Genomic DNA, 41317 nt, shown 5'->3' on the forward strand with positions numbered 1-41317 from the left:
CTCCCCAGCAAGACCAGAAACCCCACCCCGCAAAGGTGGGGTTTCTGCGTTTACCGGCACAAAACAGGCGCAGAAAACATCGTCGCCGTGAGACCATGTCCGAAGCGCTCCTGTTCCTCCGGTCTCACTCCCTATCAGCAATACCTCAAAATCGCCGACGGTACTCCGCCCACCGTCCTGCATCATCTCATCCGTTTAAGCCCTTTTCCGCACCGGCGTCTGATACGACAAGCCTGCGGTGAAGCGGTCAAGTCGTTCACTGGCGTCGGTGATCGCCCAAAGGGGCGCGCTGTGCAGTTGCCGATCGTAGTTCGATGCGATTTCGGCGAAAAGCGCGAACCCCGCGCTGTCCAATCTCCACTCGCCGGTCTCACGGCCGGCATCGAAAACCGCCGACACGACGCTCTCCGCCGCACCGATCTGTTCGCCCGTCGTCGAGCCAAAACCGGATTCAGCCAGAAAACCCGTCAACAGCATGACCTGGGTGAGCGTTTGCGCATCGTTCGTGCTGCCGGCACCCCGGCGCAAGGCGTCGAGCGCCAGATGCACGCGCAGGGCAAGGTCGTCGGCGACCTGCCGTGCGATTGGCAGCAGCATGGCTTTGTCATGCCGAGCACGTGCAGCGCCAGTTTTGCGGGAAAACGGAATAGGTTGTGCCATGACGGTCCAGTGTTATGCCTGTGCAGATGCAATAACGGCGCGGGCGGTAAAAGGTTGAGCCCTTATTACGCGGCTACCACGCCCCAATTTGGCCGTCGAAAGCGGTGGGATGGCGGTCCTAAGCCAATCGGCATAGATTGACCGGTACACCCGAACTTTCATCTCGATTGCACGGGTGTTTCGATTCCCCTCGTTTTGTCGCAGTGTCGAATCGAACAGTCTCTTGAACACCCGGTCCCGCATCATGGCGACCGGATACACCAGGCCCTGCCTGGTCGTTGTGCCCGGCGGTTTGGTCGACCGTGGACACCCTGTTAGTACACTTCAGACCTAGGCAAGCAACCCACATTCCGCTGCAAGCGCCGCGCCATCCAGCCCGCGGCACCTGTCAAATCGGCTTCACTCCTGATCCGGCTCATCAGCCGGCGCCACACTACGCGCCCTCACACGCCGGCGAATCTCCGAATCGAGAATCAGCCGGCCACGCAACTTACCCTTCATCCGTTTCACATAACGTGGCGCCTCGGTCATGTGGACCACCATCAACTCGCGCACCTTTTCCACGTCACGTTCACGCGCCGCTTTCGTGATCGCTTTGTGAATCTTCACGTTGGCGAGACCGAAACGTTCATGTTCGACCTGCGGCGTATCGTTACGAAACTCGATCAATTGCCGGATCATTTCGTTGATCAACTCGCAACTGAACCGCAGGAACGGATTGGGATTCGCCGCCGCGAGGATGTCGTGAAAATTGACGTCTTCCTGACGTTGCCGAACGATGTCCTGTCCGCCATGCGACGAAGCCGGCCGGTCGCAGCACGCAATGCTTGCTTCGAGCGCCTCGAAGTCCTGCTCCGTCAGATGCGGCACCGCACCCGCCGCCAGCTCCGGCTCCAGCAATTTACGCACGGTGTAAATGTCGTCGATCGATACATCCTTGAAGAACAGGTAGTTCTGCAAGAGCTGTAGTGTGCGATCGAGCGGCACTTCAACCACCATGCCGCCGCCGCTAGGGCCCGTGGTCACCTTGATGAGACCTTGCACCTCGAGCGACTTCAGCGCCTCGCGAATCGTGCTTTTGCTCACCGAAAAGAGCTGCTGCAATTCCACCTCACGCGGCAGGCGGTCACCCGGTTTCAGGTCTTTCTCAGTGATGAGCCGCTTGATCTCCTCGGCGACCAGATCGCCGCGCTTTTGCTGCTTGATCTCAATCGCGGCGCCAGCCTTGGCGCGGTCGATGGCCATTTTCGTTACTCCCAGTTTTGTCCTGCATGCTTTCGACGGGCCGCCGGGCCTGCCATGGCACGGAAAGCCGTGCCGCTGCCGCCAGGAATTTTGCCTTATTGACACTCGAATTTATTGTACCTACGATCGAGTCCAACCTATTTATCATGATAAATAGAACAAAGCCGGTGTGGTGGAAAACTTCTCGGCGACCAGCAGGCTTTCGTCGTCGCCCGCGCAGTCTTTCAGTTTCGCAGTCGGTCAGTGCGTGTCTCTTTCATAAGGAGCGTCATTTTGAATCGCCGAAATATGTTGAAGCTGGCCGCGCTGTCGGCCGTTCCGGGGACGTTGGGCTCGCTGGTCGCGCGTAGCGCGTTCGCGCAGGCCGGGACCTTGCAGTTCGCCTGTCCGGTGCCGATGTCGGGCCCGTTCGCGGCGAACGGCAAGTATGCCGACCTCGGCATGAAGCTCGCTATCGAGCAGTACGGCAAGGTACTCGGTCAACCGCTCGCGTACACGGTGCTCGATACGGAAGGCAAGCCCGCGACGGCAGTGCGCCGCGTGCAGGAAATCGCGCAGCAGAAGAATGCACGTTTCTTCGCGGGCGGTATTTTGTCCTCCGAAGCTTTGGCGATGGGCAAGGAAGTGCAGAAGGCCGACGGCATCTTTATCACCACGGCGGGCGCGGACGAAATCACTGGAAAAGACTGCAACGACGCGACTTTCCGCTGGTCCGTGCCGACCTACGGTGCGATCGACCAGACCGTGCGCCCGTTGATCCAGATGATGCCGAAAGCAAAACGCTGGTACACCATCACACCGCAATACGTATTCGGCGACGGTTTGCTATCGGCAGCCAAGGCGATTTTCAAGGAGAAGGGCATTGAGCACGTGGGCAATAGCTACCACTCGCTCAACGAGAAGGAATTCAGCGGCTATCTGACGAATGCAGTCGCCGCGAAGCCCGACGTCCTGCTGATTCTCAACTTCGGTTCGCAATCGTCCGACACGTTGCGCCAGGCCGTGAGCTTCGGCATGAAGAACAATTGCACGATTCTGCTCGCGTGGGCTTCCGGGCTGGAGCAGTTCGAATCGCTCGGTGCGGACCTGTGCGAAGGCGTCTATTTCGGCGCACAGTATTGGCACGACATCGACTCGCCGCTCAATCGCGATCTCGTCAAGCGCAGCAATGCTGCATTCAAGGCCAATCCCAACTACAGCCTCGCGGGTTCTTACATCTGCACAAAGATCTTGCTCGATGGCATCGTGAAAGCGGGCACAGTCGATCCGAAGAAGGTGGTCGCAACGCTCGAGGGGATGAAATACGACGGTTTGACCGGTCCGGAGGAGGTCCGCAAGGGCGACCATCAGGTACTGAAGAACTACTATCTGTTGAAGGGCAAGGCGAAGAACAAGATGAAAAACGCCGACGACTACGCGGATATCGTGAGCTCCGGCCAGTCGTTCCTCGCGCTCGACAAGACCGGCTGCAAGATGGCCTGATGCATCCGTGCCGCAAGTAACGCGGCGCGTTCATTAGCGGCACACCATCGCTACACCCTTTAGACGGACGCCATGAACGTTTATCTCCTGCAGATCGTCAACGGCATCGGAGTGGGAATGCTGTATTTCCTGCTCGCGGTCGGCTTGTCGATCGTGTTCGGCCTGCTGCGTTTCGTGAATTTCGCGCACGGCGCGTTCTATCTGCTCGGCGCGTACTTTTGCTATCAGGCGATGCAGTGGTCGATGAATTTCTGGACCGCGCTCGTCGTCGTGCCGATCGTCGTCGGCGCGCTTGCGTGGATCGTCGAGAAGTTGATTCTGCGGCACGTCTACGCGCAACAGCATGAGTTTCATATTCTCGTGACGGTCGGTCTCGCCCTCGTCGTGCAGGAATGCGCGATCCTGATCTGGGGGCCGCTCGGCGACAACGTGCCGGTTCCCGACATGTTGAACGGCGTCGTGATCTGGGGCAGTTTCGTGTACCCGAAATACCGCCTGTTTGTGATTGGCTTCACGGCTGTGCTGGCTGCGCTGTTGTGGTGGGTGCTGGAGGGTACACGGCTCGGTAGCGCGGTGCGCGCCGGCAGTGAATCGACGGAGATGGTGTCGCTGCTTGGCATCAACGTGATGCGCGTTTTCAGCCTGGTGTTCGCGCTGGGCGCCGCCACTGCCGCTTTGGCCGGTGTGCTTGCCGCGCCGATTCGCGGTGTCGATCCGTTCATGGGCATCGAGGCGCTCAGCGTCGCGTTCGTGGTGGTGGTAGTCGGTGGAATGGGCAACTTTCTGGGCGCGCTGGTTGGCGGGTTGCTGGTCGGCATCGTGCAGAGCGTGATGAGTACGCTGTGGCCGGAAGGCGCACGGCTGATGATTTATGTCGCGATGGCCGCCGTGCTGCTGCTACGGCCGAACGGCCTGCTCGGGAGAGCGGCATGATCGATACCTCGAAACCTGGTGTTCATGACACTTCTTCCCGGCCTGCTCAACACAGCCTGAAGCACGCGTTGCATCGCTATCGCTTTCTGTTGCTTGTGTTGCTGGTCGTGTGCGTATTGCCGCTGACGCTGCGTTCCGGATCGTTAGCCACGGAAGTACTGGTGTTCGCGCTGGCCGCACTCGGTTGCAATCTGCTGCTCGGCCATACGGGTTTGCTTTCCTTCGGACAGGGCATCTTCTTTGGACTCGGCAGCTATTGCGCAGGCCTCGTCCTTACCAAAACGGGCATGCCGATACCTGTGGCGCTGCTTGCCGCGATCGTGATCGGCGCGGCTGCCGCTGCGCTGGTCGGCTGGTTTTCGATTCGCCAACGCGGCACGTACTTCGTCATGTTGACGCTCGCATTCGGGCAGTTGTTCTACTTCCTTGCCTACACCACGCCCGATCTGACCGGAGGTGACAACGGTTTGCTCGACATCCCGCGCCCGGCGCTGGGGTTATTCGGCAAGGCACTCGTGCCGTTGACTTCGCCGTGGCAGTACTACGGTTTCGTCGCCGTGCTGTTCCTCGTGGTGTTCTGGTTGCTGATGCGTGTCTCGCACTCGGTGTTCGGCCGCACGTTGCTGGCGATTCGCGACAACGAGGCGCGTGCAGCCGCGGTTGGCTACGACGTCAAACGCTTCAAGCTCATGGCCTTCGTGTTATCTGGCGCGGTGACGGGCCTCGCTGGCGCGTTGCATGCGCTGATGACCGGCATCGCGCCGCTGTCCAATATCGATTACCACACGAGCGAGATGATTCTCGTGATGACAGTGATCGGTGGCACGGGCAATCTGTTCGCATCGGTGCTGGGCGCGGCGTTCTATGTGCTGTTCGCCGACTGGTTGTCCACGCTATGGCCGCGCTGGCTGTTGCTGCTCGGTATCGTGCTGATCGCCGTTAGCCTTTTCATGCAGCGTGGGCTATGGGGTTTGGGCGAACGAATCTGGCAGGCACTGCGGCGTAACTCATCCACAGACGCTGACAACGATACAGGCAACAGCGCAGACAACCACGCAACCAGGGAGCGCGTATGAGCGAAGCGATTCTGCAAGCGAGCGGCGTGGTGAAGCGGTATGGCAAATTCACGGCGCTCTCCGAAGTCAATCTGCGCGTCATGCCACGTACCGTGCATTCGGTGATCGGTCCGAATGGCGCGGGCAAGACGACGCTGTTTCACGTGTTGACTGGCACGTTGCCCATCACCGAAGGGAAGATCATCTTCGACGGTCATGACGTGACGCATGAGCCCGACCATAAACGCGTGCGTCGCGGCGTCGCGCGTTCGTTTCAGGTGACGAGTCTGTTCGCCAATCTGAGTGTGCGCGAAAATCTGCGGCTCGCCGCGCAAGGTGTCGACGCGGTGCGTGCGTTGAACGCATGGACGCCGCCGCACGGTGCACTCACCCACGCGGACACCGTCGACAGTGTGCTTGAACGCCTCGCGTTGCAGCGCTTTAGCGAGGTGCCTGCGGGCGCGCTGTCGCATGGTCAGCAGCGGCGGCTTGAAGTCGGCATGGCGCTCGCAGCGCGGCCCAAGGCGATCTTTCTGGACGAACCGACTTCCGGCATGGGCATCGACGACCTCGACGACATGAAGCAATTGATCCGCGGCCTGCGCGACGATTACACCGTTGTGCTGATCGAACACAACATGGGCATCGTGATGGACATCTCCGACACGATCACCGTCATGCAGCAAGGACGCGTGCTGGTGGAAGGGCGCCCCGACGATATTCGCGGCGACGAGCGTGTACGCAGCGCCTATCTCGGCAACATGATCACCGGAGGCCGCGCATGATTCTCGACGTACAGCAGATTCACGGCTTCTACGGCAAAAGCCACATCCTGCAAGGTGTGTCCCTGCAAATCAATGATGGTGAGACGGTCACGCTGTTAGGCCGTAACGGCGCAGGTAAGTCGACCACGCTCAAGGCCATTGCCGGCGTCGTCGCACCACAGCGCGGGACGGTGACATTCAATGGCGTTGCCATCAACGGCATGCCGCCGCACAAGATCGCTTCGCGCGGCGTGTGCTTCGTGCCCGAACATCGCGGCGTCTTTCGTCTGCTGACCGTCGAAGAAAACCTGCGGCTCGGCGCGCGCAAGGATTCGCCGTGGCAACTCGACGACATCTACCGCATTTTCCCGCGCCTGAAAGAGCGGCGCACGAACGGTGGTGCGCAACTCTCCGGCGGCGAACAGCAGATGCTCGCAATCGGTCGTGCGTTGATGAATCATCCGCGATTGTTAATGCTCGACGAACCGGTTGAAGGTCTCGCGCCGGTGATCGTCGAAGAGATCGTCGCGCAACTCAAGTTGATCCGTGAAGCGGGCGTGGCGATTCTGCTGGTTGAGCAGAATCTGGAAGTCTGCACACAACTCGCGGATCGCCATTACATCATCGAACAAGGCGTGATCGTCTACGAAGGCGACAACGCTTCCTTCGCCGCCGACGATTCGATCAAGGACCGTTATCTGGGCGTGGGCGTCGTCTGACGCCGACGCTGTCTTCATTACGAGGAAGCATCGATGCAAGTTCATGAATCAAAAACCGTCGCGACACTCGCTGATCTGCGTGTCGACGGCGCACGGCTCTGGGACAGTCTCATGCAACTCGCGCAAATCGGCGCGACGAATAAGGGCGGTGTGTGCCGGCTCGCGTTGACTGACCTGGACCGCAAGGCGCGCGACCTCTTTATCGCGTGGGCAAAAGAGATTGGGTGCAGCGTGCGGATCGATGCTATCGGTAATATCTTCGCGCGTCGCGCGGGTTTGCGTGACGACCTGCCACCGGTGATGACCGGCAGCCACATCGATACACAGCCCACGGGCGGCAAGTTCGACGGCAATTACGGTGTGCTGGCTGGTCTTGAAGTGTTGCGCACGTTGGCCGACTCCAACGTGCGGACGCTCGCGCCGCTGGAAGTCGCGGTGTGGACCAATGAAGAGGGTTCGCGTTTCGTGCCGGTGATGATGGGTTCAGGCGTGTTCGCCGGTGCGTTCACGTTGGAGCATGCACTCGAACAACGCGATCGCGAGGGCATCTCGGTGCGCGACGCACTTACATCAATCGGTTACGCAGGCGAAAGCGGGAAGCCTCATGCGGTCGGCGCGTATTTCGAAGCGCATATCGAACAAGGGCCGGTGCTGGAGGCGCATGACACGACGATCGGCGTCGTACAGGGTGCGCTAGGTCAGCGCTGGTACGACGTAACAGTGCACGGCATGGAAGCGCACGCCGGGCCTACACCGATGGAACTGCGTCGCGACGCATTGCTCGTCGCAGCGGATCTGATTCACGCGGTGAATCGCATTGCTCTCGATCACGCGCCGCACGGACGCGGCACGGTCGGCTGGCTCGACGTGCATCCGAATTCGCGCAACGTGATCCCAGGCCGCGTGACCTTAACGGTCGATCTGCGTGCCGCTGACGATGCCTCGCTCACTGAGATGGATGCCGCACTACGCGCTGCTTGCTCGACTGCGGGTGAGAGGGCCGGCATCACGGTCGACGTCGAACAAGTGGTGTATTTTCCGCCCCAACCGTTCGCGGCGGACCTGGTCGCCGCGGTTCAGCAAGGTGCGGACACGCTCGGTTTTTCGTCGATGGACGTCATCAGCGGCGCTGGTCACGACGCCGTCTATCTCGCACGTGTCGCACCCGCAGCGATGATCTTCGTACCGTGCAAGGACGGCATCAGCCACAACGAAATCGAAGACGCACGCGCGGACCATCTGGAAGCCGGCTGCAACGTGCTGTTGCAGGCGATGCTGAACGCCGCGCAAGTGGCGGGGGGCACGGAAGCATGAAAGTCCTGATTGCAAGGATGAACCACGAGACCAACACGTTCTCGCCAGTGGCCACGCCACTTGCAGCGTTCGGCCGCAATGGCCCGAGCTACGGCGAAGACGCGCTCAACGACAACAAGGGCATGCAGACGGCAATGGCCGCGTTCATCGATGCAGCCGAGCGCGAGCATGCTGGAATCGTGACGCCCATTTCCGCATCGGCGAATCCGAGCGGACCCGTCGAAGCCGCCGCGTACGACGCGATCTGCGATGCAATCGTTGCGGCCACAACGGGCTGCGATGCCGTGATGCTCGACCTGCACGGTGCGATGGTCGCCGAGAATACGAACGACGGCGAAGGCGATCTGCTCGAACGCGTGCGCGCCGCGCTGCCCGATGCGCCGATTGCTGTCGCACTCGATCTGCATGGCAACGTCACGCAGAAGATGATCGACAACGCCGACGTGATCGTCAGTTTCAAAACCTATCCGCACGTCGATATGTACGAGACCGGCGCGCATGCGGCGCGTTTGCTGTTCGACCTGGTCCACGGCAGGGCGAAGCCAGTGATCGCATGGCGCCAGCCGCCGCTGCTCACGCATACGCTGCGCAGCGCGACGGCCGAAGGCGCGATGAAGCGCGCGGTAGCCGCCGCGCGCGCGGCAGAGGCCGATGGCATGCTTGCTGTGTCGGTGCTGTCCGGCTTCTCGCTCGCTGATATCGAGGCGCCGTGTATCAGCGTCGTGGTGGTGGCGAACGGCGAGCGTGCGCAGGCGGAAGCCGTGGCGGAGCGCATCGCGCGACAGATCTGGAACGAGCGCGAGGATTTCGTTTATCGCAGCGCGCCGCTGGCCGAATCGGTCGCACAGGCCGCAGCGCTCGCGCAGGGCGCGGACAAACCCGTGCTATTGCTCGATCACGGCGACAACTGCATGTCGGGCGGCACGTGCGACACGATGGACCTGCTGGAGGAGGCGCTTAAGCAGAAGCTCGAAGGGGTCGTAAGCGGTCCGTTATGCGATCCGCAGGCCGTCGCGGCGCTGATGGCGGCGGGCGTCGGCAGCACGGTGACGGTGACGATCGGCAACAAGGTCGCAAGCAGCGCGGTGACGCCGCAGCCGCCGGTCGCTGTGACCGGTGTAGTGCGTGCGCTGACCGATGGCGAATACGTGATCAGCGGCCCGACCTACACAGGTCAGCGCGCGTTCATGGGGCGCGCGGCGGTGCTCGACACCGGCACGGTCAAGCTCGTGATGACCGAGCGCACGCATGAACCCTGGGACCTCGGCGTATTCGAGAGCGTCGGCATCGATCCGCGCCGCGCGCGTTTCCTGTTGCTCAAATCACGCATGTACTGCCGGCCGGTTTTTGTGCCGATCGCCGCCGGACTGGTGGAGTGCGATAGCCGCGGTGTGACGAGTTCGGATTACGGGCTGTTCAAGTTCGAGCACGTGAAGCGGCCAGTTTTTCCGCTGGACGTGCAGACCGAGTGGATGTCGACGAACTGAAGCGGGTTGAACAACGAACCGCGTACGAATTACCGAACGAACCGGCGGACGCTCGTCCGCGAACATACTTGCCGCGCAGGGCTTGTGCGACGCGCCCGGAGTCTCTATAATTCGCGCCTCTAAAGGCTCGTAGCTCAGTTGGTTAGAGCACCACCTTGACATGGTGGGGGTCGTTGGTTCGAATCCAATCGAGCCTACCAACGCATATGTGACGTAGACGAAAGCGGTTCCGCTTTCGTCTACTGTCATGTTCTCGCATCGCATCGGCGCACGTCGTCATCGTGCGGCTGTCCTGTCAGTTTCTCCCCTTCGTATTGCCTGTATTTCGCCACAGCCTGATTCGTTCGCTGTTCGAATCCGTAGAACAACGCAGGGGTCGTGCATAGAATCGTGTCGACCATCGCTGCGTCCAGGCCGAGTTCCAATAGCGTCGATAACGACTGGCCGTAGTTCATCACCTGTTCGTACTGCGTATGGGGCCAGTCGCTTCCCCACATCAGCCGCTCAGCACCGAAGTGTTCGACAAGCTGGCTCGTCGCCTCATGCACAAAGGCAGAACCGGGAACCGCACATCGGTAGGCGCCCGAGAGCTTGACCCACACGCGGCCGGTTCCGCCATAACCGAGCAAGGTCTTGAAGCCGGGATCGTGAATTCCTTTCTCAGGGTCGGGGCGTCCGAAATGATCGACGACCACGGGTACGCCGGCTTCCAGCAACCGGTCGAGCATCGGTGCCAGGTCCTGCGCATTCCGGTGTAGTTCGATGTGCCAACCCAGTCTTGACAATCGTTCGAACAACGGCGTCCATGATTTCTCTCCCAGATCCGGCAATGCCTGCTCGATCAGATTGAGCCGTATGCCGGTTATGCCTCGACCATGCAGCTCGGCTAGCGCTTCCTCTGAAGCATCGGGCGCAACCACCGCTACGCCCCTTAAGCGATGCGTGTCTCGCGACAGTGCTTGCAGCAGGTAGCGATTGTCCGTCCCGAGAAAGCTCGGTTGCACGAGAACCGCGCGCCCGATGTCGTGCGCGTTCAGCAATTGCAAATACGTGTCGAGCGTTGCGTCGTAGCCAGGCGCGTAGCGCCGGCTATCCGTGAGCGGCAAGCCTCTCTCGAAGACGTGCGCGTGAGTGTCCACGCGGCAGGAGTGGGACTGAGCGAGGGATACGGGAGCACTCATGATCAGCCCCGCGGCGGGTCCAGGGTCAATCGCGCGTTGTCGACGGCATCGGGCGCCGATTCGGGCACCACGCCACGCAGACGTTTGCCGCGCGTCTCGGGAAGCAGCAACACAGCGATCATCGCGAGGCCGTAAGCAATGGCCGCGTCGATTCCGATTGCCATACCGAGCGACATCGAATGACTCATGTAGCCGACGAGCACAGGGAAACCCGCCGAGGCGATCCGTCCGAAGTTGTAGCAGAATCCGACGCCTGTGCCGCGCATGTCAGCCGGATACAGTTCGTTGAAAAGCGGGCCGAGGCTCGCTGGGATGCCCGCGGCGAACAAGCCGAGTGGGAAGCCCAGCACGAGCATTTGCGTGTTGGTCAGCGGCAGCATCACGTAAGCGAGAACCGTCACGATGCAGCAGAACGCGAAGAGGGCGACGTTGCGCCGGCGGCCAATGCGGTCGAGCAGATAAGCACTCGCCATGCAGCCGCACCAGAAGGCCACGATGACGACCGCCAGATAGCCACCGGTGTTCAGAACCGACAGGTGCCGTTCTTTGGCGAGGAAGGTGGGCAGCCATGTCATGATCGCGTAGTACCCACCGTGAGCGCCGGTGCCCAGCACGGCGCCGATCACGGTGGTCCGGAGCACGCGCGGCTGGAAGACCTGGGTTATCTGCCCGAGCACCGAGACCTTGGGAGCAGCGCTTGCCGGCGCGACGCGTGCCGGTTCCTTCAGATTGCGCCGCACGAATAGAACCAGGCCGGCCGGCACGAGGCCGACGGCGAACATCACGCGCCATGCGGTGTCCGAGGGTAACCAGGAGAACGCCGCGGCATACACGAGCACGGCCGCGCCCCAACCGACCGCCCAGGCGCTTTGCACGGCACCCATCGCCTTGCCGCGGTGTTCGGTGCGAATGGTTTCCGCCATCAGTACCGCACCTGCCGCCCACTCGCCGCCGAATCCAAATCCTTGAAGCGCCTTGAGAACCAGGAGTTGCGGGAAGTTCTGGGCGAACGCGCAGAGAAAGGTGAAGCCGGCGAACCAGAGGATCGTTATTTGCAACGTCCGAACGCGTCCGATGCGGTCCGACAACGCGCCTGCGATCCAGCCGCCGAGCGCCGAAGATATCAACGTCACGCTGCTGATCGCGCCGGCCTGCGTGTGGTCGATGCCGTACGCGGCAATGATCGCGGGGATGGCCAGGGTGAACATCTGCACATCGAGCGCGTCGAGCCCCCAACCCGCAAAGCACCCCCAGAAGGTGTTGCGTTCAAGGGGCGTGCCTTGTTTGTACCACGTGAACATAGCCGTCTCCGTCGTGCTTATCATGTAGTCATATATATGACTACATGAATGGTGGTCGCAAAGCCGCCAAAAGTCATTGAGTATTAACCCTTGCTCCCGTTGCTGTTGTGGGATGTTGTACAGTAGTTACTCCTCTGAACAACTATATGAATGCTATGGACGCAACCTCTTTCGTGACCAAGCCGGATGGTCGGTTGCCCCGTTATCAGCAATTGCGTGACGACCTGGTTGGCCGGATTGCTGCAGGTGAGTGGGCCCTGGAGGAACCCATCGCCACCGAGGCTGAGTTGGGGCAGTTTTATAACGTCTCCACTGGCACGGTTCGTAAAGCGATTGATCTGCTCGTTGTCGACGGCGTGCTCACGCGCAGCCAGGGCAAGGGCACATTTATTCGCCGGCCCCGTTTCGATTCGTCGCTGTTTCGCTTCTTCCGTTTCAAGTCGCGCGACGGCGAGCCGGTGCGGCCGACCGCGCGCGTGCTCAAGCGCGAGATCGTGAAACCTGGCGAAGAAATTCGCTCTACGTTGCGGATGAAAGCCTCCGAGAAAGCGATCCACCTTTCGCGTGTGCGGCTGATCGAAGGCCAAGCGGTTCTGTCTGAAGAAATCTGGTTGCCGCGTGCGCGTTTCGAACCCTTGGCCACGTTGCCGCTCGGCGATTTCGAGGACTTGCTGTATCCGTTGTATGAGCGTCTTTGCCGGCAGATCGTGGCGTCCGCTACGGAAATCTTAAGAGTAGAACAAGCTACATCCGACGATGCCTCGCTTCTCGATGTAGCGGTCGGCAGCCCTGTCATTCAGGTCCAGCGTGTCGCGTCGGACTTCGCGGGCACGCCGTTCGAATGGCGCAGCACGCGCGGCGCCGCCACGACGTTTCAGTACCAGGTGGAAATCCGCTGAGTCGGCGGCCCGCTGGAATACAGCGGAGCTGATCCGCCTCAACCTCACCCCGCTTTTTGAACGCAGCGCCGCCAGGACCGCTGGGGCCGCATGCGCCTATTCGGGTATCACCTCATGGTGTCCGATGCCAGTTCATATAAACATATATATGACTACATCAATCTGGCCGTTTCCCTCGACGTAGCGGCTGCCATGCCGCGAGGCGAGTGTCGATGGCGGCCGGCGAGAAAACCGGAGCGGACATGTCTACGCAGGCAGGATTTGAGCAGCAGGTAATGAAGAAGATGGCGTGGCGGCTGATGCCGCTTCTGATCGTCATGTTTCTGATTTCGTTTATCGACCGCCAGAACGTCGGTTTCGCCAAGCTGGAGATGGTGCATGCTCTCGGCATGACGGAAGCGTCATACGGGCTGGGCGCCTCGCTGTTCTTCATCGGCTATCTCATCTTCGAGGTGCCCAGCACACTGGCGTTGCATCGCTTCGGCGCGCGGACCTGGCTCGCCCGCATCATGATGACCTGGGGCGTGGTCACGGTGCTGATGGCGTTCGCGCGTTCGCTGCCCGTCTTCTATTCCTTTCGCTTCGCACTGGGCGTTGCCGAAGCCGGTTTTTATCCCGGCGTCATCTACTACCTCACGCAGTGGTTCCCACAAAGCTATCGCACCAAGGTGCTGGGGTTCTTCACGCTGGGCAGTTCGCTCGCCAACATGCTGGGCTCGCTGGTCGGTGGCCTTCTGCTGACGTTGGGCGGCACATGGGGCATCGCGGGTTGGCAGTGGGTGTTTATCGCCACTGGCATTCCCGCCATTCTGATTGCGTTCGTCGCGCTCAAATTCTTGCCGAATTCCGTGCAGGAAGCGCCGTTCCTTTCGCAGCAGGAGAAGGACGTCGTCATCGCCGCGCTCAAGCGGGAAGCGTCGGATGACGCCAAGGCGACGCGGCCATGGGGTGCCTTGCTCGATCCGAAGGTTCTCATGTTCGCGTTGACATACATGCTGATGTCGACGTCGTTGTACGGGGTGACCTACTGGATGCCGACGCTGCTGAAAAGCGATGGCGTGTCGTCGTCGCTGAACGGTCTGCTGAACATGATTCCGTGGGCGCTCGCGACACTGCTTCTGCTGTGGCTGCCCGGCAAGCTCAAGCGTGAGCGCGTCGTGTTGAAGGCAATGAGCGTGGTGGCCGGCATCGGCGTCGTTTGCTTTGCGTCGAGCCTCGTCCTGCCGACCCCGTCGTTGCGTTTCGCCGCGCTGTGTCTCGGCGGGGCGTGTATCCCGTTGCTCTATCCCTGCTTCTGGTCGCTGCCCCCGCGGTTCTTCTCCGGCGCAAGAGCCGCAGCGAGCGTGGCGGCGATCAACGCGATCGGCAATCTCGGCGGCTTTGCCGGGCAGAACCTGATGCCTTATGTCGGCAAGGTGGCACACAGCCATGTCGCGCCGATGCTGGTGCCGACAGCGTGCCTGTTCGCGTTAGGGATTGGCACGGCTTTGGCCGCGCTGATCGGCGCGCGTCGCAGGATGGCGCTCGAGTCGGCGACGATTCGTCCGACGTAGATCCCGTCAAGGACGGAGCAGGTCGAAGCCGGCCAGCACGACAACCCCGCTTACCACGATCAGCGCTACCGAATGCTGTCCGAAGTAAAGAAGGGCCGCGGCTGACCAGCTAGTAGCTGCGAATGCTGCAATACGTTTCATGCTTTAAAACCCCAATGCAATAGCCAATAACCCGCTGACCACCCCGCAAACCACCACGGCCAGCGCCACGACCGTCAGCACGCGCCTGGGGAACGAGCGCCCAAGCATGGCCATCGACGGCACGCTGATCAGCGGCAGCGTCATCAGCAACGCGCCGGCCGGGCCTGCGGCCATGCCGAAGGAGAGCATGGCCTGAATGATCGGTACTTCGCCCGCGGTCGGAATCACGAACAAGGTTCCGGCGATCGCCAAAGCGACGATCCACAGCAGGCTGTTATCGATGCTGGGTCCGATGTGCGGGAACAGCCATGCTCGCGCTGCGCCGAGAATCAGCACCAGGACGATGTACTCAGGAATCAGCCGCAGCGTCATTGTTCCGAGGATTTTCACCCAGCGTGTGAACGCGGTGCCCGGATCGTCGGTGGTGACGAGTTGCACCATGGCTTCGCGCGACGCTTCGGCTTCCTTCGGCGTGACCATGCGGTTCACCAGATAGCCGAGGCCGAACACCATCACGAGGCCGAGGGCGAGCCGCAAACCCATCCATTGCCAGCCGAGCACGAAGCCCATGAAGATCAGCGTGGCCGGGTTCAAAGCGGTATTGCCCAGCCAGAACGCGATCGCCGCGCCCGGTGCGGCCTGACGGGCGCGCAAGCCGGCCACGACCGGCGCCGCGCAGCACGTGCACATCATGCCCGGCAACGACATCAGGCCGCCCTTCACCACGCTGCTGAAATCGGTCCGGCCGAGCGCGCGTGCGACCCATTGCGGCGGAATCAGCGCCTGTACCGCCGAGCCCAGCAGAAGGCCGAGCACCATGGCTTGCCAGATCGCCTTGCCGTAGGCCAGCGCGTAATCGATGGCCGCCTGCCACGAGGCCGCCGGTGCGCTCGACGCCGTGCCCATCAGGATCGACTTGCCGATGGAATGCTGACTCGCGGCGACGAACGCGCGGTTGTAGTACGGAAACCACTTCACATAGAAGAGGCCGACGACGGCGATCAGCAGGAACACGATCCAGCCAAGGGCGACGCGGGGCTGCCGAAGGGTTGATTGCATATTGGATGGTCTTAAACGTTAGTTTTTAGTCAGATGACAGCGAGCGCGCTGTTATCGAGTTGGGCAAGCAGGGCTTTTGCCTGTTCAACGAGATCGGTGTCGTTGGGCCGAAAATTCATTTGCAACGCCCGCGGCAACTGCACGAAATGCTGATGGCTGCTGCGCGCATACGCTGGATCATAGTGCTGCCCGATCAGCTCGCGAGCGAGCTCGGCCCGGCTATTTTCATCGACGAGGTGTTGCCAGCCCGTGACACGTTCGCGGCTATGCAAACCGATCATCTTCTGCAACTGCGCTTTCAACGATTCAGGATCGTCGAACAGATGCGCATAGTCGTGCAGCAGGAACGCCGCGCGGTCTTCATGGCTCGATAACACTTCGACACAGGCGCCCTGATGAAACGTGTCGAGGAGCGCGAGCGGCAGCGCAATCGAACCGATCCGCCGGCTCTCCGCTTCGACGAACACCGGCCGTTTGGGATCGAACGTGCGCAGGGCGCTCACCAGCAGCGTGTCGAAGCGCTTTTGCGACGGCTGCTCAATGCCTGCCCACGCGCCCAGCAGCGAGCCGCGATGGGCAGCCAGCGCTTCGAGATCCAGCGTCTGCGCGCCCGCCAGGCGCAGCGCCTCGAGCAGGCGTGTCTTGCCGCTGCCGGTCGGGCCCACTATCGCGATGTAGTTGAACTTCTTCGGCAACGTCTCGAGGGTGTCCAGCGTCGCGCGCCGATAGCTTTTATAGCCGCCGTCCAGCTGACGTGCCTGCCAGCCGATCATATTGAACAACGTCGTGACCGAACCCGAACGTTTCCCGCCGCGCCAACAATAGATCAGCGGCCGCCAGTTGCGCGGCCGGTCGGCGAAAGTCGTTTCCAGGTGGTGCGCGATGTTGCGCGCAACCAGCGCCGCGCCGATCCGGGTGCCTTCGAATGGCGAGACCTGCTTGTAAGTCGTGCCGACCAGAACACGCTCTTCGTTGCTCAGCACAGGCGCGTTGAGCGCGCCGGGAATGTGGTCTTCGGCGAATTCTAAAGGCGTGCGCACGTCGATGATTTCATCGAAATCACCGGCTTGATCTAGGCTGACAAGTAGGTTTTTCAAGGGGTTACGGACGAAACGGACCGGCGGCAGAAGCGAAATTATCGCATGCGCCGTCAATGCCGGCTGGCGAGCCGTTCCGTTTCGCCTTCAAGCCATATGCCAGGCCATGCATCAGGCGAAATACGAAGCCATCTGCCAGGCCCGTGCCTCGCTTTGTCCGTCGGTCCGTCCGCGCCTCAGATCACCTCGACTCGCCGTTCTCCGCTGACCATTTCCCCGATTACGCACGCCTCGTCGAAACCGTCGGCGCGAAACAGGGCGAGCACTTCGTCGACGGCTTCTGGCGCGCACGACACCAGCAGGCCGCCCGAGGTTTGCGGATCGGTGAGCAGGGTGCGAGCCGTCGACGGCAATGAGGAAGGCAAAACAATGTCCTGACCGTAAGCGTCCCAGTTGCGCCCCGAAGCGCCGGTAAAAATGCCGGCCTGGGCGAAGCTGACCACGTCCGGCAGCCACGGCAGATCCGCATAGCGCACGCGGGCGGTCAGATTCGACCCGCGGGCTAATTCCAGCGTATGGCCCAGCAAGCCGAAACCGGTGATGTCCGTGAGGGCATGCACGCCGTCGAGCGTGGACAGCGCCGCGCCCGGCCGGTTGAGTTTGGTCGTGGCCGCGATCATCGCGGCATAGCCGTTTGAATCGAGCCGGTCCTTTTTCAACGCCGCCGACAACACACCCACGCCCAGCGGCTTGCCGAGGATCAGCACGTCGCCTGCCCGCGCACCGGCGTTGCGTTTGACACGCCGCGGATCGACCACACCGATCGCTACCAGGCCGTAAATAGGTTCCACCGAATCGATCGAATGACCGCCGGCGAGGGGAATGCCGGCTTCGGCGCAGACGGACTCGCCACCCTTCAGCACCGCCGCGATCACGTCGTGCGGCAGCACATTGATCGGCATGCCGACGATCGCCAGCGCCATGATCGGCTTGCCGCCCATGGCGTAGACGTCGGACAGCGCATTGGTTGCGGCGATGCGGCCGAAGTCGAACGGGTCGTCGACGATCGGCATGAAGAAATCGGTGGTGGCGACGATCGCCTGCTCGTCGTTGAGCCGGTAGACGGCGGCGTCGTCGGCGGTATCGTTGCCGACCAGCAGGTCGGGAAAGAACGGCAGCGGCGCGCTGCGCTTGAGCAGATCGGCAAGCAGGCCGGGGGCGATCTTGCAGCCGCAGCCTCCGCCATGCGACAGGCTGGTCAGGCGGGGCGAAGGGTTTGCGGTGGGGAGGGTGTCGGTCATGTGTGGCGCGGATTTCAGGCTTCGAATAACCACATTATGGCGGTTGTTCGCGCGCGGCGCAGGACAGCGGGCGCCCACGGTCTTGGTCGTTGCGGACGCAATCAACTGATGCAAGAGGAATAGTGCCCAGATTCATTGAAACCGGCTGCGGCGCTTCATATTTAACGACGTTGATGACGTGCCCGTCTGGCTGCAAGACTTCATATCGGCCTCTATAATCGTTATTAGTATCCCGAAAAGAGCCGAGGCCATTACATGACCCACATGTCCCGGCGACAGTTTTTGAAGGTCTCCGCCACCACGCTCGCCGGATCAAGTTTGGCCCTCATGGGCTTCTCTCCGGCACCTGCGCTAGCCGAGGTTCGTCAGTACAAACTGTCGCGCACAACTGAAACCCGCAACACCTGCCCGTACTGTTCGGTGGGCTGCGGCATCCTGATGTATGGGCTTGGCGACAACGCCAAGAATGCAAAGTCCAGCATCATCCACATTGAAGGCGATCCCGATCATCCGGTGAACCGCGGCACGTTGTGCCCGAAGGGCGCGAGCCTGATCGACTTCATTCACAGTCCGAGCCGTCTGAAGTATCCGGAGTACCGCGCGGCTGGATCGAATGAATGGAAGCGGATTTCCTGGGAAGACGCGCTCGATCGTATCGCCAAACTGATGAAGGAGGACCGCGATGCCAACTTCGTCGAGACGACCGAAGACGGCAAGAAGGTCAACCGCTGGCTGACCACCGGCATGCTCGCAGCATCGGCCGGTAGCAATGAGGTGGGATATTTGACGCACAAGACTGTCCGCAGTCTTGGCATGCTCGCATTCGATAATCAGGCACGTGTTTGACACGGCCCGACGGTGGCAGGTCTTGCCCCGACGTTTGGCCGTGGAGCGATGACGAACCATTGGGTCGACATCAAGAACGCGGATGTGATTCTGGTGATGGGCGGCAATGCGGCCGAGGCGCACCCGTGCGGTTTCAAGTGGGTCACGGAAGCGAAGGCGCATCGCAAGGCGAGGTTGATCGTGGTCGATCCGCGCTTTACGCGTACGGCCTCGGTCGCGGACTACTACGCGCAGATTCGGACCGGCTCGGACATCGTGTTCCTGGGCGGGGTGATCAACTATTTGCTCACCAACGACAAGATTCAGCACGAGTACGTCAAGAATTACACGGATATGCCGTTCATCGTGCGCGAGGATTTCTCGTTCACGGACGGCCTGTATTCCGGCTACGACGCGGATAAACGCAGCTACGACAAGAGCACGTGGGACTACGAGATTGGCGACGACGGTTACGCCAAAATCGATCCGACGCTGCAGCACCCGCGCTGCGTCTATCAGTTGATGAAGCAGCACTACTCGCGCTATACGCCCGAGCAGGTCGAGCGGACCTGCGGCACGCCGAAGGACAAATTCCTCAAGGTGTGCGAGATGCTGGCGTCGACGGCCGTCCCGGGGCGTGCCGGCACGATCCTGTACGCGCTCGGCTGGACGCATCACTCGATCGGCGCGCAGATCATCCGCACCGGCGCGATGGTGCAATTGCTGCTGGGCAACATCGGCATTGCGGGCGGCGGCATGAACGCGCTGCGCGGTCACTCGAACATTCAGGGTTTAACCGACCTGGGTTTGATGTCGAACCTGTTGCCGGGCTACATGACGCTGCCGATGGAAGCCGAGCAGGACTTCGACGCCTTCATCACGAAGCGCGCGAGCCAGCCGTTGCGGCCGAACCAGTTGAGCTACTGGCGCAACTACCGCGCGTTTCATGTCAGCTTCATGAAGTCGTGGTGGGGCGATAACGCGACCGCCGAGAACAACTTCGGCTACGACTATCTGCCGAAGCTCGATAAGTCATACGACATGCTGCAGGTCTTCGAGCTGATGAATCAAGGCAAGATGACCGGCTACATCGCGCAGGGCTTCAACCCGCTTGCCGCGGCGCCGAACAAGGCGAAGATCGGCGCGAGTCTGGCCAAACTGAAGTGGCTCGTCATCATGGATCCGCTCGCCACCGAAACGTCGGAGTTCTGGAAGAACTTCGGCGAGTTCAACGACGTCGATCCGTCGAAGATTCAAACCGAAGTTTTCCGTCTGCCTGCCACCTGTTTCGCTGAGGAACGCGGCTCGCTGGTCAGTTCCAGCCGCGTGCTGCAGTGGCACTGGCAGGGCGCCGACGGGCCGGGCGAGGCGAAGAGCGACCTCGAGATCATGTCGGGGCTGTGGCTGCGCATTCGTAAGGCTTATAAGGAGAACGGCGGCAAATATCCCGATCCGATTCTCAACATGAGCTGGCCTTACTCCGATCCGGAAAGCCCGACGCCTGAAGAAATCGCCATGGAGTTCAACGGCAAGGCGCTCGCCGACGTGACCGACGCCACCGACAAAACCAAGGTGCTCGCGAAGAAGGGCGAGCAGTTGGCGGGCTTCGCGCAATTGCGCGACGACGGCAGCACTGCGAGCGGTTGCTGGATCTTCTGCGGTTCGTGGACTCAGGCGGGCAACCAGATGGGCCGCCGCGACAATTCGGACCCGACCGGCATCGGCAATACGTTGAACTGGGCATGGGCGTGGCCTGCGAACCGGCGGATTCTGTACAACCGTGCTTCGTGCGACGTCAGCGGCAAACCGTTCGACTCCACGCGCAAGCTGATCGCGTGGAACGGCAAGACGTGGAGCGGTGCGGACATTCCCGACTTCAAGGTGGACGAGCCGCCTGAAAACGGCATGAATCCGTTCATCATGAATGCGGAGGGCGTGGCGCGCTTCTTCTCGCGCGACGGTCTGGTGGAAGGTCCATTCCCCGAGCACTACGAACCGTTCGAAACACCGCTCGGCTACAACCCGCTGCATCCGGATAACAAGGCGGTCGTCAGCAGTCCGGCGGCGCGCGTGTTCCCGGACGATCGGGCCGCTTTCGGCACGCATGAGAACTTCCCGCATACGGCCACCACGTATCGTCTGACCGAACATTTCCACTACTGGACCAAGCACGCGCGTTTGAACGCGATTGTGCAGCCGCAACAGTTTGTGGAGATCGGCGAGGATCTGGCGAAGGAGGTGGGCGTGGTCGCGGGGGATCGCGTGAAGGTGTCGTCCAATCGCGGGCACATCATCGCCGTGGCGCTCGTCACCAAGCGGATCAAGCCGCTGATGATCGAAGGGAAAAAGGTCCAGACAGTCGGGTTGCCGTTGCATTGGGGCTTCAAGGGGCTCGCGAAGCCGGGTTATCTCGTCAATACGCTGACGCCTTCCGTGGGCGACGGGAATTCGCAAACACCGGAATTCAAGTCGTTCCTCGTCAAGGTCGAAAAGGCATAAGGAAAAGAGATGGCACTGCAATCACTGGATATCAAACGCCTCTCGGCCACGACCTTGCCCGAACCGCAAGTGCGTGAGCCGGTGACGGGCACGGTCGCCAAGCTCATCGACGTATCGAAGTGCATTGGCTGCAAGGCGTGTCAGACGGCCTGCATGGAGTGGAACGATCTGCGCGACGAGATCGGCACGACAACCGGCATCTATGACAACCCGCGCGATCTGTCTGAGCATTCGTGGACCGTCATGCGGTTCTCGGAGTACGAGAACACCGAAGGCGATCTCGAGTGGCTGATCCGCAAGGACGGCTGCATGCACTGCGAGGATCCAGGCTGTCTGAAGGCCTGCCCTTCGCCGGGCGCGATCGTGCAGTACACGAACGGTATCGTGGATTTTCACGAGGAAAACTGCATCGGCTGCGGCTATTGCATCACCGGTTGCCCGTTCAACGTGCCGCGCATTTCGAAGAAGGACAACCGTGCGTACAAGTGCACGCTGTGTTCGGATCGCGTGGCTGTCGGTCAGGAGCCGGCGTGCGTGAAGACCTGCCCGACCGGCGCGATCATGTTCGGCACCAAGGAGGACATGAAGCAGCAGGCGGCGGATCGGATTGTCGATCTGAAGGAGCGCGGTTTCCAGAACGCCGGTTTGTACGATCCTGCCGGCGTGGGCGGCACGCATGTGATGTATGTGCTGCACCACGCCGACAAAGCCAACCTGTATCACGGTTTGCCGCAGAATCCGAAGATCAGCGCGATGGTTTACCTATGGAAAGGTCTGGCGAAACCGCTGGCGCTGGCAGGGATCGCGTTTGCTGCAGTGGCAGGGTTCTTCCACTACACCCGTGTCGGTCCGAACGAGGTGACGGAGGCGGAAGAAGCCGAAGCACAGCACGAAGCTGATGAAGCACGCCGTTCGCGGGAGGCATCCGATGAAGCACGCTGACAATCACGAGCACGTTGTGCTGAAAGACGTGAAGGGCAACAGCCTGATCCAGCGCTACACGCCGAATGAACGGACGAATCACTGGATCACCGCCATCACGTTCGTTCTGCTGGCGCTGTCCGGCCTCGCCATGTTCCATCCGGCGATGTCGTGGCTGTACGCGATCTTCGGCGGCGGCCAATGGACGCGGATTTTGCATCCGTTTGTCGGTTGCGTGATGTTCCTGTCGTTCCTGATTCTTGCGTTGCGCTTCTGGCATCACAATTATCTGGACAAAGCCGACATCCAGTGGATGAGGCAGATCGACGACGTGCTCAACAATCGTGAGGAAAAGCTCCCTGCGATCGGAAAGTACAACGCCGGTCAAAAGCTGCTATTTTTCACTATGGTGATTTGCCTGCTGCTGTTGCTGGCGAGCGGCATTGTGATCTGGCGGCGCTATTTCTCGTTCTATTTCCCGATCGAGATCATCCGCCTCGCGGCGCTGGTTCATGCTGCGGCTGCGTTCGTGTTGATCGTCGGCATCGTCGTGCATATTTATGCGGCGTTGTGGATCAAGGGCTCGATCGGCGCGATGACGCGCGGGACTGTGACCTACGGCTGGGCGAGAAAGCATCATCCGAACTGGTTCAAGGAAATCATCGGCAAGTAGGATCGGAAATACGCGTGGCGCAATTTGCCACGCACCCCGAGCCGCCGCCCCTGTTCGACAAACTGCGGCGGCTCTTCAGTTTTCAGCGCAGTTTTCAGAGGTCGATACTTTGGTTCAACGCATTCTTGAGGCCGGCGATATCGAATCGCTCGATCACACGGCGATTCCCCGCATCCGTACGCCGGAACGGCTGGCGGTGTTTTCGGCGCGCGCCGCGCGGCTGCGTCAATTGGCGGCGCTCAGCAATCCGATCGCCGGCTATTTGCGTCTGATGGCCGTGCTCGCGGACGCGCAGCAAGCCGTGATTACCGGCTTCAAGGCGAAACCGCCCAGCGCCGAGTTGATCGCGAGTGCGCAGCAGCATTCCATGCCGCTGATTCCGGCGCTCTCCGGCGTGCGCGATCCCGCGTGGCACGGGGTTTTGCTTCAATTGCTCGACAAGGTGCAAGCTGCCGGTTCACTCACACCGCCGCTCGAAGCGCTCCTCGCCAGACTGCGAATACTCGATAAAGTCACTCTCGAAGCCCAGGCCGACGCGATTTTCGCGCAGCGCTTCGAGGAAGTCGATCCGGCGAGCGCGCCGTTCATCATGGCCGCGCTGCAAGTCGTATGGACCGACCTCGCTGCCGACATCGACAAGCGCGAGGTGCCGTACATCGAGACGTTAGGCCTGTGTCCGGTGTGCGGATCGCATCCGGTGGCTAGCATGGTGCGCGTGGGCGGTGCGTATGACAATTACCGTTACCTGCAATGCGGCCTGTGTGCGACGGAGTGGCACATGGTCCGCGCGAAATGCTCTAACTGCGATTCGACCAAAGGCATTGCCTATCACGCAGTCGGCTCGCAGGACGCCGATGAGGCCACGCGAGAAGCCGATTCGAAGAATGCATCCTTGAAGGCGGAGTCGTGCGACGAATGCCATACTTACCGGAAGATCGGCATTCAGTCGAAGGACTACGATTTCGAACCGTTCGCGGATGATCTCGCCAGTCTCACGCTGGACCTGCTGATGGGAGCGGAAGGTTATCGGCGCGCGTCGCCGCATCCGTGGCTCTGGCCGGAACAGGCCGATCCTGCGGCTGATGATTCTTCCGGCGAATCCGACTGAGAAAGAGGATTGCTTCGTGAGCGATGTAACCGGCTCTGAATTGCGGGCGCTGATGGCGCGCGTGCCGTCGGTGGAAAAGGTGATGGCGTCTGCCGAGTTTGCGGCGTTGCTGACGGAGTTCGGCCGTACGCAGGTGTTGGGCGCCCTGCGTCACGCACTCGACACCTGGCGCGCCAGCGCGCAGTCCGGCGATGCGTCGGTGAGCGCGCTCGATATCGCGCAACTGCGGGCCTCCGTCGAAGCCACGCTGCGCCGGCGCAACGCGGCCCGCTTGCGCAGCGTCTTCAATCTGACTGGCACCGTGCTGCATACCAATCTCGGCCGCGCATTGCTGCCTGACGAAGCGGTGCAAGCCGTCATGAAAGCGCTCACGCAACCGGCCAACCTCGAGTTCGATCTCGGCACCGGCAAGCGCGGTGATCGCGACGATCTGATCGACGAACTCATCTGCGAACTGACAGGAGCCGAAGCGGCGACCGTGGTCAACAACAATGCCGCGGCTGTGTTGCTCACGTTGTCCGCGCTGGCGTCGAAGAAAGAAGTGATCGTGTCGCGTGGCGAGCTGGTTGAAATCGGCGGCGCGTTTCGCATTCCCGACATCATGAGCCGCGCGGGCGCCAGGCTGCGCGAAGTCGGTACCACCAACCGCACGCATCTGAAGGACTACGACGAAGCCATCGGTCCGCAAACCGCGCTGCTGATGAAAGTCCACACGAGCAATTACGCGATCAGCGGATTCACCAAAGAGGTCGGGGTCGACGCCATCGCGCCGCTCGCCCACGCACGCGGTCTTGCCGTTGCGGTGGACCTCGGCAGCGGCACGCTGGTCGATCTGGCTCAATGGGGTTTGCCGCGTGAGACGACCGTGCGCGAAACCATCGAAGCCGGCGCCGATCTTGTCACGTTCAGCGGCGACAAACTGCTTGGCGGCCCGCAGGCGGGGTTGATCGTCGGCCGGCGTGATCTGATCGCAAAGATCAAGAAGCATCCCCTCAAACGCGCGCTGCGGGTCGGCAAACTGACGCTCGCGGCATTGGAGCCTGTGCTGCAGATGTATCGTGCGCCGGAAAAACTCGCTGAGCGGCTGACTACGCTGCGTTTGCTCACGCGACCGAGCGACGACATCCAGCTTACCGCGCAGCGGGTGCAGCCTGTGTTGCAGCGTGTGGCCGGAGAGCGCTATGTCGTGGAGACCGAGCCCATGTTCAGTCAGATCGGCAGCGGTGCATTGCCTGTCGATGTGCTGCCGAGCTACGGCCTCGTGATCAGGACCGCCGACGGCAAGCGCGGCGGCCGTCAATTGCTCGCGCTCGAGAAGCGCTTGCGCGAGATGGCGCGGCCGGTCATCGGCCGGATCGCGGACGATGCATTGCGTCTCGATCTGCGCTGTCTCGAAGCCGCCGATGAAGCGCAGTTGATCGAGCAACTGAAGGACATGCAGGCATGATCGTAGGTACGGCCGGGCATATCGATCACGGCAAGACGAGTCTGGTGAGAGCGCTGTCGGGCGTCGACACGGATCGACTCAAGGAAGAAAAGGCGCGCGGCATTTCGATCGAACTGGGCTATGCGTACGTGCCGCTCGACAACGGCGACGTGCTCGGTCTGATCGATGTGCCGGGCCACGAAAAGCTCGTCCATACGATGACCGCGGGAGCAAGCGGGATTGATTTCGCGTTGCTCGTGATCGCCGCCGATGATGGCGTCATGCCGCAAACGCGCGAACATCTGGCGATTGTGGAACTGCTCGGCATCAAGCGCGGCGCGATAGCGCTGACCAAGATAGATCGCGTTGATGCTGAGCGGCTGCAGGCAGTGCGTGACGAGGTGACAGCGTTTCTGAGCGGCAGCGTGCTGCAGGACGCTCCCGTGTTCGATACCTGCGCGACGCGTGAAGATGACCTTGGCGTGGCCGCGTTGAAAGCACATTTGCACGCGGCGGCAGTAGCGTGGCGCATGAGGCGCGACGACGGTCTGTTCCGTCTCGCGGTCGACCGGGTCTTCACGCTCGCGGGCCAGGGCACGATCGTGACCGGGACCGTTGTGTCGGGACGCGTAGCGGTCGGTGACACGATGCTGCTCGCGCCGAAAAATCAACCGGTGCGCGTACGTAGCATTCATGCGCAGAATCGTCCGGCCGAGACTGGAAGGGCAGGTGAGCGCTGTGCGTTGAATCTGGCGGGCATCGAGAAGAGCGCAATCGATCGCGGCGACTGGATCGTCGATCCGCGGCTGTGGCAGGCGTCTGAACGCATCGACGTCATGCTCACGCTACTCGCTGATGCACCGTTGACGCTGGAGCACTGGGCGCCGCTGCATGTGCATCTGGGCACGCAGCATCAGGTGGCGCATGTCGCGTTGCTCGATGGGGAGACGCTCGGCGCAGGTCAGCGGGCGCGTGTGCAGCTTGTGTTCGAACGGCCGGTGTGTGCGCTTCCCGGCGACCGCTTTGTCGTGCGCAATGCCCAGGCTAATCGCACGGTTGGGGGCGGTCATGTGCTCGATCCGTTTGCGCCTTCGCGTAAGCGTCGCTCGGCAGAGCGGCTGGCGTGGCTCGATGCGATTCAGGTCATGCTCGACACCGGCGCGCTGGATTCGCTTCTGACAAGGGCGCCGCATGGATTGTCTCGTTCGTTGCTGGAACGACTGACGGGTATGCAGGCGGCCGTGCTCGCGTTGCCATCTGACACGCGCGTTGTGGAACTCCCCGGCGGTAATGACGCGTTGTTGATCGCCTATGCTTCGTGGCGTGCCTTGTATGCGCGGCTGATTGCGGCACTAAAGCAGTACCACGAACGCTCGCCGGATGAACTCGGCCCGGATGTATCGCGCTTACGGCGGATCGCAGCGCCGCTCGTCGAAGATGCATTGTGGCGCGCGCTAGTCGACGATGCGGCGGCGCGCGGCGAGATCGTCAGACGCGGGCCGTGGTTGCATCTGCCTGACCACGCGGTGACACTCGACGACGCCGATCGCGCGCTCGCTGCAGCACTGCTGCCGGCGCTGAAAGACGGGCGTTTCGATCCGCCCTGGGTGCGTGATCTGGCTAACGCGCATGGGGTATCCGAAGACCGCGTGCGGCAGTTACTGCGCAAGCTCGCGCGACAGGGTGAGCTTTTTCAGGTTGTGCGCGACCTCTTTTATCACCATGAGGTGATTCGTGAACTGGCTTTGATTGCGGGTTCCGAAGCGCAAAAAAATGCGGGTACTGTAGCGGCCGCGCCGTTTCGCGATGTCACTGGTCTTGGCCGAAAGCGTGCGATCCAGCTTTTGGAATTCTTCGACCGGGTTGGATATACTCGCTTCCACCGTGGCCTGCATCTGATGCGCACGGATAGTCGTTGGCTCGATCTGATTTGATTCAGTGTTTGAGTTGCAGGGCGTGGTTCAGGTAGTTCAAGTAGTTCAATCACCGTAGGAAGGCATTCGCATCCGGTGGTGCGGCTGGACTTCAAATCCAGTTGAGGGCGTCAGACGCTCTCAGGTCGGTTCGACTCCGGCTGCCTTCCGCCCGAATGGCTCCCAAGCGTTCTGACAGGCTGCGTCTATGCCAACAGTCGATGGGCTGCCGCCGTGTTCGGAAGCAACGGATTTTGATCGAAGGAGAACGTAATGCCGGCTGGGCGCCCCGCCTGCTGCAACTGCGCCCGTCGCGCCGCGACCGCCTTGGAACCGCCAAGACGGGCAAGGTAGAAAACCCGATAGGGTTCGCCTGCGGGAGGCGTGTTGGGCAAGAGCTGAGCCGAGCGCCATACCACCCTTAGCTCGATCTCCGGCCTCAATTCGGTCAAACGTTTCATGGCGGCACGCAAATGCCGCGTGCCAATCAGGCAACACGGGCAGATGAAATCGAGGAAAGCCTCGATCTCCAGAAAAGGTCTGTTGCGATCGGCTACGTGCCCCCTCGTTGTTTGCCGAGGTTCAGCGACATTCACAGTGCACGCCATTCTCTCTTACTCACACGCCATGACGTGAATGTTTTGACTGGTCACGTCCGCTCCTCAACTCAGTTCTCCGATGAATTCCACAGCGCGTGGCCACTCACCGTACCCCGAGGCGGAATTGAGATGGCCGACAGCGCCGACGTCAACCAAACGGCTGCCCCACGCGCTCGCCAGTCGTGTGACCGCTTCGATCCGCGCGAGGGGATCGTTCGTGCTGGCCGCCACGATGCTCGGAAACGGTAGCCGGGTTCGTGGCGTGGGCAGCCAGCCGTTCTGACGCAACACCTCCAGCGTCGGATAGCCGTCCGGCAGCGACGTTTCGAAATCCGGCGGCGCCGCGAGCAGCGCGCCCTTGATTTCGCGCTGATGATGTTGCGCCCAGTGCACAGTGGTCATCACCCCGGCACTGTGCGACACGAGCACCACGGGACCGGTGATGCTGGCGAGAGCCTGATCGAGCGCCTCGATCCTTGCCGCGCAGCTCAGCTTGTCGTGTTCCAGCGGCGGTACCACGCGCGCATTGGGCAGTTTGCGTGCAAGAATCGTTTGCCAGTGATCCTCGACGTGGTCCCGTAGGCCGGGAACGATCAATATGGTTGGTGGCGAATAAGGTGTCATTGCTGGGGTTCGTGAAAAATATCAATGGGATATGGGCTGGTCGCGCACTCCACCGATGCGGCGCAGGTTTTTCACAGCGCGGATCGGCAACGCCAGGGCCGTCACTCCCACCGCTCGCAAGATCGCGGCGCTCTTCTGCATCACGTTGCGCTACAGCATGGAATATGTGGATTGCGGCACCGCGTACTACGAAGAGTGCTACCGGCAGCGGGTCTTGAACAACCTGACCCGATGTGCCGAATCACTGCGCTACGTTTTGCAGGCCAAACAGCCTGACACACTCACACTCAAATCACGAAGATGGACGAGCCCGTGGTTTTTCGAGCCTCCAGATCCTGATGTGCCCGCACCGCGTCCTCCAAGGCATACCGCTGATTGATCTCGATGCGGATGCGGCCTGCAGCCACATGGCTGAATAACTCATCGACCAGTTCTGCCTTTTCGGCCGGATCGGCGATGTAGTCGGCGAGACCCGGGCGGGTCAGGTACAGCGAGCCCTTGCGGGCCAGAATTTGCGGATCGAACGGCGGGATTTTGCCGGAAGCGGTGCCGACGCAGACCATCAGGCCGCGGCGCTTGAGGGAGTCTAGCGAGGACATGAAGGTGTCCTTGCCCACACTGTCGAAGACCACGGACACGCCCACTCCGTTGGTGAGTTCCCGCACGCGCTTGGCCACATCCTCATGACTGTAGTTGATCGTGTGATCACAGCCATGGGCGCGCGCCACCTCGGCCTTGGCGTCAGTAGAAACCGTGCCGATCACCGTCAGACCGAGCAATTTGGCCCACTGCGAAACGATCAGGCCAACACCGCCTGCTGCGGCATGCAGCAGCACGGCGTCGCCCGCCTTGAAAGGGTAGATTCGGCGCACCAGGTAGGCGGCGGACAAGCCCCGCATGGTCATGGCCGCCGCAGCTTCGCAACTGATGGGCTCCGGCAGCTTGATCAGCAGCGCGGCAGAAATCAGCCGCTCAGTGCTGTAGGCGCCCAGCGTGTTGATGAAGCCCGTGTAGGTCACACGGTCGCCGACCGCCAGATGGGTCACGCCGGCACCAATGGCCTCGACCACGCCGGCTGCCTCGTTGCCGAGTCCGCTGGGGAGCGGAACTGCGTAGGTACCTCCGCGGAAGTAGGTGTCGGCAAAGTTAAGACCCACTGCCACGTGACGGACGCGCACCTCTCCCGGTCCGGGCTCTCCAACGTCAAAGTCCTCAAAACGAAGGACCTCGGGACCGCCGGTTTCGTAGAATTTAACGACTTTCGCCATGTTGTCTCCTGTCGACCAGGGTTGGCGCATTAGCTGTCGACCGGAGTTCACGCTTTAGCGTGTTACTCCGGTCCTATGCAAAGCACTTACTCTGGTCCCATGCAAGCTGGTTGCTGTTATGTATCGACTTCCGCAGTTCGCCTGCGGCTCGCTAGCCCTTACTTCAACCCCGATCTCGCCAAAAAACTTCGGTCGATGTGGGTGAACTTCAACTTCAGTTTGAGTCCGCCTCTAGAAAATGCTGGGCGACTCATACACCACATGATGTCAATTTCCCGCAGAGGCTTCAGGTCGGCTTGCGCAGGAATCCCTGGTTGCCACCGTTACGATTGGGCGCGAAGCCATTTGCCTGAAGCGTCTCTTCCGCCGTGTCATAGAAGACCCCAATCTTCATGATCTCCCGTGCCTGTTTCGCCGTCGCTATGGGGCGACCAAATTCGCCGGAGATACGCACCAATTGCTTAATCTGCTCGACGGAGCTCATCTTGCCCGTGCGGGTCTGATTCCATAGCACGTCCTCGATGCCGCACCGCACATGCAGGCCCAAGGCAATGCCTATCATATTCACGGGCAGCACATTTAGCACCGAACTCTCCACCGTGACCACCGCGCCGTCGGGCGCAGCACGCAGGAAGTTGGCCAGGTTGTAGATGTTCGCTTGATCCATGCCGCCGCTGATAGCCACCCAGTTCATCACGAGTGGTCCCTTGTAGATGCCGCGGCGAATCATCCGCTCAATCGTTTCAAAGCTGTTGATGTTGTAGCACTGAAACTCACTTTGAATTCCGGCGGCTGTCAGGCGTCGGATGTGCTCTTCGGCCCAACTGGGATTCGAGGGCACGATCATGTCCTTGTAGGTCGCATAGAGGTGCGGGAATCCCCGTGAAACCCCCTTGAAGTCGTCTATACCGGCATGCTCTGTCACATTCATCTGCGTAGTGTTGACGGTGACAGTCACCTGGTCTGGCTTCGGATCGAGTTCGGCCAGCATATGCCGTGTGTCATCGCTTAGCCATTGGGCGGCTTGGCCCTCGGATTCAGGCGCGAAGCTGATGGAGCCGCCCACCTGGATGACCATTTCCGGCACGCGGGCGCGCACCCCGGCGATCAGTTCATTGAACATGGACAGGCGCTTGCTGCCCTTGCCATCGGGTTCACGTACATGCAGATGCAGCACGGTGGCGCCGGCTTCGTAGCAATCCACCGCCTTCTGGATCTGCTCCTCCATTGTGACGGGGATATCTTCGGGGAAGTCTGAGGGAATCCAGCCCGGCGCATAGGGAGCGGCTGTGATGATCAGGGGCTGCTGGTTCTCAGGATACAGGTGGCCGTCAAGGAAGTTCATGATGGATCTCCAAGTTGAAATGTGAATATTGAGAATGTCGAACTGGATGAGAAAGCTTTAGATCCCCATCTTCTTTAAGCGGTTGTTGTCTGAGTGTCTGAGGCGACCGGTGAATCATCTGGCCTGGCGCCACTTCCTGCTTTACATTGCATGCCTTGCACTTGACTTTTCATGACAGTAATCCGCTGACGCAGGCGCGCCGGATCATCGACTACCGCATCCACGATCACCGACGGAGACGGCAGGACAAAACGGGATCAAGTGCACAACATGCAGGCCGATTGGGTTCATTGTCAGCGCCTGTCTTTCATCGATGTCCTGATGAACCCTCGGCATGCCGCGCGATCGTGACTGCTGTTCATCGCTTTCCACCGGAATTGTGTAGTTCAGGCATAGCGATGGAGTCGTCGTTCAGTTCGAGGCTCCGGTTGTCATGACCACGATCCCGAGGCGTGATGTCATGGTGGGGCGGCATCACAATGCCGGTCATGCACACATAGCAAAGCGCTTCATGAGTCATTGGAGTGAGATTCCCCCTCGGGACAAACTCCGACGCAATCCGCGCCGCAATCCGTCGAGCGGCATGAGTTTTGTTCACCAATATCTTCGCAATCGGCAGCGTCGACAGCATTGGAATCTCTCCGTTCTTTGACTTCACATCGGCCGCAGCAGTGCTAGGCCACTGTGATCCGCAGTGTATCTCCTAAAACAAATAATGTCGACAAAAATAAGGAGGCGGAATTTGTCGCTGGGTGTGGCAGACGCCTGTTGACTCCGGCGGCGCGAATCTGGGGTTCCGAGCGCGGTCGCTTGTCGCGAAGCCATATACCGTTCTGCCTGCTAGGTCGACTCAGTATAAGTATTAATGTCGACATCAAAAATTTTAGAGGATGATCGGTATTGTCAGTGTTCCGTCGGCAAACAGGGCCGTTGCAGGAAGGCCCCGGAATCGTCGGGTGATCGTCAAGTCACGCACCCCGTCCAAAATAGCGGGAGGATCTTTCGCTACAAGGAACTGCGCATGCGCCAATTGCGACGGAAGTGGGGGCGACGCCGCCGCGCCATTCGGGAACAGTCAGATATCCGGCCGGGCTCGCTCGGTCATCATAAAAAGTAGAGGAAACGTCAATGAAACTGAAGTGGAGCGGAGTAGCGGTACTGGCGGTGTTCGCTAGCGCGTCGCATGCGCAATCGTCGGTCACGTTGTACGGCGCAATCGATTCGGGCGTTTTCTATCAGAGCACGGCGGCGTCGTCGTTCGCGCCGACCGCCCGCAACAACGGGCACGTGTACGGCATCAAGGACGGCAGCCTCTATGGGAGTTTCTGGGGAATCAAGGGGGCCGAGGACATCGGCGGTGGCTACAAGGTCAACTTCAGGCTGCAGGGCGTGTTCAACAGCAGCAACGGCAAGCTCGGGTTGGCCGATACGACGGGCGGTACCGCGATATTCAACCAGCAGTCGACGGTCGGCCTCTCCGGACCGTTCGGCACGTTCGACGCCGGGCGGCAGTACACGCCGATGATCTACGCGATGGCCGATACCGACGTCCGCGCGGCGCAGTACTTCGGCAGCATCCTGGGCGCATGGCTCGGGCTGAACCAGGCCGCCGGCTGGCCCGGGACGAACACGAACGTGCCGATCGGCGCGCTGTACGACAGCAACGCGCTCGTCTACCAGACGCCGAAGTTCTACGGCGCATCGGTCGCGCTCGAGTACGCGCCGGGCGGCGTGCCGGGCCAGATTCAGGGCGGCACGCGCGAATCGGCGGTGCTCAGGTATTCTAACTACGGCCTCAATCTGTCCGCCGTCTACTACAACGCACACGACACGAACCTCTCGGCGGCCGCGCCGACCGGGCTCGACAACAACCGCTTCTACTATTTCGGCGCGAAGTACACGTTCCGCGGCGCATCGGTGTCGGCGTCGTACGGGATCGGCAAGAATCCGTCGAAGACGAGCCTCGCGGACTACGAAATGATTTCGGGCGGCCTCGGCTATCAGTTCACCCCGTTCTTCAAAATCACGTCCGGCTTCTACTACCTGAAGGACCGCAACAACTCGGCGAACCATTCGAGTGAATACGCGGTGGGCGCGGAATACAGCCTGTCGAAGCGCACAATCGTCTCTGCGCAGGTCGGGTACGTCGCGAACCGCGGGACGATGAACCAGACGATCATGTACGGCCAGATCGTCGCGCCGGGCGTGTCGACCACAGCTGCGATGATCGGCCTGCGCCACAGCTTCTGATGAATTGAAATCGAAACGGAGAACAACGATGAAAACGATGAATGGACTCAGGGTGGCGCTCGGCGTTGCGATTGCGGCGGTGTCGATCAGTGCGTGGGCGCAGGACGGCGCGTCGGCGGGGGCATCGGCTGGCACGGCTAGCGCCGCGGTCACCGCGTCCGACGGCATGACGGCCAAAGCCGCGCGGCAGGCGAATCGCGCGCTGCGGCGCAAGGTGTACGCGGCGCTCGCGAAGCACAAGGAGATCGACGCGGGCGACATCAGCATCACGGCGAAAGGCGGCGCGGTGCTGATTACTGGCACGGTTCCGGACGCATCGCAGATCAATACCGTAGCCGAGGTCGCGAAGGGGGGCGCGGGTGTGACGTCGGTGACCAGCAAGCTCACGGTGCAGCGGCCGTTCGGCCAGTAGTGCGGTGCGACGGCCGATCCCGGCATGTGATGGAGTCCGTCGCCCTTTACTGATACTCAGGCTGGCCAGCCGTTCACGTAGAGAGGATCCTGTCATGAAGGTCATTTCTCACCTCGACAAGGTGCGACGGCTAGTGGTGCTTCGAGAGCACCTCGACCCGTTAGCCGACTTCGAATTGTGGTTCTGGACCACGCTGACCGCGAGTATCAACGTGTTCAACGCGGCGCTTCATCTCACAGGTCTGACGCGTGACGATCCCGTGTTCTCGACCATTCCCGGCGTACACGTTGTGAAGCAACCCGATGGCAGCTACGCGCGCGAGTTGAGTGGGCTCGGCGATGTGAGCCACGTCGGTTGGCCGGAAATCGAGGGCGAAGTACCTCAGGCCATTCGGCAGTTCGAACACGCGTTGCATACCATCGAGCATCATCGGGATCCATGCATTCGCGGAGATTGCGTTCCAAACCAGACCATCGTCGATGAATGTGAGCAAGCGTTTGCACAAGTCATGTACGTATTCGAACAGGCATTGAAGGGTACCGAGTATGAAAACCGAGAATCATCGACGCAAAGCCGAGAACATCGAGACGTCGCTGAGGTTCCTCGGCGAAGATGACTGGGAAATGAAAATTGAGGCAGCGATGTTGGCCGGCACACACTGGGCGAACTACGCGCTGCATCGCCGCGGCGTCACTTCAGACAGTGAGGACATCGTCCACAACTCGATGCTGGCCGTTAGCATGCTGCGCAAGTATTCCCTTGCGGAAGGCGAACTGCTTGGTGCGCTAACCGAAATCGAGGAGCTTCGCCCTCTTTATGTTCGTGGAGACTTGCCAGACGGCTCTCGCGCCGCAGCGCGTGCGCTGGAACTGCTTGGGTTGATCAGCGCGCTCGCGAGGCGTGCGCCATGACTGCTTCAGCGGAAAGCGTCGCGATGATTCATCCGACTATTCAAGCTCCAGTTGTGCGATCAAATTAGTGCTCACGCACTACCGAAAGCCCGAGCGGCTGCATCAATAACCGGCGATCAACCCGGCCTGCGGCGGGCATGGCCCACGGCCAGGCATTCCTGCCATCGTTCTTCGCGACCAGCAAGGATTGGATGGCATAAAATTAATGTCGACACAAATAAAATGATCTGCTATCTTGTTTGTACAGATGCAGGGCAACAACATTTCACGGTTTCGTAAAGCTGGGGCGCCACGCGGCGACGGTGGGTGAGTTGGTGAAATGCCTGCCAGATACAAGGAGATATCGCTCATGATTAAAGTAGAGAGACTGACCACTTGCATTGGTGCCGAGGTGTCCGGTGTGAGCTTGGGGGATGCGTCTCGAGATGCATCGCTGTTCGCGGAGATCAAGGCTCTGTTGCTTAAGCACCGGGTCCTCTTTTTTCGAGATCAAGACATCTCTCGGGAAGAGCATGTTTCCTTTGCGCGTCGTTTCGGGAAATTGGAAGATCATCCCGTTGCGGGAAGCGATCCGGAGCACCCGGGCCTCGTGCAAATCTATCGATCGGAAGCAAAAAACCCTTACGAGAACAACTACCATAGTGATGGGCTTTGGCGGCCGAACCCATCTATGGGCGCCGTGCTTCGCTGTGTCGAGTGTCCAGAGGTCGGGGGTGACACCATCTGGGTCAACATGGTAGAGGCCTATAAACAACTACCAGAAGACATCAAGAAGCGCATCGATGGATTGAGAGCAAAAAGCAGCATTGAGCACTCGTTCGGTGCGGCAATGGATCCGGAGGAGCGTAGAAAACTGGCGACGCAGAATCCGGAGGTGGAGCACCCTGTTGTGCGGACGCACCCAGAGACTGGCGAAAAGATTCTATACGTCAGCAGCTTTACGACGCATTTCGTCAACTACCATACGGTTGAAAATGTGCGTTACGGATTGGACAAGACGCCGGGTGCAAGCCTTCTGCTGAGTTATCTGCAGAGCCAGGCGTCGATCCCTGAGTATCAGGTTCGTTTCCGGTGGAAACCGAACAGTATTGCCGTCTGGGACAACCGGCCAACGCAGCACTATGCGGTAATGGATTATTGGCCTGCCCCGCGTAAGATGGAGCGAGCAGGAATCGAAGGCGATAAGCCATACTGACAGTTTGCCTGTCCTCGCGAGGTTCGAGGTGTTCGGGCTCCAGCCGGCGGTCAGGGAGTTTTTGTCGACATTACAATGCCGGAGACTATAATGATCAAAGGATTGAATTCGACGAAAATTGATTCCGCGATACGCCATGGCCCGAAATAAAACGCAAAACCTTCCCGATCTTTCCGCGCTTCTTACGCCCAAGAATTCACTGATGCTGGCAGTCGAGCGGGCGGTGCTGCGCGGGCAGGACTGGGCGTATGCCTCGGTGCCGATTGCCGAGCAGATCGCCGCCCGGCTGGCCGGGGTCATTACGCTTGACCTGGTGAAGTCAGGGCAACGCTTGCTGGAGAAAGATATCAGCGAGGTGCTGCACGTCAGCCGCGCTCCGGTGCGCGAAGCGATGCGTATACTGGAGCGGGACCGTCTGGTTGAGTTTCAGGCCAGGCGCGGGGCGATCGTTACGGCGCCCGACGAGAATGAGCTTCGGGACATTTTCCGCGTGCGGAGCGTGCTTTACGTCACGATGTTGGAGCAGGTGGCGCGCGAAAGCCCGGCCGAGTTCGAGGCGTTACTGACCGCGCATATGCCCAAGCTGACCAAGGCGGCCGAGGAGTCGGTAGACGCGTATGCCGTGGAAAGCTTCCTCCTGAATTTCAACACGGTCGATCTGTGCCGCAACCGACTTCTGGTCGATGTCCTGCACTCCATCTCATTGCGAACCCTGCGGTATGTCCGGCTAGGATTTGTGGCTAAGCCTCAATCGGTTCGCGCATCTTTAAAAGTCTGGCACGCGCTGCAGAAGGCCGCGATCAAGCGGGACAACGAACTACTGCTTTCCCTTGCAGCCTCGCGCCTGGACGACGCCAGGGACGCTGCCATTCGTGCAATCGCTGAAAAACCTGCAGACAGTCGGCGTGCGCGTGCCCCAAAGGCGGCGCAGCCCGAAGTAGCGGCCGCCTCTACAAAGCGAGTCGCTCGCCGCGTACTTAGGACGGTTGAATCCTGATGGCTCGGCGTTCCATCTTTTGGAACGCCGCGTCGGGTTTTCCACTGGCGGCGGCCACGTCTATCGTGGCCGCGATGTCGCACGAATTGATTGGGACGTTCCCTGGATAGTTGGAACGAGTTGGGATGTCATGTCGTCGGAATCGACTTCGCCTCCCGCTCATCCATCCTCTCCTCGACGCTGGGGACGCTCACCCAGGAGCAGACACCGCATGCCAGCACCTCCGGTTGTTTGCTACGCACCGGTGCGGGGATCTTGCGTCCGAGTCTTCCACCAACTGGTTGGCGCGTAACGGGCACTAGTCGTTCTTCTTCAGCGAATCCACCAAGCGCTTCCGCTCGCACGTGATCCCGTTTCGCCGTGCCCTCAATATTGCGAACCTTAGCTTCGCTTCCGGCTTGCGCCACTTCGTAGCAATTCGTCCCTGCGCTCAGGCGTGGTGTTTCGTGGGCGGTTAATAATTAATGTCGCCAAAAATAATCCTCGGTGCTATCCTGAAATCCGTGTCCGTCGTCAGGAGCTTTGCGGCCGCAGGCAAGCATTTGCTTTCCCGTGAACACCCGATTCTGATCGAGGAGCAAAACGAGCGAACTTCAACGTCATCGCGCAAGTCATCAAGACGATTGAAATAAGCGTCGAAATCCAAAGTGCGCACAGCTACACAAAGAAAGCGTCCGGCGATGCTGATGGTCAGCAGAAACCACTGCCGGTCTTGGCGTAGAGATCTTGCTTCACACGGGCCAGACGATATCAAGCGGCACGATTCAGTATGAATTTAGTGAATCATCGGAGGAGACAGAATTGAATCTTTATACAAGTAACGTAGTGCCGGCCGAGTCGGCGGCGGTTGCCAATGGCGCCCGAGCCTACGCCTGGGTGGTATTTGCATTGATGTTTTGCCTCTTGCTGTCCGACTACATGTCGCGGCAGGCGCTCAATGCCTTGTTTCCGATCTTGAAAGTGCAGTGGCAGCTGACCGATACAAAGCTCGGTTCGATTAGCGGCGTGGTGCCGTTGGCGGTTGGCGTGCTGACCCTCCCATTTTCCATAATCGCGGACCGTTGGGGACGGGTCAAAAGCATTGCACTGATGGCTGTGCTATGGAGTGTTGCCACGCTCGGGTGCGCGATTGCCAGCAGCTACCATGAGATGTTCGTCGCGCGCATCTTCGTTGGTGTCGGCGAGGCTGCCTACGGAAGTGTCGGACTTGCGATGCTCATGAGCATCTTTCCGAAGCGTCTGCGGTCTACCATTGCGGGCGGCTTTACGTCTGCCGCTGCCTTTGGGTCCGTGCTCGGTGTTTCGCTTTCCGGCATCGTTGCGACCCACTTTGGTTGGCGCTGGTCGATGGGTCTGATGGCGATCTTTGGTTTTGTGCTGGTGATCATTTACTTCTTCGTAGTCACGGAAAAAAGGCTCGCGCGTTCGCAGCCGGACAATGCGAGCGGAACTCCGATGTGCGGGCGTATGAAACTGACGCCCCGAGCGCTTTTCTCTGGCCTGTTTCCGTCCCGTTCCGTCTTTTGTGCGTACCTCGGCAGCGCCCTGCAGATCTTCATTCAGGGCACGCTTTTCGTGTGGCTGCCCAGCTACCTGAATCGCTACTGGGGCATGCCTGTCAGCAAGGCTGCCGTAGTGGCGGCCGGCCTTGTCCTTGTCAGCGGTATGGGCCAACTCTTGTGCGGTGTGATCACAGACCGGATCAGCAGGGACTCGTCGCTTAAGCGGTGGAACATGGCCATTGGTTATTGCCTCGTGCTAGGCATCCTGCTGGCGGTCGCGTTCCGCTTGCGACCGGGCAATCTGCAACTTGCGCTCCTTGCGCCCGCGGTGTTTTTCCTTGCCAGTTCGTTCGGCACATGTAGCGCGATTATTGCGGGGGCCACACCGCCAGCTATCCATGGCTCGGCATTTGCCACGCTGACGCTGTTCAACAATATATTAGGCCTCGCGGCTGGTCCCTTTTTCACCGGTGTGGTAGCGGACGCGGTTGGTCTTCAAGGCGCGTTGCGCTTGCTTCCGCTCGCGGCAGTTCTGCCACTCGCGGTGTACCTCATTGGCCGGTGGTGTTACATAGCGGAGGCGCGACGCGGCTGAGCGAGCTGCTGGCGTGGCGCACCTAATCGACTGAACGTTTTCTGATGTCCATGCTCCAGGTGGTCCACCTTAATGGGCCAGCTGCACCGCTTACGCCGGGAGAGCCAGAAACTCCCGCAAATACGGACTTGCCATGTCAAATCTGAATCCCTCACTGCCGCTCGCGGGCGTGCGCGTGCTCGATCTTTCCCGCGTACTGGCGGGCCCGTGGTGCGGCATGGTGCTGGGCGACCTAGGCGCCGAAGTTATCAAGGTCGAGCACCCGAAACGCGGCGACGACACGCGCGATTGGGGCTTGCGCATCGGATCGACCGAGACGGCCTATTTCAATAGTGTCAACCGCAACAAGCGCTCCGTGAGCCTCGACCTGCAAACCGCCGAGGGCCAGCAGATCGCACGCGATCTGGCTCAGAAGAGCGACGTCGTGATCCAGAACTTCAAGTTCGGCGGCATGGAGAAGCTAGGTCTCGGATACGAGCAACTGAAGCAGAACCACGAGGGCCTGATCTATTGCTCAATTTCCGGCTACGACCGCACGGGACCGGAAGCCGCACGCCCCGGCTACGATCTGGTGGTTCAGGGCGAGGCTGGGCTGATGGCGCTCAACGGCGAGGCCAGCCAGCCCCCGCTAAAGTTCGGGATCGCCGCAGTCGACATGTTCACCGGGATGTACTCGGCCCAAGCCATTCTGGCGGCGCTCTTCGAGCGTCAACGAACTGGCACGGGACACCACATCGAAATGGCGCTGTTCGATTGCGGACTGATGATCACCTCGTATTGCGGGATGGAAGCGCTGATCTCGGGCGAGGACACGCCGCGTTACGGAAACGCGCATCCTTCAATCGTACCGTACGGTGTATTCGATGCCGCGGACGGGCCGCTCGTCATCACGGTCGGCAACAACAACCAGTTTGCGCGCTTTTGCCGCGAGGTGATCGAACGGCCCGATCTTGCCGAGGACGATCGCTTCCAGACCAATATCGGCCGCGCCGCGAATCGGGCGGTGCTGGTGCCCGAAATCGATCGCGAGATCGGACGAAGAGGGCGCCGTAGTCTGCTCGATCGTCTGACGCAGGCCGGCATTCCATGCGGTGAAGTCCTCGGGCTCCACGCAGCGCTGACCTCGAAGCGCGCGACGGATGCCGGACTCGTGACGACGCATCCGCACTCGGAGGTTGGCAGCACACAGGTCCTCGCTCCGCCCTGGCGCTTCGACGGCGCGCGCTTGCCGGTACGAAGCGCGCCGCCGCGACTGGGGGAAGGCACGAACGACGTGCTCCAGACCTTGCTCGGGCTGTCCGCTGAACAACTTTCCCGGTTAAAGGCTGACGGCGTCATTTGACGTCGTGCGTGGACGCAGCATTACGCCTCTGACTCTGGAGGCGCTGTCAATCGCCATCGAAAACGCGCAGGCGCAGGAGCGCCCGGCCTAAAGGTCTTTGCCGGTCACGCGCCCATCACTTCTGGCGGGTGCCTCGCGACGTAGCGCCCCGGCGCGGGCTCGATCGGCTTGTATTTCGCATTGCCCGCCCGCTTAGGCGCTTTGATCTGTTTGCCCGCATGCGGTTTCAGCCAGTTCATCCAGTGCGTCCACCAGCTTCCTGGCTGCGACTTCGCCGTCGCAAGCCATGCCTCGGGGTCATCGCCGAGCGTGCCGTCGGCCCAGAAGCTGCGCTTGTTCTTCGATGCCGGATTGATGACACCCGCGATATGTCCGCTCGCGCCAAGCACGAATTGCGTCTCGCCGCCCACCAGTTGCGTCGAGCGATACGCGCCCCGCCACGGCACGATGTGATCTTCCTGCGTGCCGAAGATATAGCTCGGCATGTCGATCCGTCCGAGGTCCACCGGCGTACCGCACATCGAGAGCTGCCCTGCCTTGCACAGGTTGTTTTCCAGGTACATGTTGCGGAGATACCAGGCGTACATCGGCCCGGGGAGGTTGGTGCCATCGGCGTTCCAGTACAGCAGGTCGAACGCCTGTGGCGCACCGCCCTTCAGGTAGTTGTTGACTACATACGGCCAGATGAGATCGTTGGCGCGCAGGGTCTGAAAGACAAAGCCGAGCTCGCCACCTGAATAAATGCCGCCGCGTCCGATGGTCTGCTCGCGCTGCGACACAC

General features: G+C 60.7%; 37 protein-coding genes and 2 tRNA genes. 24 read left to right on the forward strand and 15 right to left on the reverse strand.

The annotated features are described in order from the left end of the window. Positions 1-195: 195 nt before the first annotated feature. Positions 196-660: a hypothetical protein gene (locus tag M0D67_RS38075; RefSeq protein WP_266242481.1), complete on the reverse strand. Its 465-nt coding sequence runs from the start codon at positions 658-660 to the stop codon at positions 196-198. Positions 661-1059: 399 nt separating this feature from the next. Beyond that, positions 1060-1905 (reverse strand): FadR/GntR family transcriptional regulator, encoded by an 846-nt coding sequence (locus M0D67_RS38080; RefSeq protein ID WP_154558181.1) that lies wholly within the window; start codon positions 1903-1905, stop codon positions 1060-1062. A gap of 273 nt (positions 1906-2178) precedes the next feature. Between M0D67_RS38080 and M0D67_RS38085 the strand changes: the two genes are divergently transcribed. From M0D67_RS38085 to M0D67_RS38120, 8 genes are all read left to right on the forward strand, one after another. Further along, entirely contained in the window at positions 2179-3387 is a 1209-nt protein-coding gene (locus M0D67_RS38085; RefSeq protein ID WP_266242484.1) for an ABC transporter substrate-binding protein, read from the forward strand. A 72-nt stretch (positions 3388-3459) separates the two neighbouring features. Next, the gene (locus tag M0D67_RS38090) at positions 3460-4320 is read left to right on the forward strand and encodes a branched-chain amino acid ABC transporter permease (protein ID WP_054036982.1); all 861 of its coding nucleotides are present in this window, start codon (positions 3460-3462) and stop codon (positions 4318-4320) included. Next, positions 4317-5396: a branched-chain amino acid ABC transporter permease gene (locus M0D67_RS38095; RefSeq protein ID WP_266242489.1), complete on the forward strand. Its 1080-nt coding sequence runs from the start codon at positions 4317-4319 to the stop codon at positions 5394-5396. Before M0D67_RS38090 ends, M0D67_RS38095 begins: the two co-directional genes overlap by 4 nt. Then, on the forward strand, positions 5393-6160 hold the full coding sequence (locus M0D67_RS38100; RefSeq protein ID WP_266242491.1) for an ABC transporter ATP-binding protein: 768 nt from the start codon (positions 5393-5395) through the stop codon (positions 6158-6160). The genes M0D67_RS38095 and M0D67_RS38100 overlap by 4 nt, the downstream gene beginning before the upstream one ends. Next, on the forward strand, positions 6157-6858 hold the full coding sequence (locus tag M0D67_RS38105) for an ABC transporter ATP-binding protein (protein ID WP_154558185.1): 702 nt from the start codon (positions 6157-6159) through the stop codon (positions 6856-6858). The genes M0D67_RS38100 and M0D67_RS38105 overlap by 4 nt, the downstream gene beginning before the upstream one ends. A 33-nt stretch (positions 6859-6891) precedes the next feature. Further along, complete coding sequence (locus M0D67_RS38110; protein WP_266242494.1) at positions 6892-8172, forward strand: Zn-dependent hydrolase; 1281 nt, start codon at positions 6892-6894, stop codon at positions 8170-8172. Then, positions 8169-9659, forward strand: coding sequence for a M81 family metallopeptidase (locus M0D67_RS38115; protein WP_266242496.1), 1491 nt, complete (start codon positions 8169-8171; stop codon positions 9657-9659). Before M0D67_RS38110 ends, M0D67_RS38115 begins: the two co-directional genes overlap by 4 nt. Before the next feature lie 123 nt (positions 9660-9782). Further along, positions 9783-9859, forward strand: a tRNA-Val gene (locus M0D67_RS38120). 45 nt (positions 9860-9904) lie between these two features. Here the strand turns inward: M0D67_RS38120 and M0D67_RS38125 are convergent. Together M0D67_RS38125 and M0D67_RS38130 are read right to left on the reverse strand one after the other, a co-directional pair. Then, positions 9905-10840, reverse strand: coding sequence for an amidohydrolase (locus M0D67_RS38125; RefSeq protein WP_266242498.1), 936 nt, complete (start codon positions 10838-10840; stop codon positions 9905-9907). 2 nt (positions 10841-10842) lie between these two features. After that, positions 10843-12141 (reverse strand): MFS transporter, encoded by a 1299-nt coding sequence (locus M0D67_RS38130; protein ID WP_211702429.1) that lies wholly within the window; start codon positions 12139-12141, stop codon positions 10843-10845. A gap of 155 nt (positions 12142-12296) precedes the next feature. Here M0D67_RS38130 and M0D67_RS38135 point away from each other — a divergent pair, with 155 nt between their 5' ends. Then, positions 12297-13040: a GntR family transcriptional regulator gene (locus M0D67_RS38135; protein WP_266242500.1), complete on the forward strand. Its 744-nt coding sequence runs from the start codon at positions 12297-12299 to the stop codon at positions 13038-13040. Between the two features lie 242 nt (positions 13041-13282). Then, the gene (locus M0D67_RS38140; protein WP_266242502.1) at positions 13283-14593 is read left to right on the forward strand and encodes an MFS transporter; all 1311 of its coding nucleotides are present in this window, start codon (positions 13283-13285) and stop codon (positions 14591-14593) included. A gap of 6 nt (positions 14594-14599) precedes the next feature. Here the strand turns inward: M0D67_RS38140 and M0D67_RS38145 are convergent, their stop codons facing one another. The 4 genes from M0D67_RS38145 to selD form a co-directional block, all read right to left on the reverse strand. Continuing rightward, the gene (locus tag M0D67_RS38145) at positions 14600-14734 is read right to left on the reverse strand and encodes a hypothetical protein (protein WP_266212432.1); all 135 of its coding nucleotides are present in this window, start codon (positions 14732-14734) and stop codon (positions 14600-14602) included. 3 nt (positions 14735-14737) lie between these two features. Next, entirely contained in the window at positions 14738-15793 is a 1056-nt protein-coding gene (locus M0D67_RS38150; protein ID WP_266242504.1) for a permease, read from the reverse strand. Positions 15794-15822: 29 nt separating this feature from the next. After that, positions 15823-16890 (reverse strand): tRNA 2-selenouridine(34) synthase MnmH, encoded by a 1068-nt coding sequence (mnmH, locus tag M0D67_RS38155; RefSeq protein WP_266242507.1) that lies wholly within the window; start codon positions 16888-16890, stop codon positions 15823-15825. 176 nt (positions 16891-17066) lie between these two features. After that, the gene (gene selD, locus M0D67_RS38160) at positions 17067-18131 is read right to left on the reverse strand and encodes a selenide, water dikinase SelD (RefSeq protein ID WP_266242509.1); all 1065 of its coding nucleotides are present in this window, start codon (positions 18129-18131) and stop codon (positions 17067-17069) included. Between the two features lie 255 nt (positions 18132-18386). On the opposite strand from selD, the gene fdnG reads away from it, so the two are divergent. The 7 genes from fdnG (at position 18387) to M0D67_RS38195 (ending at position 27667) form a co-directional block, all read left to right on the forward strand. Then, on the forward strand, positions 18387-21455 hold the full coding sequence (gene fdnG, locus M0D67_RS38165; RefSeq protein ID WP_266242511.1) for a formate dehydrogenase-N subunit alpha: 3069 nt from the start codon (positions 18387-18389) through the stop codon (positions 21453-21455). 9 nt (positions 21456-21464) lie between these two features. Next, positions 21465-22397, forward strand: a complete 933-nt coding sequence (gene fdxH, locus M0D67_RS38170) for a formate dehydrogenase subunit beta (protein WP_097394619.1) — start codon at positions 21465-21467, stop codon at positions 22395-22397. Continuing rightward, the gene (locus M0D67_RS38175) at positions 22384-23049 is read left to right on the forward strand and encodes a formate dehydrogenase subunit gamma (RefSeq protein WP_266242513.1); all 666 of its coding nucleotides are present in this window, start codon (positions 22384-22386) and stop codon (positions 23047-23049) included. Before fdxH ends, M0D67_RS38175 begins: the two co-directional genes overlap by 14 nt. Positions 23050-23158: 109 nt before the next feature. Then, positions 23159-24157: a formate dehydrogenase accessory protein FdhE gene (fdhE, locus tag M0D67_RS38180; RefSeq protein WP_266242515.1), complete on the forward strand. Its 999-nt coding sequence runs from the start codon at positions 23159-23161 to the stop codon at positions 24155-24157. Between the two features lie 16 nt (positions 24158-24173). Then, a complete protein-coding gene (selA, locus tag M0D67_RS38185) occupies positions 24174-25604 on the forward strand; it encodes an L-seryl-tRNA(Sec) selenium transferase (RefSeq protein WP_266242517.1) in 1431 nt (476 codons plus the stop codon). Beyond that, positions 25601-27517 (forward strand): selenocysteine-specific translation elongation factor, encoded by a 1917-nt coding sequence (gene selB / locus M0D67_RS38190; RefSeq protein WP_266242519.1) that lies wholly within the window; start codon positions 25601-25603, stop codon positions 27515-27517. Before selA ends, selB begins: the two co-directional genes overlap by 4 nt. Positions 27518-27574: 57 nt before the next feature. Beyond that, positions 27575-27667 (forward strand) — tRNA-Sec (locus M0D67_RS38195). A 35-nt stretch (positions 27668-27702) separates the two neighbouring features. Here the strand turns inward: M0D67_RS38195 and M0D67_RS38200 are convergent. From M0D67_RS38200 to M0D67_RS38220, 5 genes are all read right to left on the reverse strand, one after another. Beyond that, positions 27703-28104, reverse strand: coding sequence for a DsbA family protein (locus M0D67_RS38200; protein WP_266242521.1), 402 nt, complete (start codon positions 28102-28104; stop codon positions 27703-27705). 54 nt (positions 28105-28158) lie between these two features. After that, a complete protein-coding gene (locus M0D67_RS38205) occupies positions 28159-28719 on the reverse strand; it encodes an alpha/beta hydrolase (RefSeq protein WP_266242524.1) in 561 nt (186 codons plus the stop codon). 287 nt (positions 28720-29006) lie between these two features. Then, on the reverse strand, positions 29007-29987 hold the full coding sequence (locus M0D67_RS38210; protein ID WP_266242526.1) for a quinone oxidoreductase: 981 nt from the start codon (positions 29985-29987) through the stop codon (positions 29007-29009). Between the two features lie 286 nt (positions 29988-30273). Continuing rightward, positions 30274-31332 carry a 3-keto-5-aminohexanoate cleavage protein gene (locus M0D67_RS38215; RefSeq protein WP_266242528.1) on the reverse strand — a complete coding sequence of 353 codons (1059 nt, stop codon included), beginning with the start codon at positions 31330-31332 and terminating at the stop codon, positions 30274-30276. Positions 31333-31690: 358 nt separating this feature from the next. Then, positions 31691-31963: a hypothetical protein gene (locus M0D67_RS38220; protein WP_266242530.1), complete on the reverse strand. Its 273-nt coding sequence runs from the start codon at positions 31961-31963 to the stop codon at positions 31691-31693. Positions 31964-32460: 497 nt separating this feature from the next. Between M0D67_RS38220 and M0D67_RS38225 the strand changes: the two genes are divergently transcribed. Both M0D67_RS38225 and M0D67_RS38230 read left to right on the forward strand, forming a co-directional pair. Continuing rightward, positions 32461-33582 carry a porin gene (locus tag M0D67_RS38225; protein ID WP_266242532.1) on the forward strand — a complete coding sequence of 374 codons (1122 nt, stop codon included), beginning with the start codon at positions 32461-32463 and terminating at the stop codon, positions 33580-33582. A 28-nt stretch (positions 33583-33610) separates the two neighbouring features. Next, positions 33611-33994, forward strand: a complete 384-nt coding sequence (locus M0D67_RS38230) for a BON domain-containing protein (RefSeq protein ID WP_266242534.1) — start codon at positions 33611-33613, stop codon at positions 33992-33994. Positions 33995-34154: 160 nt separating this feature from the next. On the opposite strand, the gene M0D67_RS38235 is transcribed toward M0D67_RS38230, so the two are convergent. Further along, positions 34155-34487, reverse strand: a complete 333-nt coding sequence (locus M0D67_RS38235) for a hypothetical protein (RefSeq protein ID WP_266242537.1) — start codon at positions 34485-34487, stop codon at positions 34155-34157. A gap of 52 nt (positions 34488-34539) precedes the next feature. On the opposite strand from M0D67_RS38235, the gene M0D67_RS38240 reads away from it, so the two are divergent. The 5 genes from M0D67_RS38240 to M0D67_RS38260 all read left to right on the forward strand — a co-directional run bounded on the left by M0D67_RS38240 (position 34540) and on the right by M0D67_RS38260 (position 40536). Then, entirely contained in the window at positions 34540-34905 is a 366-nt protein-coding gene (locus M0D67_RS38240) for a hypothetical protein (protein ID WP_266242540.1), read from the forward strand. A 352-nt stretch (positions 34906-35257) separates the two neighbouring features. After that, the gene (locus M0D67_RS38245) at positions 35258-36100 is read left to right on the forward strand and encodes a TauD/TfdA family dioxygenase (protein ID WP_266242546.1); all 843 of its coding nucleotides are present in this window, start codon (positions 35258-35260) and stop codon (positions 36098-36100) included. Positions 36101-36236: 136 nt separating this feature from the next. Continuing rightward, positions 36237-37097 carry a GntR family transcriptional regulator gene (locus tag M0D67_RS38250; protein WP_266242541.1) on the forward strand — a complete coding sequence of 287 codons (861 nt, stop codon included), beginning with the start codon at positions 36237-36239 and terminating at the stop codon, positions 37095-37097. A gap of 726 nt (positions 37098-37823) precedes the next feature. After that, complete coding sequence (locus M0D67_RS38255; RefSeq protein WP_266242542.1) at positions 37824-39194, forward strand: MFS transporter; 1371 nt, start codon at positions 37824-37826, stop codon at positions 39192-39194. A gap of 133 nt (positions 39195-39327) precedes the next feature. After that, complete coding sequence (locus tag M0D67_RS38260; RefSeq protein WP_266242544.1) at positions 39328-40536, forward strand: CaiB/BaiF CoA-transferase family protein; 1209 nt, start codon at positions 39328-39330, stop codon at positions 40534-40536. Positions 40537-40640: 104 nt separating this feature from the next. On the opposite strand, the gene M0D67_RS38265 is transcribed toward M0D67_RS38260, so the two are convergent. Further along, a partial coding sequence (locus tag M0D67_RS38265; RefSeq protein WP_266242545.1) for an alpha/beta fold hydrolase occupies positions 40641-41317 on the reverse strand: 677 nt, incomplete at its 5' end.

Source organism: Paraburkholderia sp. SECH4 (genome assembly GCF_030511745.1).
Classification (GTDB): Bacteria; Pseudomonadota; Gammaproteobacteria; order Burkholderiales; family Burkholderiaceae; genus Paraburkholderia; species Paraburkholderia madseniana.

What these genes read in the sequence shown, in the direction of transcription:
- M0D67_RS38075 (WP_266242481.1), bottom strand. Translation starts at nt 660, where the DNA reads ATGGCACAACCTATTCCGTTTTCCCGCAAAACTGGCGCTGCACGTGCT.
- selB (WP_266242519.1), top strand. Translation starts at nt 25,601, where the DNA reads ATGATCGTAGGTACGGCCGGGCATATCGATCACGGCAAGACGAGTCTG.
- fdxH (WP_097394619.1), top strand. Translation starts at nt 21,465, where the DNA reads ATGGCACTGCAATCACTGGATATCAAACGCCTCTCGGCCACGACCTTG.
- M0D67_RS38145 (WP_266212432.1), bottom strand. Translation starts at nt 14,734, where the DNA reads ATGAAACGTATTGCAGCATTCGCAGCTACTAGCTGGTCAGCCGCGGCC.
- M0D67_RS38210 (WP_266242526.1), bottom strand. Translation starts at nt 29,987, where the DNA reads ATGGCGAAAGTCGTTAAATTCTACGAAACCGGCGGTCCCGAGGTCCTT.
- M0D67_RS38230 (WP_266242534.1), top strand. Translation starts at nt 33,611, where the DNA reads ATGAAAACGATGAATGGACTCAGGGTGGCGCTCGGCGTTGCGATTGCG.
- M0D67_RS38100 (WP_266242491.1), top strand. Translation starts at nt 5,393, where the DNA reads ATGAGCGAAGCGATTCTGCAAGCGAGCGGCGTGGTGAAGCGGTATGGC.
- M0D67_RS38130 (WP_211702429.1), bottom strand. Translation starts at nt 12,141, where the DNA reads ATGTTCACGTGGTACAAACAAGGCACGCCCCTTGAACGCAACACCTTC.
- M0D67_RS38260 (WP_266242544.1), top strand. Translation starts at nt 39,328, where the DNA reads ATGTCAAATCTGAATCCCTCACTGCCGCTCGCGGGCGTGCGCGTGCTC.
- M0D67_RS38140 (WP_266242502.1), top strand. Translation starts at nt 13,283, where the DNA reads ATGTCTACGCAGGCAGGATTTGAGCAGCAGGTAATGAAGAAGATGGCG.
- M0D67_RS38175 (WP_266242513.1), top strand. Translation starts at nt 22,384, where the DNA reads ATGAAGCACGCTGACAATCACGAGCACGTTGTGCTGAAAGACGTGAAG.
- M0D67_RS38105 (WP_154558185.1), top strand. Translation starts at nt 6,157, where the DNA reads ATGATTCTCGACGTACAGCAGATTCACGGCTTCTACGGCAAAAGCCAC.
- M0D67_RS38220 (WP_266242530.1), bottom strand. Translation starts at nt 31,963, where the DNA reads ATGCTGTCGACGCTGCCGATTGCGAAGATATTGGTGAACAAAACTCAT.
- M0D67_RS38225 (WP_266242532.1), top strand. Translation starts at nt 32,461, where the DNA reads ATGAAACTGAAGTGGAGCGGAGTAGCGGTACTGGCGGTGTTCGCTAGC.
- M0D67_RS38135 (WP_266242500.1), top strand. Translation starts at nt 12,297, where the DNA reads ATGGACGCAACCTCTTTCGTGACCAAGCCGGATGGTCGGTTGCCCCGT.
- M0D67_RS38090 (WP_054036982.1), top strand. Translation starts at nt 3,460, where the DNA reads ATGAACGTTTATCTCCTGCAGATCGTCAACGGCATCGGAGTGGGAATG.
- M0D67_RS38110 (WP_266242494.1), top strand. Translation starts at nt 6,892, where the DNA reads ATGCAAGTTCATGAATCAAAAACCGTCGCGACACTCGCTGATCTGCGT.
- M0D67_RS38215 (WP_266242528.1), bottom strand. Translation starts at nt 31,332, where the DNA reads ATGAACTTCCTTGACGGCCACCTGTATCCTGAGAACCAGCAGCCCCTG.
- M0D67_RS38125 (WP_266242498.1), bottom strand. Translation starts at nt 10,840, where the DNA reads ATGAGTGCTCCCGTATCCCTCGCTCAGTCCCACTCCTGCCGCGTGGAC.
- M0D67_RS38115 (WP_266242496.1), top strand. Translation starts at nt 8,169, where the DNA reads ATGAAAGTCCTGATTGCAAGGATGAACCACGAGACCAACACGTTCTCG.
- M0D67_RS38250 (WP_266242541.1), top strand. Translation starts at nt 36,237, where the DNA reads ATGGCCCGAAATAAAACGCAAAACCTTCCCGATCTTTCCGCGCTTCTT.
- M0D67_RS38150 (WP_266242504.1), bottom strand. Translation starts at nt 15,793, where the DNA reads ATGCAATCAACCCTTCGGCAGCCCCGCGTCGCCCTTGGCTGGATCGTG.
- M0D67_RS38095 (WP_266242489.1), top strand. Translation starts at nt 4,317, where the DNA reads ATGATCGATACCTCGAAACCTGGTGTTCATGACACTTCTTCCCGGCCT.
- M0D67_RS38240 (WP_266242540.1), top strand. Translation starts at nt 34,540, where the DNA reads ATGAAAACCGAGAATCATCGACGCAAAGCCGAGAACATCGAGACGTCG.
- M0D67_RS38205 (WP_266242524.1), bottom strand. Translation starts at nt 28,719, where the DNA reads ATGACACCTTATTCGCCACCAACCATATTGATCGTTCCCGGCCTACGG.
- selD (WP_266242509.1), bottom strand. Translation starts at nt 18,131, where the DNA reads ATGACCGACACCCTCCCCACCGCAAACCCTTCGCCCCGCCTGACCAGC.
- M0D67_RS38200 (WP_266242521.1), bottom strand. Translation starts at nt 28,104, where the DNA reads ATGGCGTGCACTGTGAATGTCGCTGAACCTCGGCAAACAACGAGGGGG.
- M0D67_RS38080 (WP_154558181.1), bottom strand. Translation starts at nt 1,905, where the DNA reads ATGGCCATCGACCGCGCCAAGGCTGGCGCCGCGATTGAGATCAAGCAG.